The organism is Kribbella sp. NPDC043289 (genome assembly GCF_056436705.1).
The window spans coordinates 18630-76300 of record NZ_JBWKCB010000011.1 but is presented as its reverse complement, the minus strand read 5'-3'; the positions used below and the strand labels follow the sequence as shown (position 1 = coordinate 76300).

47 protein-coding genes (1 of these 47 only partly in view) are annotated in these 57671 nt (G+C 68.3%); 37 read left to right on the top strand and 10 right to left on the bottom strand.

What is annotated here, in order from left to right; genetic code table 11:
* Positions 1–473, top strand: the 3' portion of a protein-coding gene (prmC, locus tag AC0662_RS38840) for a peptide chain release factor N(5)-glutamine methyltransferase (RefSeq protein ID WP_452200515.1). Its footprint begins 355 nt before the window's first position; only the last 473 of its 828 coding nucleotides appear in the window; its start codon lies off the left edge, out of view; the stop codon is at positions 471–473.
* 6 nt (positions 474–479) lie between these two features.
* Here prmC and AC0662_RS38835 read toward each other — a convergent pair whose 3' ends face one another.
* The 4 genes from AC0662_RS38835 to AC0662_RS38820 form a co-directional block, all read right to left on the bottom strand.
* Complete coding sequence (locus AC0662_RS38835) at positions 480–620, bottom strand: hypothetical protein (protein ID WP_452200517.1); 141 nt, start codon at positions 618–620, stop codon at positions 480–482.
* Positions 621–720: 100 nt separating this feature from the next.
* Entirely contained in the window at positions 721–1605 is an 885-nt protein-coding gene (locus AC0662_RS38830) for an endonuclease/exonuclease/phosphatase family protein (protein ID WP_452200519.1), read from the bottom strand.
* Positions 1602–2531, bottom strand: a complete 930-nt coding sequence (locus tag AC0662_RS38825) for a hypothetical protein (RefSeq protein ID WP_452200521.1) — start codon at positions 2529–2531, stop codon at positions 1602–1604. Before AC0662_RS38825 ends, AC0662_RS38830 begins: the two co-directional genes overlap by 4 nt.
* 45 nt (positions 2532–2576) lie before the next feature.
* A complete protein-coding gene (locus tag AC0662_RS38820; protein WP_452200522.1) occupies positions 2577–3602 on the bottom strand; it encodes an adenosine deaminase in 1026 nt (341 codons plus the stop codon).
* A gap of 110 nt (positions 3603–3712) precedes the next feature.
* Between AC0662_RS38820 and AC0662_RS38815 the strand changes: the two genes are divergently transcribed.
* The 13 genes from AC0662_RS38815 to AC0662_RS38755 all read left to right on the top strand — a co-directional run bounded on the left by AC0662_RS38815 (position 3713) and on the right by AC0662_RS38755 (position 14300).
* Positions 3713–4555 carry an L-threonylcarbamoyladenylate synthase gene (locus tag AC0662_RS38815; RefSeq protein WP_452200524.1) on the top strand — a complete coding sequence of 281 codons (843 nt, stop codon included), beginning with the start codon at positions 3713–3715 and terminating at the stop codon, positions 4553–4555.
* Complete coding sequence (locus tag AC0662_RS38810; protein WP_478306948.1) at positions 4555–5673, top strand: glycosyltransferase family 4 protein; 1119 nt, start codon at positions 4555–4557, stop codon at positions 5671–5673. Before AC0662_RS38815 ends, AC0662_RS38810 begins: the two co-directional genes overlap by 1 nt.
* A gap of 205 nt (positions 5674–5878) precedes the next feature.
* Positions 5879–6343, top strand: coding sequence for a hypothetical protein (locus AC0662_RS38805; RefSeq protein ID WP_478306946.1), 465 nt, complete (start codon positions 5879–5881; stop codon positions 6341–6343).
* 90 nt (positions 6344–6433) lie between these two features.
* Entirely contained in the window at positions 6434–6646 is a 213-nt protein-coding gene (locus AC0662_RS38800) for an AtpZ/AtpI family protein (RefSeq protein WP_452200530.1), read from the top strand.
* A gap of 109 nt (positions 6647–6755) precedes the next feature.
* On the top strand, positions 6756–7538 hold the full coding sequence (gene atpB / locus AC0662_RS38795; protein WP_452200532.1) for a F0F1 ATP synthase subunit A: 783 nt from the start codon (positions 6756–6758) through the stop codon (positions 7536–7538).
* A gap of 75 nt (positions 7539–7613) precedes the next feature.
* On the top strand, positions 7614–7850 hold the full coding sequence (atpE, locus tag AC0662_RS38790) for an ATP synthase F0 subunit C (RefSeq protein ID WP_359929978.1): 237 nt from the start codon (positions 7614–7616) through the stop codon (positions 7848–7850).
* A gap of 37 nt (positions 7851–7887) precedes the next feature.
* Positions 7888–8460, top strand: a complete 573-nt coding sequence (locus AC0662_RS38785) for a F0F1 ATP synthase subunit B (protein ID WP_478306943.1) — start codon at positions 7888–7890, stop codon at positions 8458–8460.
* Positions 8460–9257: a F0F1 ATP synthase subunit delta gene (locus AC0662_RS38780; RefSeq protein ID WP_478306941.1), complete on the top strand. Its 798-nt coding sequence runs from the start codon at positions 8460–8462 to the stop codon at positions 9255–9257. Before AC0662_RS38785 ends, AC0662_RS38780 begins: the two co-directional genes overlap by 1 nt.
* A gap of 93 nt (positions 9258–9350) precedes the next feature.
* Positions 9351–10988, top strand: coding sequence for a F0F1 ATP synthase subunit alpha (atpA, locus tag AC0662_RS38775; protein ID WP_478306939.1), 1638 nt, complete (start codon positions 9351–9353; stop codon positions 10986–10988).
* A gap of 6 nt (positions 10989–10994) precedes the next feature.
* Positions 10995–11906, top strand: a complete 912-nt coding sequence (locus tag AC0662_RS38770; RefSeq protein WP_478306937.1) for a F0F1 ATP synthase subunit gamma — start codon at positions 10995–10997, stop codon at positions 11904–11906.
* A 5-nt stretch (positions 11907–11911) separates the two neighbouring features.
* Complete coding sequence (gene atpD, locus AC0662_RS38765; RefSeq protein WP_452200541.1) at positions 11912–13366, top strand: F0F1 ATP synthase subunit beta; 1455 nt, start codon at positions 11912–11914, stop codon at positions 13364–13366.
* A 1-nt stretch (position 13367) separates the two neighbouring features.
* A complete protein-coding gene (locus AC0662_RS38760; protein ID WP_452200543.1) occupies positions 13368–13769 on the top strand; it encodes a F0F1 ATP synthase subunit epsilon in 402 nt (133 codons plus the stop codon).
* 99 nt (positions 13770–13868) lie between these two features.
* The gene (locus AC0662_RS38755) at positions 13869–14300 is read left to right on the top strand and encodes a DUF2550 domain-containing protein (RefSeq protein ID WP_452200545.1); all 432 of its coding nucleotides are present in this window, start codon (positions 13869–13871) and stop codon (positions 14298–14300) included.
* 7 nt (positions 14301–14307) lie between these two features.
* On the opposite strand, the gene AC0662_RS38750 is transcribed toward AC0662_RS38755, so the two are convergent.
* On the bottom strand, positions 14308–15126 hold the full coding sequence (locus tag AC0662_RS38750) for an alpha/beta hydrolase (RefSeq protein WP_452200547.1): 819 nt from the start codon (positions 15124–15126) through the stop codon (positions 14308–14310).
* 587 nt (positions 15127–15713) lie between these two features.
* On the opposite strand from AC0662_RS38750, the gene AC0662_RS38745 reads away from it, so the two are divergent.
* The 9 genes from AC0662_RS38745 to AC0662_RS38705 are packed head-to-tail and all read left to right on the top strand — an operon-like array spanning position 15714 to position 27330.
* Positions 15714–17360: an ABC transporter substrate-binding protein gene (locus tag AC0662_RS38745; RefSeq protein WP_478306934.1), complete on the top strand. Its 1647-nt coding sequence runs from the start codon at positions 15714–15716 to the stop codon at positions 17358–17360.
* 2 nt (positions 17361–17362) lie between these two features.
* Positions 17363–18361, top strand: a complete 999-nt coding sequence (locus tag AC0662_RS38740) for an ABC transporter permease (RefSeq protein ID WP_478306932.1) — start codon at positions 17363–17365, stop codon at positions 18359–18361.
* Positions 18362–18363: 2 nt separating this feature from the next.
* Positions 18364–19224 (top strand): ABC transporter permease, encoded by an 861-nt coding sequence (locus tag AC0662_RS38735; RefSeq protein WP_478306930.1) that lies wholly within the window; start codon positions 18364–18366, stop codon positions 19222–19224.
* Entirely contained in the window at positions 19221–20195 is a 975-nt protein-coding gene (locus AC0662_RS38730; RefSeq protein WP_452200554.1) for an ABC transporter ATP-binding protein, read from the top strand. Before AC0662_RS38735 ends, AC0662_RS38730 begins: the two co-directional genes overlap by 4 nt.
* A complete protein-coding gene (locus AC0662_RS38725; RefSeq protein WP_452200556.1) occupies positions 20192–21148 on the top strand; it encodes an ABC transporter ATP-binding protein in 957 nt (318 codons plus the stop codon). Before AC0662_RS38730 ends, AC0662_RS38725 begins: the two co-directional genes overlap by 4 nt.
* Positions 21145–22179 (top strand): LacI family DNA-binding transcriptional regulator, encoded by a 1035-nt coding sequence (locus AC0662_RS38720; protein WP_478306928.1) that lies wholly within the window; start codon positions 21145–21147, stop codon positions 22177–22179. Before AC0662_RS38725 ends, AC0662_RS38720 begins: the two co-directional genes overlap by 4 nt.
* Positions 22180–22182: 3 nt before the next feature.
* The gene (locus AC0662_RS38715) at positions 22183–23742 is read left to right on the top strand and encodes an FAD-dependent oxidoreductase (protein WP_478306926.1); all 1560 of its coding nucleotides are present in this window, start codon (positions 22183–22185) and stop codon (positions 23740–23742) included.
* Positions 23743–23756: 14 nt separating this feature from the next.
* Positions 23757–25184 (top strand): cellulase family glycosylhydrolase, encoded by a 1428-nt coding sequence (locus AC0662_RS38710; RefSeq protein ID WP_478306924.1) that lies wholly within the window; start codon positions 23757–23759, stop codon positions 25182–25184.
* A gap of 37 nt (positions 25185–25221) precedes the next feature.
* Positions 25222–27330 carry a DUF6351 family protein gene (locus tag AC0662_RS38705; protein WP_478306922.1) on the top strand — a complete coding sequence of 703 codons (2109 nt, stop codon included), beginning with the start codon at positions 25222–25224 and terminating at the stop codon, positions 27328–27330.
* Here the strand turns inward: AC0662_RS38705 and AC0662_RS38700 are convergent.
* Positions 27314–30127, bottom strand: coding sequence for a glycoside hydrolase family 2 TIM barrel-domain containing protein (locus tag AC0662_RS38700; protein WP_478306920.1), 2814 nt, complete (start codon positions 30125–30127; stop codon positions 27314–27316). The two genes, AC0662_RS38705 and AC0662_RS38700, sit on opposite strands and share 17 nt — an antisense overlap.
* A 115-nt stretch (positions 30128–30242) precedes the next feature.
* The gene (locus AC0662_RS38695; protein ID WP_478306918.1) at positions 30243–32015 is read right to left on the bottom strand and encodes a glycoside hydrolase family 127 protein; all 1773 of its coding nucleotides are present in this window, start codon (positions 32013–32015) and stop codon (positions 30243–30245) included.
* Between the two features lie 230 nt (positions 32016–32245).
* On the opposite strand from AC0662_RS38695, the gene AC0662_RS38690 reads away from it, so the two are divergent.
* From AC0662_RS38690 to AC0662_RS38635, 12 genes are read left to right on the top strand one after another with little or no spacing between them, the layout of a single operon-like run.
* Positions 32246–34657 carry an Ig-like domain-containing protein gene (locus AC0662_RS38690; RefSeq protein ID WP_478306916.1) on the top strand — a complete coding sequence of 804 codons (2412 nt, stop codon included), beginning with the start codon at positions 32246–32248 and terminating at the stop codon, positions 34655–34657.
* Positions 34658–34664: 7 nt separating this feature from the next.
* Positions 34665–36647, top strand: a complete 1983-nt coding sequence (locus AC0662_RS38685; protein WP_478306914.1) for an ABC transporter substrate-binding protein — start codon at positions 34665–34667, stop codon at positions 36645–36647.
* A 3-nt stretch (positions 36648–36650) separates the two neighbouring features.
* Entirely contained in the window at positions 36651–37649 is a 999-nt protein-coding gene (locus AC0662_RS38680) for an ABC transporter permease (RefSeq protein WP_452200574.1), read from the top strand.
* Between the two features lie 6 nt (positions 37650–37655).
* Positions 37656–38810: an ABC transporter permease gene (locus tag AC0662_RS38675; RefSeq protein WP_452200576.1), complete on the top strand. Its 1155-nt coding sequence runs from the start codon at positions 37656–37658 to the stop codon at positions 38808–38810.
* A 9-nt stretch (positions 38811–38819) separates the two neighbouring features.
* On the top strand, positions 38820–39815 hold the full coding sequence (locus AC0662_RS38670) for an ABC transporter ATP-binding protein (RefSeq protein WP_478306912.1): 996 nt from the start codon (positions 38820–38822) through the stop codon (positions 39813–39815).
* Complete coding sequence (locus AC0662_RS38665) at positions 39815–40822, top strand: ABC transporter ATP-binding protein (RefSeq protein ID WP_452200580.1); 1008 nt, start codon at positions 39815–39817, stop codon at positions 40820–40822. Before AC0662_RS38670 ends, AC0662_RS38665 begins: the two co-directional genes overlap by 1 nt.
* Before the next feature lie 12 nt (positions 40823–40834).
* Positions 40835–42355 (top strand): ABC transporter substrate-binding protein, encoded by a 1521-nt coding sequence (locus AC0662_RS38660; RefSeq protein ID WP_478306910.1) that lies wholly within the window; start codon positions 40835–40837, stop codon positions 42353–42355.
* A gap of 33 nt (positions 42356–42388) precedes the next feature.
* Positions 42389–43453: a sialidase family protein gene (locus AC0662_RS38655; protein WP_478306908.1), complete on the top strand. Its 1065-nt coding sequence runs from the start codon at positions 42389–42391 to the stop codon at positions 43451–43453.
* On the top strand, positions 43450–44847 hold the full coding sequence (locus AC0662_RS38650) for a DUF5060 domain-containing protein (RefSeq protein ID WP_478306906.1): 1398 nt from the start codon (positions 43450–43452) through the stop codon (positions 44845–44847). Before AC0662_RS38655 ends, AC0662_RS38650 begins: the two co-directional genes overlap by 4 nt.
* Positions 44844–46004: a DUF5605 domain-containing protein gene (locus AC0662_RS38645; protein ID WP_452200588.1), complete on the top strand. Its 1161-nt coding sequence runs from the start codon at positions 44844–44846 to the stop codon at positions 46002–46004. Before AC0662_RS38650 ends, AC0662_RS38645 begins: the two co-directional genes overlap by 4 nt.
* On the top strand, positions 46004–48067 hold the full coding sequence (locus tag AC0662_RS38640) for a hypothetical protein (protein ID WP_452200590.1): 2064 nt from the start codon (positions 46004–46006) through the stop codon (positions 48065–48067). Before AC0662_RS38645 ends, AC0662_RS38640 begins: the two co-directional genes overlap by 1 nt.
* Positions 48067–49191: a glycoside hydrolase family 28 protein gene (locus tag AC0662_RS38635; RefSeq protein WP_452200592.1), complete on the top strand. Its 1125-nt coding sequence runs from the start codon at positions 48067–48069 to the stop codon at positions 49189–49191. The genes AC0662_RS38640 and AC0662_RS38635 overlap by 1 nt, the downstream gene beginning before the upstream one ends.
* Here the strand turns inward: AC0662_RS38635 and AC0662_RS38630 are convergent.
* Genes AC0662_RS38630 through AC0662_RS38620 form a run of 3 tightly spaced genes read right to left on the bottom strand, consistent with a single transcriptional unit; the run spans position 49169 to position 52705 of the window.
* Complete coding sequence (locus AC0662_RS38630; protein WP_478306904.1) at positions 49169–50443, bottom strand: four-carbon acid sugar kinase family protein; 1275 nt, start codon at positions 50441–50443, stop codon at positions 49169–49171. The genes AC0662_RS38635 and AC0662_RS38630 overlap by 23 nt on opposite strands.
* Position 50444: 1 nt before the next feature.
* On the bottom strand, positions 50445–51701 hold the full coding sequence (locus AC0662_RS38625; protein WP_478306902.1) for a RuBisCO large subunit C-terminal-like domain-containing protein: 1257 nt from the start codon (positions 51699–51701) through the stop codon (positions 50445–50447).
* The gene (locus AC0662_RS38620; RefSeq protein ID WP_478306900.1) at positions 51698–52705 is read right to left on the bottom strand and encodes a zinc-dependent alcohol dehydrogenase; all 1008 of its coding nucleotides are present in this window, start codon (positions 52703–52705) and stop codon (positions 51698–51700) included. Before AC0662_RS38620 ends, AC0662_RS38625 begins: the two co-directional genes overlap by 4 nt.
* 124 nt (positions 52706–52829) lie before the next feature.
* Between AC0662_RS38620 and AC0662_RS38615 the strand changes: the two genes are divergently transcribed.
* Entirely contained in the window at positions 52830–54542 is a 1713-nt protein-coding gene (locus AC0662_RS38615) for a glycoside hydrolase family protein (protein ID WP_478306898.1), read from the top strand.
* Complete coding sequence (locus AC0662_RS38610; protein ID WP_478306896.1) at positions 54539–57253, top strand: glycoside hydrolase family 78 protein; 2715 nt, start codon at positions 54539–54541, stop codon at positions 57251–57253. The genes AC0662_RS38615 and AC0662_RS38610 overlap by 4 nt, the downstream gene beginning before the upstream one ends.
* The last annotated feature ends 418 nt before the right edge of the window (positions 57254–57671 follow it).

The following is a 57671-nucleotide window of genomic DNA, read 5'->3' as shown; positions in this document are numbered from 1 at the left end:
GCGCCATCGCGGGGGCGATCGCGACCGAGCGGCCGGACAGCACCGTGCACGCGGTCGAGTTGTCGGCGGACGCGGTCGTGTGGGCCCGCCGGAACCTGGCCGGTACCGGTGCGATCCTGCACGAGGGCGACATCGACGGCTGCCTGCCGGAGCTCGACGGGCAGGTCGACGCGGTGATCTCCAACCCGCCGTACATCCCGTTGACGGCCTGGGAGTCGGTGACGGCGGAGGTCCGCGATCACGATCCGGCGCTCGCGTTGTGGTCCGGCGACGACGGGCTCGACGAGATCAAGGTGGTCGCGGCAACGGCCGGCCGGTTGCTGACGCCGGGCGGCTGGTTCGCCTGCGAGCACGCCGATGTCCAGGGTGAGTCGGCTCCTGCCGTCTTCGCGACGACGGGTCTGTTCACCGAGGTCCGCGACAACGTGGACCTGGCCGGCCGCAACAGATTCGCGACCGGCCGCAGAGTCTGACGGTCCTTACCGCAGTACGACGTCCGCGGCGAACGCCGCCACGGCCAGCACCAGCAAGATGCCTGCGGCAACAAGATCCGCACGCCCGCCGTTCACCATCCAGTAGGCCCGAACCCGATCCATCGCGGCATACCAACCACTCGTCATCACGACACAACTTTCCTGCGAGCACCCATGGGCGGTTTTCTGTGCCCGCAGAGAGAGGTATCCCGCCGGCAACCACTTGAAACATCCGATTGCGTCAGAATCAGCCGCGGCCGAACCCTGGACGTCGTGCCGCCGCCCGCGACGGGGGCCGACCGAGCTCCTGCTCACGAATCCGGCCGACCACCGGTGGCGGTTCACGGCGGCTGATCCGGCAGCCGACGGGGTAGTGGTCGGCGCCTGGCAGGTGGAGTACTTCGGTCTTGCGCGTGACGAGGTCGGGGGTGCAGAAGAGCCGGTCGATCGACCGTCCGTCCGGAGTGGTCGCGGGTGGCGGGTCGCCGAACGCGTCGACCAGCCCCAGGCCCGCGCCGAAGAACTCCCGCGGATTCGGCATGTTCAGATCGCCCGCGACGATCGCCCGCCGCACACCCCGCGCCGCCAGCTCCTGACGCAGGTACGCCGTCATCTCGTCACCGGCCGCTCGCCCCGCGCCGTCGCGGTAGGTGTACTCGACTCCTTCGGCACTGCGGAACATGTGCACCGGGCACACCTGCCCACCCACGATGTCCACCTCACCCAACGCCCCGAAATCGCCGCGCGCGACCAGGAACCCCTTCGGATGCGGAGGAAGCGGCTGACCCGTCCGCCAGTGCAGGAAATCGATCGACGGGTCCGGCAGGTCGATCCGCGCCAGCTCCCTGATCGGGTACGCCGACGCGATGCCGACCCCGAGTTTCGCCACCCCCGGAATGTGCGCGTCCGAGAACTCCTGGCGCAGGCAGTGCGGCGTCCGTCCCGGCATCGCCGCCGCGGCGAGACGTTCGAGCTGATCGCCGGTGGGGTCCAGCTCGGTCACGATCAGCACGTCCGGTTGGAGACCGCGCAGCGCCCGCCCGAAGTCCGCCGTACGGTCGGCGTCGACGTAGGCACCGTCGTCGTCGACGAACCGGCCGCCGGCGACGTTGGCGAAGGCGATCGAGATCATTCGTAGATCACCAGTTCCGGGCGGGGTTTGAGGGCCATCACTTGCGGTGGCGTCATCAGGGCGCCTTGGCGGGCGTCCTCGGTGTAGAAGAGCTTGAAGCCGGCGTGGACGCCCGGTGGCAGTTTGGTGGTCAGCTTGGCCCACGCCTTGAGCTTGTCGGTTCGCGCGCCGATCCCGTCGACCGACTTGATCGTCACCACTCCCGGATGCGGCTTCAGCGCCTGCTCGTCGCTGACGATCCGCGTCGACAGCTGGTGGAACACGAACACCTTCTCCGGCAGGTCGTTCGCCGTCACCAGCCCCGACAGGTACGCCGCGATGCTGTCGAGTTCACCACCGGTCGTGTGCCCGAACACCCGGCCCGGCACCTGCGTCGGCCCGACGGCCCACTCGGGATCGAACGCCAGCCCGACGTCGGGTTCCTTCAGCCACCGCTCGAGCCGTTTCACCTCGGGCAGGATCTTCGCCCGCCCCGGCTGGATGTCGAGCAGCAGCAACATCTTGTGCTTCCGGGCGACCGCCAGGTACTCCTCGATCGCCGAGTCCGGCAGCCGCCCGCGGTACAGCCCGTCCTTGCCGCGCGACCCCTTCGCGACGACCGTGATCAGCTCCATCACCGGCAGCGGCGTCCGGCCGCCCGCGTACGCACGGGACAGCGTCTCCAGTTTCGCGGCCTTCGCGTCGAGGTCCTTGTCCAGCGGCCCGAGAGCCGGTGACCCGGGCAGACCGACGTACCCGACGAGTTGGTACTTCGGGAAGATCGTGCGGCCGCCGCGGGGCAGGTCGCCGTCCGCGGGTGGCGGCGGGGGAGTGGGGCTGGGGCTCGAGTGGGCAGTCGTGGGTGACGAGCTGACCGATGCGGGTTCGTTGCTGCAGGCCGTCACAGTCAGCAGTACGACGGCCAGCACCCCACAGACTTTCCGCATCGGTCCAGGGAAGCACACTCACGCAGCGGAGGCGGTGCGGGCCAGCTACACAGCGTTCGCTTCGACGTAGGTGTCGATCTCCGCGATCAGCGAGTCCTTCACCGAGTCCTCCGCGAACGACTCGCGGACCGCGGTCTTCGCCAGCTCACCAACACCGGCCGCGTCCAGGTCCAGCAGTCGCGCCGCGACGGCGTACTCGTTGGTGAGGTCGGTGCCGAACATCGGCGGGTCGTCGGAGTTGATCGTGACCACCAGGCCGGCGTCGACCATCGCGCGCAGCGGGTGCACGTCGTACGACTCGACCGCGCGGGTGGCGATGTTCGACGTCGGGCTCACCTCGAGCGGGATCCGGTGCTCACCGAGGTAGTCGACCAGCGCGGGGTCCTGCATGGTCGACGTACCGTGGCCGATCCGCTCGGCCTTCAGCACCTGCAGCGCGTCCCAGATCGTCTGCGGGCCGGTCGTCTCGCCCGCGTGCGGCAGGCTGTGCAGGCCGGCCGCGACCGCCGCCTCGAAGTGCGGCTGGAACTGCGGCCGTGGTACGCCGATCTCCGGGCCGCCGAGCCCGAACCCGATCAGCCCGTCCGGACGGATCTTCGTTGCGATCCGCAACGTCTCGTCGGCGGCCGGGAGCCCCGCCTCGCCGGAGATGTCGAAGATCCACCGCAGGACCAGGCCGAACTCCTTCTCGGCCGCGACCCGGGCGTCCTCGATCGCCTCGCAGAACGCTTCCGCCGCGATCCCGCGCACCACCGAGGTGTACGGCGTGACGGTCAGCTCGGCGTACCGCAGGTTCTGCTGCTCGGACATCTCGCGGGCGATCTCGTAGGTCAGCAGCCGGACGTCCCCGGGCGTCTTGATCAGCTCGACGACGGACAGGTAGATGTCGATGAAGTGGGCGAAGTCGCTGAACTTGAAGTACTCCGTCAACGCGGCCGGGTCGGCCGGCACCGGCGACCCCGGGTGCCGGGCGGCGAGCTCGGCGACGATCCGCGGCGACGCGGACCCGACGTGGTGGACATGCAACTCGGCCTTCGGCAGCCCGGCGAGAAACTCACGGCTCACAGTCATGGTCCGGATCCTAAGGAGAACGGCCGGTCGTCGGCTCGGAAGCTGACAATTGGGTGTCAGAGTTCATCCCGGTTGGAGTCCGGGGCCGCGTGAGTGGCACGATTCACTCCGTGAGTGAGCGCTTCGATTTCACCGGGGACGAACTGGCACCGGCGTACCGCGCAGCGGTGGACGCCATCGAGGCCGGAGACCTGGTCGTGCTGCCGACCGACACCGTCTACGGGATCGCCGCCGACGCCTTCAAGGCCGACGCCGTGCAGCGGCTGCTGGACGCCAAGGGCAGGGGCCGCGACATGCCGCCGCCGGTGCTGATCTCGGTGGTCGAGTCGCTGGACGCGCTCGCCACCGACGTCCCGGACAACGGGCGCAAGCTCTGCCAGGAGTTCTGGCCGGGGCCGCTCACCGTGATCTGCCATGCGCAGTCGTCCCTGATGTGGGACCTGGGCGAGACCCAGGGCACCGTCGCGCTCCGGGTGCCGGACCACGAGAACACCCGCGAGCTGCTGTCCCGCACCGGACCGCTCGCGGTCAGCTCCGCGAACAAGTCCGGCCAGCCGGCCGCTCTCGACGTGTACGACGCCGAGGAGCAGCTCGGCGAGTCGGTCGCGGTGTACCTGGACGGCGCGGCGGTGACCGGGGGAGAGCCGTCGACGATCGTCGACATCACCGGCGACACCCCACGCGTGGTGCGCGTCGGCGCACTCTCCGTCGAACAACTCCGCGCGATCGTCCCCGAAGTCGCCACCGAGGACGACAAGCCGGCGGCCGAGCAGCCGGCCGACGAAGCAAAGCCCGCCGAAGAGCAGCCCGCCGAAGAGCCGAAGCCGACTGAAGAGCCGAAGGCAACTGAAGCGGATGAGAAGCCGGTTGACGAGAAGCCAACTGATGAGCCGGTCGAAGCGTCCAAGAAGGACGAGGAGAAGACCGACCCAGATGTGAGGCCTGCGGACTAGTGCGCGAGTACCTGCTGGTCCTGTTCGTGGCGATGGCCATGACCTTCCTGCTGACCGGCGTGGCCCGGCAGATCGCGCTGCGGTACGGCGCGGTCGCCAAGGTCCGGGCCCGGGACGTGCACAAGGTACCGATCCCGTACTTCGGCGGCCTGTCGATCCTCGGCGGCCTGATCGCCGGTTTCGCGGTCGCCTCCAGCCTGCCGTTCCTCGGCAACAGCTTGCAGGTCGCGCACGACGCCCGGGCGATCCTGGTCGGTGGCCTGGTGATCTGCGCCGTCGGCGTGGTCGACGACCTGTACGAGCTGGACGCGATCACCAAGCTGGCCGGTGAGGTGCTCGCGGTCGGCGTACTCGTTGTCCAAGGCATCCAGTTGTACTGGTTGCCGTTGCCCGGTGGCGTGATCTCGCCGTCCCCGGCGCAACTCGCGGTACTCACCGCGGGCATCATGCTGGTGTCCTGCAACGCGGTGAACTTCGTCGACGGCCTGGACGGTCTGGCGGCCGGTGTGACCGCGATCGGCGCGACCGCGTTCTTCATCTACTGCTATCTGCTGAACGTCCACGAGAACCTCGACCGCGCGACCACGTCGACGCTGATCACGGTCGCGCTGGCCGGTGCCTGTCTTGGTTTCCTGCCGCACAACTTCTTCCCTGCCAGGGTTTTCATGGGTGACTCGGGCGCGTTGCTGATCGGCCTGATGCTGGCCGCGTCGACGATCAGCCTGACCGGCCAGATGGACCCGAACGCGGTGCCGTACGAGGTCGGCGGCTCCAGCCTGCTGCCCGCACTGCTCCCGCTGGTACTCCCGATCGCCATCCTCGCGATCCCCGCGCTGGACCTGACGCTGGCCTACATCCGGCGTACCAAGGCCGGCCGGTCGCCGTTCGCGGCCGACAAGCAGCATCTGCACCACCGGCTCATGCAACGCGGCCACTCGCACCGCCGCGCAGTCCTCCTGATGTACCTGTGGACCGCCCTGATCGCGTACGGCGTCGTGGTCCTCGGCCTGGTCCTGTACTGGTGGACCGCCCTCATCGTGTTCGCCGTCGCGGTGATCGCGGTGCTGCTCACGACCGGTCTCCCGCGGCGTTCCCGGAAACCGCTCGCCAAAGTCTGATCCCCGCTGGGAGGGACCAGACCACCCGTCCGCGTGGCCTACCGATAAGGTGTGCCTGTACAGCGGGAGGGGACTCTCGTTTTGCTGACGGTGCAGACTTTGTGCTAGTTTTCACAAGCACCAGCAAAGAACCGCGACACCCCTGACCCCGCCCACCCGACGCGCTGGCCGCGAGACCAGTTCGCCTGCAGGACGGAACCACCAGATGGCTCCTTCGGCCAACAGCCCGAAACCCGCCGGACAAGCGACCAAGCACCCGGCGCTGGCGATGTTGCGTGGCGCTCTCGTCGCCGCGCTGGTGGTTGGGGTCAACGCGACCGCGGTGTCCACGGTCGCCGCCGGTCTGCCCGGTCTCTGGGGCGCGTTGCTCGGCCTCCTGATCGTGATCGTCTTCTCCGGCGTGGGTCTGCTCGCGCTGCACCTGTCCCGCAAGACCAGCCCGACCATGCAGCTCGCCGTCGCGATGGCCAGCTACACCGGGCGGATCGCGGTCTTCGGCGGTCTGCTCGCGGTCGCGCTGAGTTCGGACGCCCTGGCCAGGCACGTGAATCTGACCGTGCTCGGCCTGGTCGCGATGGTGGTCGTGATGGGCTGGATGGCCGGCGAGATCTGGGCCTGGTCCCGGCTCCGGGTGCCGATCTACGACCTCGACAAGGAGGTGACGGCGTGAGCACCATCGGTAACGATTCGCCTGCTGTGGTGGAGATTACGGGGGCCGATGTGACCGCCGATGTCGCCAACTGGTACGTTTCGATTGCCAATGAGCGAGCATCAGGATCCGAAGCCATCACCCGGAGGGGGCGACGGCTGGCGGGTCCTGTCCTACTTGATCGGCGGTGTCGCGGTGTACGGCGGCATCGGGTTCTTGTTGGATCGCCTCTTCGGCACCCAGTTCCTGGTGCTGGTGGGCATCGTGATCGGTGCCGGCCTCACCATCTTGCTGTTGCACTTCCGGTACGGGTCGCGGTCCTGACCACAGGTCTGATCCTTACCGGGTCTGACGTTGTTGACCGCCATGCCCTGAGCCGCCCTGCCCTTTGCCACAAGGCGTCCGACTTGAGCACGACGCGAGAGGAGACCCGGTGACCGCCGGCGTTCCGACCGAGTTCATCGCACCCGGTCCACAGAGCTTCAACACCCCGCCGATCATCGACGGTGTGGACTGGTTCACCAAGCCCGTCCTGATCAGCGCGCTGACCGTCGTCGTCATCGTCTGGTTCTACTGGGGTGCGTCCCGCAAGGCCGCGATCGTCCCGACCAGGCTGCAGTTCGCCGGCGAGCTCGGGTACAACTTCGTGCGCAACTCGATCGCCCGGGACGCGATCGGCAGCCAGGAGTACATGAAGTACGTGCCGTACCTGTGCGGCCTCTTCTACTTCATCCTGCTGAACAACGTGGCCGCGACCGTCCCGCTGCTGCAGTTCCCGACCTTCAGCCACATCGGCTGGGCGTACGTGGCCGCGATCATGACCTGGGTCATCTACAACGCGGTCGGGATCCGCAAGCACGGCGCCTGGGGCTACTTCAAGCACCAGACGATGCCGGCCGGTGTGCCCGTCTGGCTGATGCCGCTGATGATCCCGATCGAGTTCATCTCGAACATCCTGGTGCGCCCGGTCTCGCTGAGCCTGCGGCTATTCGCCAACATGTTCGCCGGCCACATCCTGCTGCTGGTGTTCGTCCTCGGCGCCGAGTACATGGTGTTCGAGTCCGGCAGCATCGCGCTCGGCGGCGTCGGCGTCCTCACCTTCCTGATGGGCCTCGCGATCGCCGGACTGGAGCTGTTCGTCCAGTGCATCCAGGCCTACATCTTCGTGGTGCTGACCGCGCAGTACATCGGCAGCGCCATCGCCGACGACCACTGATCCGCAGTACCCCCACAGACCCGCAGCAACGGAAACCCGGATAGCCCCTATCCGTACCGAAAGGAAACACCGCAAATGAGCAACATCGCTCTCGCAATCACCGGCAACATCGCCGTCCTGGGCTACGGCCTCGCCGCGATCGGCCCGGGCGTCGGCGTTGGTCTGATCTTCGCGGCGGTCATCAACGGCACCGCGCGGCAGCCGGAGGCCCAGAGCAAGCTGCAGTCGATCGCGTGGATCGGCTTCGGCGTCACCGAGGTTCTGGCCATCATCGGTATCGCGCTGGCGTTCGTGTTCAAGGCCGGCGCCTGATCCACCCCTTTTCCAGACTGACTGACAGGACACGGACATGATGACGATGGTGCTCCCTCTGGCTGAGGCGGCCGGCGAGGACGTCAACCCGCTGATCCCGCACACCGCCGAGATCATCTTCGGCTTCGTCTTCCTGGTCCTGCTGGCCATCGCCTTCGCCAAGGTCGTCGTACCGAAGTTCGAGAAGGCGTACGCCGATCGGACCGCGGCGATCGAAGGCGGGATGAACGAGGCCAAGCAGGCCCAGGCCGAGGCGAAGGCGGCTTTGGAGAAGTACAACGCGCAGCTGGCCGAGGCCCGGCAGGAGGCTGCGAAGATCCGCGAGGACGCCCGCGAGCAGGGTGCCCAGATCATCGCGGAGATGCGTGAGCAGGCGAACGTCGAGGCCGAGCGGATCGTCACCCACGCGCGGACCCAGATCGACGCGGAGCGGACCCAGGCGGTCGCTTCGCTGCGCGGCGAGGTCGGCGCGATGGCGACCACGCTGGCCGGCCGGATCGTCGGTGAGTCGCTCGAGGACGAGGCCCGGCAGCGCCGGACCGTCGAGCGCTTCCTGGCCGATCTGGAGGCCTCGGAGTCCGCTCGTCAGGCTGTCGGAACGGACGGCTGATGCGCGGCGCGTCGAACGAGTCACTCGCCCGGGCCGAACAGGCCCTGGCGAGTGCGAGCCCGGCCGAGGCGCTGGGCGGCGAGCTGTTCTCGATCGCCAAGTTGCTGGACGGCAGCGGCGCGCTCCGGCGGGCCCTGACCGACCCGGCCCGGCCGGCGGCGTCCAAGATCGCACTGGCCGAGCAGTTGTTCGGCGGCAAGATCTCCCCCCAGGCGCTGGAGATCCTGTCCGCCGCGGTGGCCGGTCGCTGGGTCAGCGGCCGGGACCTGGGCGACGCCCTGGACCAGCTGAGCGTCGAGGCCGAGGTGGCCTACGCCGACAGCCGGCGCAAGCTGGACGAGGTCGAGGACGAGCTGTTCCGGCTCGACCGGGTGGTCGCCGTCGAGCGGACGCTGGCCGACAAGCTCGGTGACCGGAGCATCCCGGTCGAGCACCGGCAGGAACTCATCCGTGGACTGCTGCAGGGCAAGGCCGATACCAGTACGGTGCGACTCGCCGAGCAGGCCGTGGACGGCCGGGGCCGCGCGTTCGCGACCTCGATGCGGGCCTTCCAGGTCGCCACGGCGAACCGGCGGAACGCCAGCATCGCGACCGTGCGGGTGGCCACCGACCTGACCGAGGCGGAGCGCACCCGCCTCGCGACGGCGCTCGGACAGCAGTACGGCCGGGAGATCCAGCTGAACGTGATCGTCGACCCGAGCGTGGTCGGCGGCGTCCGGGTGGACATCGGCGACGAAGTGATCGACGGAACCATCGCGGCCAGGCTCGACGACGCGCAACGGCGCATCGCGGGCTGAACGCCCCTTAACGACATAAGCGGCGCTAAGGGTCGCCGAAAGCCTCTTAGAGCCACAACAGGCCAGCAAGGGTCAAAGGAAGCAGGAAACACAATGGCTGAGCTCACGATCAGGCCGGAGGAGATCCGGGACGCCCTGGATCGGTTCGTCACCGAGTACCAACCGGCCGACACCACCGCCGAAGAGGTCGGCACCGTGGTCGACGCGGGTGACGGGATCGCGCACGTCGAGGGCCTGCCCTCGGCGATGACCAACGAGCTGCTCGAGTTCGAGGACGGCACCCGCGGGATCGCGCTGAACCTCGACGTCCGCACCATCGGTGTCGTCGTACTCGGTGAGTTCGACGGGATCGAGGAGGGCCAGCAGGTCCGCCGGACCGGTCAGGTCCTGTCGGTGCCGGTCGGCGAGGGCTACCTGGGTCGCGTCATCGACCCGATGGGCAAGCCGATCGACGGTCTCGGCGAGATCACCGACCTCGAGGGCGACCGCCCGCTCGAGCTCCAGGCGGCCGGCGTGATGGACCGCCAGGAGGTCCGCGAGCCGCTGCAGACCGGTATCAAGGCCATCGACGGGATGATCCCGGTCGGCCGTGGCCAGCGCCAGCTGATCATCGGCGACCGCAAGACCGGCAAGACCGCGATCGCGATCGACACGATCATCAACCAGAAGGCCAACTGGGATTCCGGTGACCCGAAGAAGCAGGTCCGCTGCATCTACGTGGCGATCGGCCAGAAGGGTTCCACCATCGCGTCCGTCCGCGGCGCGCTGGAGGAGGCCGGCGCGATGGAGTACACCACCATCGTCGCCTCCCCGGCGTCCGACCCGGCCGGCTTCAAGTACGTCGCGCCGTACACCGGCTCGGCGATCGGCCAGCACTGGATGTACCAGGGCAAGCACGTCCTGATCGTCTTCGACGACCTGAGCAAGCAGGCCGAGGCGTACCGCGCCATGTCGCTGCTGCTGCGCCGCCCGCCGGGCCGTGAGGCCTACCCGGGTGACGTCTTCTACCTGCACAGCCGCCTGCTCGAGCGTTGCGCGAAGCTGTCCGACGAGCTCGGCGCCGGCTCGATGACGGGTCTGCCGGTCATCGAGACCAAGGCGAACGACGTCTCGGCGTTCATCCCGACCAACGTCATCTCGATCACCGACGGCCAGATCTTCCTGCAGTCGGACCTGTTCAACGCCAACATCCGCCCGGCCATCGACGTCGGTATCTCGGTGTCCCGCGTCGGTGGTGCCGCGCAGGTCAAGGGCATGAAGAAGGTCTCCGGCTCGCTGAAGCTGGACCTGGCCCAGTTCCGCGCGATGGAGGCGTTCGCGATGTTCGCCTCCGACCTCGACGCCACGTCGCGCCGGCAGCTGGACCGCGGTCAGCGTCTGGTCGAGCTGCTCCGTCAGCCGCAGTACTCGCCGTACCCGGTCGAGGACCAGACGGTCTCGATCTGGGCGGGTACGAACGGCAAGTTCGACGACGTCCCGGTGAACGACGTGCTCCGGTTCGAGCGCGACTTCCTGGACTTCCTGAAGCGCGAGAGCAAGGTTCTCGACGCGATCCGGGAGTCCGGCCAGTTCGGTGACGACGAGGCGGCGGCCGTGACCGACGCGCTGGACAAGTTCAAGCCGACGTTCCAGACCTCCGACGGCAACCTGCTCGGTACCGAGGCTCCGGCCGAGGCGATGTCCGAGGCAGACGTCGACCAGGAGCAGATCGTCAAGCAGAAGCGGGGCTGATCCACCGTGCCAGCCAACCTGCGGGAGCTTCGCGATCGGAAGGCCTCGGTCACGACGATCAAGAAGCTCACCCGCGCGATGGAGCTGATCGCGGCGTCCCGGATCGTCAAGGCGCAGCAACGCGCCCAGGCGGCCGGTCCGTACGCGCGTGAGCTCACCCGTGCGGTGTCGGCGGTGGCGACGTTCTCGAACGTCGACCACCCGCTGACCACCGAGAAGCCGAACCCGAGGCGGGCGGCGGTGCTGCTGATCACCTCCGACCGCGGCCAGGCCGGCGCGTACTCGTCCAACGTGATCCGTGAGGGCGAGCGGCTGAACCAGCTGCTCCGCGAGGACGAGAAGGAGATCGTCCCGTTCCTGAGCGGTCGCAAGGGCGTGGCGTACTACACCTTCCGCCAGCGCGAGGTCGCGCAGTCGTGGACCGGTGACTCCGACAACCCGAGCTTCGCCCGGGCCCGGGAGATCGCCGACGCGCTGATCGAGGCCTTCCTGACCCCGACCGAGGAGGGCGGCGTGGACGAGATCCACATCGTCTTCACCCGGTTCGTGTCGATGCTGACCCAGCGCGCGGACGTCATCCGGCTGCTGCCGCTGGAGGTCGTCGAGGGCGAGGAGCCGCCGGCCGCGGACGACGTACTGCCGCTGTACGAGTTCGAGCCGTCCGCCGAGGACGTGCTGGACGGGCTGCTGCCCAAGTACGTCGCCAGCCGGATCCACTACTGCATGCTGCAGGCGGCGGCGTCGGAGCTGGCCAACCGGCAGCGCGCGATGAAGTCCGCGACCGACAACGCGCAGGACCTGATCGAGAGCCTGACCCGGGACCTGAACCAGGCCCGCCAGGCGCAAATTACCCAGGAAATCAGCGAGATCGTCGGTGGCGCCAGCGCGCTGGCCGACGCGACCGCCGGGAGCGAGTGAGAGAGATGACTGCCACGGTTACCGAGAAGAACAACGAGGCCGGCGCCCCGGGCGTCGGTCGCGTCGCCCGGGTGATCGGCCCGGTCGTCGACGTCGAGTTCGCGGCCGACGAGATGCCCGAGATGTACAACGCTCTCGAGGTCGACCTGACCATCGGCGAGCTGACCCAGACGATCACCCTCGAGGTCGCGCTGCACGTCGGCGACAACATCGTCCGGGCGATCTCGATGAAGCCGACCGACGGTCTGGTCCGGGGCGCCGAGGTGCGCGACACCGGCGCCGCGATCTCCGTCCCGGTCGGTGACGTCACCAAGGGCCGCGTGTGGTCCGTGACCGGCAAGTGCCTGAACCAGGACGAGTCCGAGTTCGAGATCGCCGAGCGCTGGCCGATCCACCGCAAGGCGCCGGCCTTCGACCAGCTCGAGTCCAAGACCGAGATGCTCGAGACCGGTATCAAGGTCCTCGACCTGCTCACGCCGTACGTGCAGGGCGGCAAGATCGGCCTGTTCGGCGGTGCGGGCGTCGGCAAGACCGTCATGATCCAGGAGATGATCTACCGGATCGCCCACAACTTCGGTGGTACGTCGGTGTTCGCGGGCGTCGGTGAGCGCACCCGTGAGGGCAACGACCTCATCAACGAGATGGAAGAGGCCGGCGTCTTCAAGGACACGGCGCTGGTGTTCGGCCAGATGGACGAGCCGCCGGGCACGCGTCTTCGCGTCGCGCTGTCGGCGCTGACGATGGCGGAGTACTTCCGCGACGTCAAGGAGCAGGACGTCCTGCTCTTCATCGACAACATCTTCCGGTTCACGCAGGCCGGTTCCGAGGTCTCCACGCTGCTCGGCCGGATGCCGTCGGCCGTTGGTTACCAGCCGAACCTGGCCGACGAGATGGGCGTTCTGCAGGAGCGGATCACGTCGACGCGCGGTCACTCGATCACCTCGATGCAGGCGATCTACGTGCCCGCCGACGACTACACCGACCCGGCGCCGGCCACCACGTTCGCGCACCTGGACGCGACCACCGAGCTGTCGCGTGACATCGCGTCGCGTGGTCTGTACCCGGCCGTCGACCCGCTGACCTCCACGTCGCGGATCCTCGACCCGCAGTACATCGGCCAGGAGCACTACGACGTGGCCGTCCGGGTGAAGCAGATCCTGCAGAAGAACAAGGAACTGCAGGACATCATCGCCATCCTCGGTGTCGACGAGCTCTCCGAAGAGGACAAGATCACCGTCGCGCGGGCGCGCCGGATCGAGCAGTTCCTCTCGCAGAACACCTACATGGCGGAGAAGTTCACCAACATCGCCGGTTCCACGGTGCCGCTGAAGGACACGATCGAGTCCTTCAAGAAGATCACCGAGGGCGAGTGCGACCACATCGCCGAGCAGGCGTTCTTCAACGTCGGATCGCTGGACGACGTCGAGCGCAAGTGGGCCGAGCTGCAGAAGGAAAACTGAGATGGCCGAGGACACGGGTAAACACCTCGAGGTCGCGCTGGTCGCGGCCGAGCGGACCGTGTGGCAGGGCCAGGCCAAGATCGTGATCGCCCGGACCACGGACGGTGACGTCGGCATCCTGCCCGGCCACGCGCCGCTGCTGGGCCTGTTGCAGGGCGGCACCGTCCAGGTGCGGACCGTCGACGACGAGTACTTCGTCGCGGCCGCGCCGGACGGGTTCATCTCGGTGGCGAACGACCGGGTCTCGATCCTGGCCGAGAACGCCGAGATGGGTCACGACATCGACCTCGAAGAGGCTCGGCGCGAGCTCGAGCAGGCGATGGCGGCCGGCCTGGCCGACGCCGACGCCGACGAGGTACGACTCGCCGAGGCCCGGGTACGGGCCGCCGAGCAGACGTCCTGACCCGACCTGCCATAATCGAATATCGTCACTGACAGTACGGTTCTCCGGCGGTGCCCGGAGTAGCACCCGAATTGGCACCGGAAATGGGGTCGGCAAGGTATGAGGACAGTCCTCGATGTCGTCGGGGTCTGTCTGGCTGCCGCCGTACTGTTCATCGTGCTTGTCGCGTTCCGCCGTCGCTGGTTGTCCAGGGACGGCGGAACTTTTGATTGCAGCCTCCAGCTCGCCGAGAAGGAGCACGGCCGTGGCTGGGCCCTCGGCCTGGCCCGGTACGTCGGCGACGACCTGCAGTGGTTCCGGGTCTTCAGCCTCGCCTGGTGGCCGAAGCTGTCGGTGAACCGCCGCCAGCTCGAGAGCGTCACCACCCGGCGCCCGATGGGGAACGAGCCCCTCGTCACGTACGCGGGTCACGTCATCGTCGACGCGAAGATCAGCGACCGCACGGTCCATTTCGCGATGACCGAAGAGGCGCTCACCGGCGTCCTCGCCTGGATGGAGTCGGCTCCACCCAGCACGCAGACCTACCTCTGAAGCCGCCCTACCTCTCGAGTGCGCTGAGCAGCATCGGCAGGGAGGCGTGCAGTTCGCGCTGCCAGTAGGCCCAGCCGTGGGTGCCCGGTCCGTAGAAGTTCGTCGTCAGGTGTTTCGCGCCGACCTGTTCCAGTTGGGCCGCGAGGGCGTGGTTCTGGCGGTTGAAGTCGGCCTCCAGCGCGTCCGTCTTCCCGGGCGGGTCGAACGGTCCGGCCGTACCGTCGCCACAGGACAGGTAGACCGGTAGCGACTTGAGTCGGTGCGCCAGGTAGTACGGGTCGTGGGCTTCCCAGATCCCGCGCTGAGCGACCGGATCGCCCCAGACCCGGAGCGGGTCGTTGCCCTGCCCGGCGAAGAAGCCCTTGATCCGGTTGATCGACTCGTCGTTCAGCAGGGGATGGGCCGAACCGGAGTACGCCGCGACCGCGCGGAACATGCCGGGATGGCGGGCGGCGTACAGGAGTGCTCCTTGGCCGCCCATCGAGAGCCCGGCGACGACGCGGTTCGAGCTGGCGCCCCAGTCGTGTTCGAGCAGGTGGGACAGTTCGACGGTGTGGAACGTCTCCCACGCCGGGTCGCCGCCGGCGCCGTAGTTCCACCAGTCGCTGTACCAGCCGTTCCAGCCGGCCTCGGGCATCACGACGAGGACGTTGCGCAGGCTCGGGATCTTCGCGATGTCGGTGCCGGACCAGGACGTGTAGTCACCGCAGCACCCGTGCAGGAGCCAGAACGTCGGCCAGTGCTGACTACGGTCCGCAGGATCCCAACCATCCGGCGTCAGCAGCCGGACGTTGACGGTACGCCCACCAAGCGCCTGCGACCGCACAGTCAAATCGGTAAGCCGATCCCCAACCTGCTTGACCGCGACGACGTGGGCGCCGAGCGGTGCGGCTTGCTCTGGGGCGGGTGCTGCGATCGCTGTCGGGGGTGGCGGCGGAGCCGCCTGGGCGGGGGCTAGGGGTGAAAGTCCGAGGAAGAGAGCGGTGGCGAGTACTGCTCGCCGACCGATCCAGGACAGTTGTGCGTGCACGAGCAACCTCCGGGCGGGGACGGAACTCTGGTCACAACGTGTCGCCGAGCGACGACCTGAAGCTAAAACCATGCGTGTTAGTTACTCAACACCGCAGCTGGTTCCGTCGATCGGTGGTCCGGGATCTGCGGCGAACGGTCGCGGAACCCTGCACGCTTGAACACCCTCCGGTGGGTGAACACAAGCAATAACCTGTCCTGACCCACCGGTACTTGTGCAAGCGGGCTCGCTACGAGATCGCCGCCTCTGGGTCGTCTCGGTATTGACATGCGCGCTTAACGTTCGTAGGTTCCTGCGCATACGTAAGAGCATCGCCTAGTTAGCTCATATTCGAGTGCTCATACGTATGAACGTGCAGCCGCTCTAGTTCTGGGGTGAGAGATATGCGCAATCGGTGGCGGGTGTTGTTGGTGGTTGGTGCGGTTCTCGTGGCGGGGTGCTCAGGCCCCGCGGCGAAGCCGGCCGGTGGTGGTGCAGCGGCGGGTGCGTCGATCGTCTACGCCAAGACCGACGGCGGTACGACGTTCGTCCGCAACTACAACGTGATGGGTCCGGCGACGGACAAGGCGCCGAACATGGAGCTCGTCTACGAGCCCCTGATGCGCGTCGACTACAGCGACGGCGGCGTGGTGAAGCCGTGGCTCGCCGAGAGCTGGACGTTCGGTGAGCAGGGCAAGCTGCTGACGATCAAGCTCCGCGACGACGTCACCTGGTCGGACGGCCAGAAGTTCACCGCGGACGACGTCGCCTACTCGCTCGGTCTCCCGATCGAGAAGCCGGACTTCAGCATCGCCGGGATCACCTACAAGTCGGTGGCGAAGACCGACGAGCACACGATCCAGGTGCGGTTCGCGGAGCCGTCGTACGCGACGCTCAACCAGTTCGCGAACATCCTGCTGCCGATGGTCCCGAAGCACATCTGGTCCGGTCAGAACCTGAATACCTGGACGAACCCGGACCCGGTCGGCACCGGTCCGTTCACGCTGAAGGAGTTCAAGCCGCAGCAGATCACGCTGCAGGCGCGCGCCGACTACTGGGGCGGCAAGCTCCCGATGAGCACGTACAAGATCATCCCGACCAGCGCGGACGCTCTGAAGGCCCAGCTGCTGAAGGGCGATATCGACTGGGCGTCGGCCAGCTGGCCGAACGGCGAGAAGGAGTACGTCGCCAAGGACCCGGACAAGCACCTGTACCAGCTGTACTCCAACGGCGGCGCGATGTCGGTCCTCTTCAACACCGGCAAGGCTCCGTTCAACGACGAGCACGTACGGCGTGCCCTCGCCCTCACCATCGATCGGACGGCGGTCGTCACCACGCTGCAGCGTCCTGGTACCGAGGCAGGGCCGACCGGACTCTCCGAGCAGCTGTTCGCCGACTGGCTCGACCCGGCGTACAAGGGCAAGGTCCAGAAGGTCGACCCGGACGCGGCGAAGGCTGAGCTCGCGAAAGGCGGCTGGACGGTCGACAACGGCGCCCTGGTGAAGGACGGCAAGCGGTACCAGCCGAGCATCCTGTTCAACTCCGACTGGGGTTGGGGCAACTACGCCGACATCCTGATCAACACCTGGAAGAAGACCCTCGGCCTGCAGGTGAAGAGCGCCGGTCAGCCGAGCGCCGGGTACTACGACAAGCAGAACCTCGGCCAGTTCGATCTGGTGGCCGCGTCGACGGGTGGCTCCGGCGTGTACGGCGTCTACCGGTTCCTGAGCAGCCAGTACCTGACACCGATCGGCAAGTCGGCCACGCTGAACCAGGGCCGCTGGAACGACCCGCAGACCGACGCGATCGTCGCCGCGATGCAGCGCACCGACGACGTCGAGCAGTTGAAGACGCTCGGCCGGCAGTTGCAGAAGATCGTCGTCGACAAGGTCCCGTTCAGCCCGATCTACAACAACTTCTACTTCGTCGACATCAACGCGACCCGCTGGACCGGTTGGCCGGCGCCGGACAACTTCGAGCACATCCCGTTCGTCGGGATGGGACCGGACACGATCCTGACCATGCTGAAGCTCCAGCGCCGGGGGAACTGACGATGCGGTGGACCTTCCTGGCCCGGCGGCTGGGGTTCTACCTGGCCGCCGCAGCCGCCGCCATCGGCCTGAACTTCCTGCTGCCGCGGCTGATGCCCGGCGACCCGTCGTCCGCGATCGTCGAGGAACTGGAGCGCGTCAGCGGCCAGCAGGTCCCGGCCGAGACCCTGATGTCGATCCGCGCGATCTTCGGCAACCCGCACGCCAACCTGGCCCAGCAGTTCGCCGACTACCTGCGGCAGTTGTCCCACGGTGACCTCGGCGTCTCCGTGGTCAACTTCCCGGTCCCGGTCGCCGACCTGGTCTGGCAGGCCCTCCCGTGGACTCTCTTGCTGGTCGGTACGACGACCGTCACCGCCTTCGCGATCGGCACATTGCTCGGCGTGGTCGCGGGCTGGCGGGCGGGCAGTCGGCTCGACGCGATCCTGACCCCGTTCACCACGTTCCTGAGCAGCGTCCCGTACTTCTGGGTCGCGCTCCTCGCCCTCTGGGTGTTCGGGTTCGTCCTCGGCTGGACCCCACTGTCCGGCGGGTACAACGCCGACCTCCCGCAGGGCTTCAGTCTCGCGTACGCCGTCAGCGTGCTGCATCACGGTGTGTTGCCCGCAGCAACCATCGTGTTCTCGGCCTTCGGCGGCTGGCTGCTCGGGATGCGGAACATGACGGTGACCACCGTCCGCGAGGACTACGTGCTGCTCGCGCAGGCCAAGGGTCTCTCGCCGCGCCGGGTGATGTTCCGGTACGCCGCCCGGAACGCGATGCTGCCGAGTTTCACCGGGTTCGCGATGGCGCTCGGCGGGGTCGTCGGCGGCGCGCTGCTCACCGAGATCGTCTTCAGCTATCCCGGGATCGGGTACCTGCTGTACGAGTCGCTGCAGAAACGCGACTACCCGATGATGCAGGGCGTGTTCCTGCTGATCACGCTCGCGGTCCTGCTGGCGAACCTGGTCGCGGACCTGGCCTACGTCCTGCTCGATCCGCGGATCCGGGCGAGGGGATGACGATGCTGAAGAGCTGGAAAGTCCGGATCGGCCTGTTCATCCTGGTGTTCTTCATGTTGCTGGCCGTCTTCGGGCCGATGATCGGCGGGGATCCGCGCGCGAACGACATCAGCGCGATCTCCCAGCCGCCGAGTCCGCAGCACCTGTTCGGCACCACCCAGTTCGGGCAGGATGTGCTCGCGCAGACCATCGCCGGTGCCCGCGGCTCGATGCTGGTCGGCCTCCTGGCCGCCGCGATCGGCACGCTGATCGCGATCCTGGTCGGCGTCCCGGCCGGGTACTTCGGTGGCGCGGTCGACAACGGCCTGAACTTCCTCACGAACCTCTTCCTGGTGATGCCGGTCCTCCCACTGATCCTGATCGTCGCGGGTTACGTGCAGGGCACCGGTCCGCTCGTGATCGCGCTGATCATCGGCCTGTTCGGCTGGTCGGGCGGCGCGCGGACGCTGCGCGCACAGTCGCTGAGTCTGAGCAGCCGCGACTTCGTGCTCGCGATGCGGATGGTCGGCGAGCCGCACCGCCGGCTGATCTTCTGCGAGGTGCTGCCGCATCTGACCGGATGGATCTCGGCGATGTTCCTGCACGGCATGATCGGTGGCGTGATGGCGGAGGCCGGGCTGGCGTTCCTCGGCATCACCGACTCCGGGTCGATCAGCTGGGGCACGATGATCCAGGCGGCGCAGCAGCAGAGCGCCGTACTGCGTGGTCTGTGGTGGTGGTTCGTGCCGCCGGGGCTGTGTATCGCGCTGATCGGTACGGCGGCGACGCTGGTCAACTTCGGCGTCGACGAGGTGTCCAACCCGAAGCTGCGGATGGCCCGGCGTTCGGTCGTGGTCCGGGCCCGGAAGGTGGTCGAGGCATGAGCGACGTACTGGTGGTGGACGGGCTGACGGTCGACTACGTGACCGGGGATCGGCCGGTGCGGGCGTGTGACGACGTGACGTTCGAGCTGCGCCGCGGCGAGATCCTCGGTGTAGCGGGGGAGTCGGGGTCGGGGAAGTCGACGCTGATCACCGCGCTCACCCGGCTGCAGCGGCCGCCGGCGGTCACCACCGCCGGCCGGATCGAGTTCCACGGCACCGATCTCGTCGGGCTCACCCCCGAGCAACTCCGCAAACTCCGCTGGACGTCACTGGCGATCGTCCTCCAGAGCGCGATGGACGCCCTCAACCCGGTGATGCGGGTCGGTGCCCAGTTCGTCGACGTACTCCGTTCGCACGACAAGAAGCTGAGTCGCCAGGACGCGTGGGACCGCGCCGCCGAACTCCTCGGCATGGTCGGGATCTCCGCCGATCGCGTCCGCGCCTACCCGCACGAACTCTCCGGCGGCATGCGTCAGCGCGCCAGCATCGCGCTCGCCCTGGCCTGTGGTCCCGAACTCGTCGTGATGGACGAGCCGACGACCGCCGTCGACGTGGTGATGCAACGCCAGATCCTCGCCCAGGTACTGCGTCTGCGCCGCGAGCTCGGTTTCGCGGTCGTGTTCGTCACGCACGACCTCTCGCTGCTCCTCGAGCTCGCCGACCGGATCGCGATCATGTACGGCGGCCGGATCGTCGAGATCGGCACCGCAGAGTCGCTCTACACCAAGCCCCGCCACCCGTACACCCGCGGCCTGCGCGACTCGTTCCCACCGTTGCGCTCGCCGTTGCGGAGACTCACCGGGATCTCCGGCAGTCCACCGGACCTCCGCAACCCACCACCCGGCTGCCCGTTTCACCCGCGCTGCGCGGACCGCTTCGACGGTTGCGACAAGCAACGACCGGAGCTACTGACGATCGAGGACCATGCCGTCGCATGCCGGCTGTACCCGTCGGGAGATGATCGAGCATGAGCCAACCCGTTCTCGAGGCCCGGGCGGTCTCGAAGCATTTCGCGGCCGGGCGGTCGACGGTGCGCGCGGTCGAGGACGCGACGCTGGCATTGCAGCCCGGCCGGATCGTGGCGCTGGTGGGCGAGAGCGGCAGCGGGAAGACCACGCTGGCGCGGCTGCTTGCGCGCTTCTATCCGCCGACGTCCGGTGAGATCCGGTTGCGTGGCGAGGTCGTGAAGGGCAAGCCGCGGGCGTACTACAGCGACGTACAGCTGATCTTCCAGGACCCGTTCGGGTCGCTGAACCCGTTGCACCGGGTGCGGTACAACCTGGAGCGGGCGGTCAAGCTGCATCACGCCGTGCGGACGAAGGACGAGTTGGAGCGGCGGGTGGTGGAGCTGCTGGAGCGCGTGAGCCTGACCCCGACCGAGCAGTTCATCGACAAGTTCCCGCACGAGTTGTCCGGCGGGCAACGGCAGCGGGTCGTGATCGCGCGGGCGCTGGCGGTCGAGCCGAAGGTGCTGCTCGGGGACGAGCCGATCTCGATGCTGGACGTGTCGATTCGGCTCGAGATGCTGAACCTGCTCGACCGGCTGCGGACCGAGGACGGTCTGGCGCTGCTGTACATCACCCACGACATCGCCAGCGCGCGCTACCTGTGCGACGACATCGTCGTGATGTACGCCGGTCAGATGGTCGAAGGCGGTCCCAAGGAGGACGTGATCGCCGACCCGCTGCACCCGTACACGCAGCTGCTGATCGATTCGTCCCCGGATCCCGAGCGCAGGGACCGCGACGGCCTCTTCGACGCGGAGGATCTCGGTGAGCCGCCGAGTCTGATCGACCCGCCGGCCGGGTGCCGGTTCCATCCGCGGTGCCCGTTCGCGATGGACGTCTGCCGGACCGACGCACCGCCCCGGACCGAACTACCCAACGGGCGCTGGACCCATTGCTGGTTGCAGGAGAACAAATGAAAGCACCACGACAGTCCGACGTAGCGCAGCTCGCGGGCGTCTCGCAGTCCGCCGTCTCGAGGGTGGTGAGCGGGGACGTGGACCGGATCCCGGTCGAGACCCAGGACCGCATCCTGGCGGCGGTGAAGGAGCTCGGGTACGTCCCGAACGCCGCCGCGCGGAACCTGCGCAACAAGCGCAACCGGCTGCTCGGCGTTCATACCTTCGAGGCCGTGTTCCCGCACGCCCGCGAGGACTTCTACTTCGAGTTCCTGCTCGGGATCGAGGAGCGGGCCGAGGAGATCGGGTACGACCTGGTCCTGTTCACGTCGACGGGGACCAGCGACGGCCGGCGGCGGATCTACCGCGACGGCACCAACCGGCTGAACCTCGCCGACGGGACGGTCCTGCTCGGTGCCGCGACCGATCGCGAGGAGCTGGCGCGGTTGTGGCACGACGGGTACCTGTTCGTCCACATCGGCCGCCGCGAGGTGCCCGGTGCCGACGTGCCCTGCATCGTGCCGGACTACCACAGCGCCGCCGGCCGGCTGGTCGAGTCGCTCGCCGACCGCGGCCATCGGCACCTCGCGTACCTGCGCGCCGGGATCGAGCAGGAGGCGTACGCCGATCGCCGGGCCGGGTACCGCGACGCCGTCGAACGCCTTGGCCTGCAGGACAGGTCGCCCGGGTTCAACGGCGTACCGGATCTGTCCGACGAGTGGCTGGACGCGTTGGTGAGCGGACCGGAGACGGCGGTGGTCGCGGAGAGCGTCGGCCTCGCGGAGGACCTGCGTGCCCGGCTCGCGGAGCGCGGGCTGAGCATTCCCGAGGACCTCTCCGTCGCCGTATTGGAAGGCTCGGGAGACGAGCCCGGTCACCGCTGGGACTGCTTGGTGATCCCGCGCAAGGAGATCGGCCGGATCGCGATCGACGCGCTGGTGGCGCGGGTCGAGAACCCCGACGCGGAGCCGGTCAGCCAACTGGTGGCCTGTGATCTGGTGGCCGGCGAAACCGTCGCCGCCCCTGCAGACAAGTCGAGTGTTAAGGAGTAACGGGTGGAACTCGCAACGGACGTCCTGGTCGTCGGCGGTGGACTCGGCGGGGTCGCCGCGGCCCTCACCGCGGTCCGCCTCGGTCGCAGCGCCGTACTGACCGAGCCGACCGACTGGCTGGGCGGGCAACTCACCAGCCAGCTCGTCCCGCCGGACGAGCACCCCTGGATCGAGCAGTACGCCGCCAGCGGGTACGCCGAACTTCGCCAGCGGATCCGCGACTACTACCGCCGGAACTACCCGCTCCGCGCCGAGGTCGCTGTGGACCCGCTGCTCGACCCGGGCCTCGGCGTCGTCAGCCGCTTCTGCCACGAACCACGCGTCGCCGCGGCTGTGCTGGAGGAGATGCTCGCCCCGTGGCGCGCCTCCGGACGCCTGACGGTGCTGATGGAACACGAGCCGATCGCGGCGTCCACCTCCGGCGACGAGATCGACGCTGTCACCCTGCGGGACCTCCGCACGGGCGATGACGTGACGGTCTCGGCGACGTACGTCGTGGACGCCACCGAGCTCGGCGACCTCCTCGAGCTCGCGAACGTCGAGCACGTGATCGGTGCGGAGGGGCGCGACCAGACGGGTGAGCTGCATGCGCCCGAGGTCGCGAATCCCCTTGATCAGCAGGCGTTCTCATGGTGCTTCGCTCTCGAGCACCGGGCGGGGGAGGACCACACCATCGACCGGCCGGCCGGGTACGAGCACTGGCAGACCGCCGTCGCGCCGTTCTGGCCGGGATCGCAGCTGTCCTGGACGGACGTCGTACCGTCGACGCTGCAGCAGCGGGAGTGGAAGCTGCTCGAGGCGAACCCGGACCAGCGGGCACCGTTCTCGCTCTGGCGGTACCGGCAGATCCTTGCTGAGAGCAACTTTGTCGACAAGGCGATCCCGGCGGTCACGGTGGTCAACTGGCCGCAGCTCGACTACTGGGAGCAGCCCCTGCTGGGTGCCCCGGACCCGGCGAAGGCGCTGGCCGCGAGCCGGGACCTGTCGCTGTCGTTCCTGTACTGGATGCAGACCGAGGGCGGCTATCCGGGGCTGCGGTTGCGTCCGGACGTCACCGGTACGGCGAACGGTCTCGCGAAGACGCCGTACATCCGTGAGGCGCGGCGGATCGCGGCCGAGTTCACCGTGCTCGAGCAGCACGTCGGGGTGGAGGCGCGGCCGGACGGCGCGGGCAGCGAGGTGTTCGCGGACACCGTCGGGCTCGGGCGGTACCGGATCGACCTGCACCCGAGTACGGCTGGCCGCACCTACGTCGACATCGAGGCGTACCCGTTCCAGATCCCGCTCGGCGCGCTGATCCCGGTGCGCGTCGACAACCTGCTGCCGGCGAACAAGAACATCGGGACCACGCACATCACCAACGGTTGTTACCGCCTCCACCCGGTCGAGTGGAGCATCGGCGAGGCGGTCGGCGCACTGGTCAGCTTCTGCCTGACCGAAGGCCTGTCACCACGCAAGGTCCGCAACGATCCCACCCATCTGGCCGACTACCAGCGCCTGCTGGCGGACCGCCTGAGGACCCCGCTGGCATGGCCCGAAGAGATCCGCACCCATCGCGACTGAAAAGGGATGATGCTGTGCTCCGAAAGTCTTTGGCCGCCCTGTGTACTGCGCTACTCCTCTCCGCCGCGGTCCTGGTGAACGCCTCGGCGTCCACCACCGCACTCCCCGCGCTACACACCGAAGGCAATCGCATCAAGAACAGCGCCGGTACCGATGTCACCCTCAAAGGTGTCTCCGTCATCGCCCCCGAGCAGAACGACGTCTGCACCGACTGCAACTCCAAGCCGATCAACGACCTGATCGACATGACGGTCGCGAACGGCTGGCACTCCAAGGTGCTGCGGCTGCTCGTCACCGAGGCGATCGGCAAGGACCTGAACGCCTACGACGCCACCTACATCAAGCCGTACGTCGACCACGCGGTGGCCAAGGGTCTCTACGTGATCATCGACCTGCACCTGGTCCGCAACTACGGTGACGCCGCGGGCGCCGTACCGCAGTCCGACGTGAAGGGGTTCTGGGACTTCATCGCGCCGCGGTACGCGAACAACCCGAACGTGCTGTTCGAGGTGTTCAACGAGCCGATCGCCCCGGACAACTGGGCGACCTGGAAGTCCTACATCCAGCCGGTCGTGAACTCGATCCGGTCGGTCGCGTCCAACGTCATCCTGATGGGCAGCCCCTCGTGGAGCACGCGGCTGAACGGGGCGCTCACCGATCCGATCACCGGCGGCAACATCGCCTACGTCTACCACCTGTACCCGAACCAGGGCCCGGCGACCGCGGCGAATCTGGATCCGAAGTTCGGTACGGCGGCCGCGACGCTGCCCGTGGTCCTGACGGAGTTCGGCTGGGACCCGTCGCCGGCGGCGAACGCGGTCACCGCCGGTACGACGTCCGGCTGGGGGCTGCCGTTGCGGCAGTACCTGGACGCGCGTCCACAGATCGGGTGGCTCGGTTGGGTGTTCGACAACTTCTGGGCCCCGGTGATGTTCGACAAGTTCTGGAACCTGCTGTCCGGCGAGTACGAGGGTGCTTTCATCCGCGACTGGCTGGCCGGCGCTCCGGCGACGTCACCGTGTTCCAGCCATCTCGCCCGCGGGGCGACGGCGACCGCGTCCTCGACGTACGACGCGAACTCGGGTGCGGCGAAGGCGGTCGACGGGGCGTGTACGGACAGCGGGCGCTGGATGTCCGCGGTCGGTGACACGACGCCGGTGCTCGCGCTGAACCTCGGTGCGTTCAAGGACGTCAACCAGGTCGACGTGTACAGCGGCTACGGCTATCCGAACGTTGCCACCGGGACCACGCTGACCGCGTTCACGGTGGAAGGGCACACCGCCGCCGGGTGGGTCCAACTGGGCAGTGTCACCGGTAACACCCGGTCGCTGGTCTCGGTGCCCGGGCCATCCGCGACAATTGACCAGATACGCCTGACCGTCACCGACCCGTCGAACACGACACCGGACATTGCCCGCGTCTACGAGGTGGCCGCTCACTGAGCCCTCAGTGGCCGGCCGGCTCACTTGGAGGAGGCCGTTGCCAGCGTCCCGACCGAGACGATTCGTCGCTGCGTTCATCGCGGGTGCCCTGGTGTTCCCGCTGGTGCCGGCGGTCGCCGCGCGGCCGGTGAAACTGGAGGTCCTCTCCAGCCGCGCCGACACGGTGACGGGCGGCGACGCGCTGGTGCACGTCGACGCCCCCGATCCGGACGGTCAGGTCCGGGTGTCGCTCAACGGTCAGGACGTGTCGGGGGATTTCGTCCCTGACGACACCGGCCGGACCGGACTGGTCAAGAACCTCCGGCCCGGAGCCAACGTGCTCCGGGCCGAGGCCGGGGGCCGGCGGACGACGCTGGACGTGCGCAACTACCCCCGGGAAGGCCCGGTGTTCTCGGGGCCGCACGAGCAGCCGTTCGCGTGTGAGACGGCGAAGTTCAAGATCCCGGTGATCGGCGGCACGCTCGGACCGGCGCAGGACGCCGACTGCACGATCGCGCCGCGGGTCGACTACTTCTACCGGACCACCGCGCGCCGCTGGGCGAAATGGCCGGCCGGCGCGACGAGGTACCCGGCGGATCTCGCGGAGACGGACTCCGGTGATCCGTTCATCGTGCGGATGGAGACCGGGAGCGCGAACCGGGCGGTCGTGCAGACCAGCATGCTGCACGACCCGCTGCGCGAGGGCGCGCCGACTCCTGTCCGGCGCTCGGAGGCCTGGAACGGTCGCGCGATCTTCACGCTCGGCGGCGGCTGCGCCGGCGGGTGGTACCGGTCCGGTGCGACGACCGGCAGCGTCACGGATCCGTTCCTGCTCGGGCGCGGGTACGCGCTGATGTCGTCGTCGCAGAACGTCTTCGGGCAGAACTGCAACGACGTGACCGCGGCCGAGTCCGCCATGATGACCAAGGAACTGTTCGTCGAGCACTACGGGCAGCCGGAGTTCACGGTCGGGTTCGGCTGCTCCGGTGGTTCGTATCAGGCGCAGCAGATCACCGACAACTACCCGGGCATCTTCGACGGCATCATCGTCGGCTGCTCGTTCCCGGACGTCGGCTTCGGCACGATCCCGTTCATCAGCGACGCGCGGCTGCTCGACTCGTACTTCGACAGCCGCAGCACGGTGCAATGGACGCGGGAACAGAAGCGCCGCGTGGCCGGGTTCGCGAAGTACGCGACGCTGCCGAGTATGGCGATCAGCGCCGCCCGGATCGACCCGCGGCGCAACTGTGCCGCTGTCCCCGTGGTCCTGCGCTACAACCCGGTGACGAACCCTCGCGGAACGCGCTGCGATGTCTTCGACCACGCGATCAATGAGTACGGCGCTGATCCGGCGACCGGGTTCGCGCGGCGACCGCTCGACAACGTGGGCGTCCAGTACGGGCTCAAGGTCCTGCGGTCCGGGGTGATCACGCCGGCGCAGTTCCTCGACCTGAACCAGCGGATCGGTGGCTTCGACGCGGACGCGAATCTGGTCCCGGCCCGGACCGTGGCCGACCCGGAGGCCGTGCGGACGGCGTACCGGACCGGGCGGCTGACCAACGGCGGGGGAGGGCTGAAGGACGTGCCGATCATCGACTACCGCGCGTACTCCGACAACCTGGCGTACGGCGACATCCACGTCCGGTACCACACGCTCTCGATGCGGGCCCGGTTGCAGAAGGCGAACGGCACCTCGGTCAACCAGGTGAGCCTGCTCGAGGACGCGAGGTACGGACTGTTCAGTACGGCGAGCCCGTTGCTGCGGCACGCGGTCGACGAGATGGACAGCTGGCTGACCCAGTTGACCGCCGACGGGACGAGCCGGCCGCGGATCGACAAGATCGTCGCGGCCAAGCCGTCCGGGCTGGCCGAGGGGTGTCGCGGACCGGGTGGGTTCATCGCGCAGCCGCTGGACCGGAACCCGTCGTCGCGGTGCGAGAAGTTGTTCCCGTCGGCGTCGTTCCCCCGCGAGGTGGCTGGCGCCCGTGTCGCGTCGGATGTGATCAAGTGCGAGCTGCGCGAGCCCGCCCGGTCGGAGTACCCCGGGTTCACGGACGCGCAGTGGCAGCAGCTGTTGACGATCTTCCCCGACGGTGTGTGTGACTGGTCGAAGCCGGGGATCGATCAACAGCCGCTCGCCGGGACCTGGCTCAGCTACCCAAACTGAACCTGAAGTGGTGCTTCCGCGGTTGGAGATCGTGCGGCGGGAGGATCGGGGCACCGCTGGTCGGACTGCCGAGACCGTGCTGCAGTGCGTCCAGCGTGATCCAGACGCGATCGCTCGGGTGCAGGTCGGCCGGATGCTGCGCGGCGGCCAGGTCGGCGATCGTCCAGCGTCTGACAGTCATCGCGAAGTCCGGGTCGCCGGTCAGGCGGAGCAGGCCGGCGCTACCGGACAGCTCGGCCCAGCGGACGTTGCCCCGGGCACCGTTCTCCTGCGGGTAGAGGTACGGGACCTGCAGGTCGTCGATCGTGCTCGTGTAGCGGCCGATCCGGGCCGCCGAGCGTGAGTCGGGGTACGCCTGTCCCGGTCCCTGGCCGAACCAGGTCACCTGCCGGAAGCCCGCCGGCACGCCGAACGTCACCCCCAGCCGCGCCCACGGCACCAACCACTCACCCAACGGCTCCACCTCGACATCGGCCGTCACACTCTCGCCATCGGTCGTCCAGCGGTACGTCGTGAGCACCCGCGCGTCCGTCGCCGCGGCCCCCACCATCGTCACCACCGTGAGCTCGTCATCGGACCGCTCCACGGAGACGGTCCGATACCGCAGCCGGTCAAGCCCGGCGTTGGCCCATCGAGACTTCCGGTCCAACGTCGTCGCGTCCCAGGTCCGGGCGTCGTGCTGAGTCGGCGCTCGCCACAGCTCCAGCGGACGATGCACGACGTCCCAGCCCTGCAGGCCGATCAGTCGTCCGGTCTCGGGATGGAACGTCGCGGGCCCGAGCGCGAGCGGCTTCGTGGGGGAGCGCCTGGCCGGAGCCGCGGAGAGTTGGGTTTGGGTGAAGGCCACCTCGTGACCGGCCGGTGCCCAGTCGGTGTCGCTGGTGAGGACCGCTCGGATCGTCAGCCAGCGTTCACGGTTCTGGAGCTCCGGCAGGTCGGGGAGCTTGACCGTGGCGGAGTCTCCCGCCGAGATGAGCGGGAGGTCGACTGTGCCGCGGGCCACGACGGTGCCCTCGTCGGCGACGTCCCAGTGCAGCGAGAGATGGGAGGTGTCCGACACGTCGTACCGGTTGTGGATGGTCAGGACGTCGTCGGTGACGGTGAGGCGAACCGGTTCGTAGACCTTGTGGACCTCGGCGAGCACCGGTTGCGGCGTCAGGTCGGGAAAGACCAGTCCGTCGAGGACGTACGTCCCGTCGTGCAGTTCCTCACCGAAGTCTCCGCCGTACCCGTAGGAACCGTCGGCCCGCAGGATGCCGTGTTCCATCCACTCCCACAGGAAGCCGCCCTGGCAGCGTTCGTACCGGTCGAAGAGCTCCTCGTACTCCGGTAGTCCGCCGGGACCGTTGCCTCCGGCATGCGAGTACTCGCACAGCACGAACGGCATCGCCCGCCGGCGCGCGTCCAACGTCGGATCGTCCAACGGTTTCTCGGCCCGTTTGCCGATCGCCTCGACCTCCTCGTGCGACGCGTACATCCGGCTGTACACATCCACGTCCGCACACGACAGGTCACCCTCGTAGTGCAGCGGTCGCGACGGATCCCGGTCGCGGGTCCACTCCGCCATCGCGGTCAGGTTCGGCCCGACGCCGGCCTCGTTGCCGAGCGACCACATGATCACCGATGGGTGGTTCTTGTCCCGCTCGACCGTGCGCCGCATCCGGTCCACGGACGCGTCCAGGAACCGCGGATCGCCGGCCGGGTTGCCCTGCCAGTCGAGCAGGAAGAAGCCGTGCGTCTCGTAGTCGCACTCGTCCATCACCCAGAACCCGAGCTCGTCGCACAACTCCAGCAGCTTCGAGTCCGGCGGGTAGTGGCTGGTCCGGATCGCGTTGATGTTGTGCCGCTTCATCACCAGCAGTTCGTCGCGCATCCGCTCGTACGGTACGGCGCGACCGAACACCGGATCGTGCTCGTGCCGGTTGACCCCGTGAAAGACGATGCGGCGCCCGTTGACCCGCAGTACCCCGTCGACGATCTCGACCGTGCGGAAGCCGATCCGCAGCGACACCCGCTCACCGGGCAGCTCCACGACCGCGTCGTACAACCGGGGCTCCTCGGCGGACCACGGTTCGACGGCCGGGAGCGTCACCGACTCGCCGCACGGCACCTCGGCGCCGAGCTCCGCGATCCGTACGACGGCACCCGGGACCGACTCCACCCGCAGCACACCGGCACCGTCGACGTAGTCCGCGTGCACGAACACATCCGCGTCCACCGGCCGCGCGATCAGCGTGACGTCGCGGAAGATCCCGGGCAGCCACCACATGTCCTGGTCCTCGAGGTACGACCCCGACGACCACTGGTGCACCCGTACGGCGAGCACGTTCCGCCCCGGGCGCAGTACCTCGCCGACCGCGAACTCGGCCGGCAGTCGCGAACCGCGCGTCACTCCGAGCTCGACCCCGTTCAGCCAGACGCGCGCACACGAGTCCACGCCGTCGAACCGCAGTACCGACGACCCGGTCCACGAGGCCGGGAGCTCGAACGCCAGCCGGTGATCGCCGGTCGGGTTCTCGTCCGGCACGTACGGCGGGTCCACCGGGAACGGGTACTTCTGGTTCGTGTACGCCGGACTCCCGTGCCCGTGCATCGGCCAGCTCGACGGCACCGGCAGCCAGTCCCAGTCCGAGTCGTCGAAGTCGACCGCCTCGAACCCGTGCGCGGCCTCCGCCACGGTCGGTGCCCACCGGAACCGCGACTGACCGTTAAGGCTCAGCCGCGGCGCATCCGACCGTACGGCGGCCCGCGCCGGCAGCACGCCGTACCCCGGGCCGGGATCTTCCCAGTAGGTCATCGGGCCTCCCGGCCTGGACTGAGGAGCGCAGGGAGCGTAGCGACCGGAGCGACGAGGGAAGGACGGGAGTCACAGCCCGATGACCCGCCGCGACGGAGTCGCGGCATATACAGAGTCACGCGTCCTCCCGGATCCACACCGTCATCGGTCCGACCGTCCGGTTCGCCCACGCGTAATAGGGGATCGCTGTCAACGGTCCGTCCCGTCCCGGGACCTCGATGGTTGTCACGCCGCCGAGTAGGTCGGGCTGCTCGCGTTCGACGAGCTCGCCCGCGACGACGGCCGTCTCGTCGAGGACGACGTCCTGGTCCTGCTGCTCGAAGCAGTACACCAACGGGCCGCGTTCGATCGCGACACAGCCACGCACCGAGTCGATCCGATCGTCCGGCGTCGTACGGCGGGCCGCGACCGGCAACTCCAGCACGACCTCGTCGCCGACCGACCACACTCGCCGCAGCGGTCCTTCGTGCCCGTTGACGGTCAGCCGGTGACTGTCGGCCCACGCCGGGATCCGAAGCCCCAGCGTCCACGGCGCGTCCGGCGCCGCCGTGATCCGCACCCGCACGGTCCCGTGCCACGGGTAGTCGGTCTGTACCTCGAACCCGACTCGCCCGATCGGCAGGTCCGCAGTCACCGAGGCCGGCGCATAGAGCTGTACCTGGACGCCGTCGTCGTCCGACGTCGCGATCAGCTGATCCAGCGACGACAGCGTCCGCATCACGTTCGGCGGGCAGCACGCGGTCCCGAACCAGGGCTGCCGTCCACCAACCGCGGAACGCTGGTCGTCCGCGAAGGCGTTGTTCCGCACCTTCAACGCGTTCACGTAGAAGAACCGGTCGCCGGCGAGCGAGACGCCCGAGATCACCGAGTTGTACAGCGTCCGCTCGATCAGGTCGGCGTACTTGCTCTCACCCGTCGCGAGCAGCAGCCGCCAGCTCCACTGCACGCTGGCGATCGCCGCGCAGGTCTCGCAGTACGCCGCATCCGGTGGCAACTCGAACGGGTCGCCGAACGCCTCGCCGTACCACCGGGCGCCGACGCCACCGGTCAGATACGTCTGACTCTCGACCATCGTCGACCACGTCGCCCGCAACGCGTCGAGCAGCTCAACGTCCCCGGTCTCCACCGCGACATCGGTCGCGCCGGCCGCGAGGTACAGCGCCCGGACCGCGTGACCGGCGATCGTCCGCACCTCGCGGACCGGCAGGTGATCCTGGAAGTACGCCGGTCCGTGGTGACCCGGGACCGTGAGCATCCCGTGCCCGCGGGCCTCGACGAAGTACGCGGCCAGCTCGAGGTACGCCGCGGTTCCGGTCTCGCGATAGAGATCGACGAGCGCCATCTCGATCAGTGGGTGCCCGTCGACACCTTCCAACCGGCCCGGCCCGAAGGTCTTGCACAGATGGTCGGCGAGCCGGCACGCGACGTCGAGCAGGATGCGATCCCCAGTTGTCCGCACCTGCGCGACGGCTGCTTGCAACAGATGGCCGGCGCAGTAGAGCTCGTGGCCCTTCTCCAGGTCGCCGTACCGCCGGCCGTCGAGTGCGAGCGTGGTGTAGGTGTTCAGGTAGCCGTCGGCCTCTTGCGCCGCGGCGACCAGCGCGCTGCCGCCGGACTGCCAGGAAGCGAGTTGGTCCGAACGCCCGCGGGCCTGTTCCCAGGCGACCGCCTCGAGCCACTTGTAGACGTCGGTGTCGGCGAAGAGCTTGCCCTCGAATCCGGTGACCGGTTCCTGCCCGGACGCCTGGCGGAAGTTCCGCAGGGTGCCGACCTCCTCGAGCCGCCGGGCGGCCGCCGGAATGGTCGTCTCCCGGTTGATCCGCTGGCGGTTCGACCAGAAGCCACCGGTGAGCTGGGAGCTGCCGAGGGGGAGTGGGCGCAAAGGCATGGAGGCAAGGTAACCATCGCCTGCGAGGTCGGGGCAAGAGTTCAGTGCAAACGATTGCGGCCTGGGAAACCGCTGTGTGCAAACGATTGCAATTTATCGGCGTCACGCCCTTGACATCGGCTCGTAACCTCCGTGACCATGAGGGCCGTCGTTCCATTCGGAGTTGACTAGATATTCAGTGAGACTGCGCACCTCAGCAGCCGCCCCCTGCCGAAAGCGAGGCATGGCCGATGACCAATCCCTCCCCGGACACCGCGTCCGCCGCAGAGCCGCCCCAGATCTCGACGACACCGCCCGGCTGGTCCCGGCGTGGTTTCGTCGGAACCACCGCGGCCGCCATCGGCGTCGCGTCGCTGGGTATCACGCCGACCGCGAGTGCGACGAGCACCGCCGGCCGGACCGCGAACGACGACCAGCTGCCGGCCTTCCCCGGCGCCGAAGGTGCCGGTAAGTGGGCCAAGGGCGGCCGCGGCGGGTCCGTCTACGAGGTGACCACGCTGGCCGATTCCGGACCCGGATCGCTGCGCGACGCTGTCTCCGGTTCGGACCGGACGATCGTGTTCCGGGTCTCCGGCACGATCCAGCTGGAGACAGGCCTGCTGATCGCCGGCAGCAACCTGACCATCGCCGGCCAGACCGCGCCTGGTGGCGGGATCTGCGTGGCGGGGCACAGCACGAACATCAAGGGCAGCGCGCACGACATCGTGATCCGCTACCTGCGCTTCCGGCTCGGCGACGAGAACGAGATCGCTGACGACTCGTTCAACACCAACGTCCCCGGCTCGGTCAGCCCCGAGATCCGCAACCTGATCATCGACCACTGCTCGTTCAGCTGGGCGGTCGACGAGTGCCTGTCGCCGTACGGGAACTACGACGTCACCGTGCAGTGGTGCATCGTGTCGGAGGGCCTCGCGCTGTCCGCGCACCCGAAGAACCGGCACGGGTACGGCGGCATCTGGGGTGGTGAGCGCAACACCTACCACCACAACCTGATCGCCCACGAGGGCGGCCGGAACCCGCGGTTCGGCTACACCGAAGGCATCACGCTCGAGGTCGACCACTACAACAACGTGATCTACGACTACGGGTACACGTCGCTGTACGGCGGCGAGTGGGCCAACGGCATCAACATCATGAACAACTTCTACAAGCCGGGCCCGACCACCCAGGACGAGGTCGCGCCGGTCGTGCTGAGCGCGAACCGCGGCGGCCAGTGGTACGTCGCCGGTAACCAGGTCGAGGGCTACCCGGACGTCACCGCGCACAACCGCAAGGGCATCCGCTACCCGATCGGCGGCATCGTCGAGCTGACCCAGCCGCACTCGATCCCGGGCCGCGGCGACCTCCAGGCGCCGAACAAGGCGTACGACGCGGTGCTCGCCGGCGCGGGTGCGATCCTGCCGAAGCGGGACGCGGCCGACGCCCGGGTGATCGCGGAGGTGCGCAACGGCACCGGCCGGCTGATCAACTCGCAGAAGGACGTCGGCGGCTACCCGGATCTCGTCCAGGCAGCGGCGCCGGTCGACTCCGACCACGACGGCATCCCGGACTGGTGGGAGAAGGCGAACGGCCTCGACCCCAACGACCCGTCCGACGCGCAGAAGATCGCGCCGAACGGCTACACGTACCTCGAGAACTACCTGAACTCGCTGGTCCCGGACCCGGTCGGCAACCCGACGGTCGCGATCAGCAGCCCCGCGCAGAACCAGACGATCCCGGGCCGGACGGCGCCGACCGTCACGGTGAAGGCCGATGCGGCCGCCGCGAAGGGCGGCCGGCTCGCGAAGGTCGAGTTCTACTCCGGGGACCAGCTGATCGGCAGCGCGACGAGTGCGCCGTACCAGGTCCAGTGGAAGAATGTTGCCGACGGCTCCTACTGGCTGACCGCACGGGCGACCGACCAGAACGGTACGTCGACGCAGTCGACCGCCGTCCAGGTCCACGTCAACCGGCAGACCGGTACGTCGGCCTGGACCTCGACCGCGGTCGGCAAGCCCCCGGTCCCGGGCTCCGGCAACCTGGAGAACGGCGTCCTGACGATCAAGGGCTCCGGCCGGATCTACGGGCGGAACAGCAACTTCCACTACGTGTACCGCAAGCTCCAGGTCGGCGGTGCCGGTGCGGTCTCGCAGATCACCGCGCGGCTGGACAAGATCAGCAAGGTCGCGAACGGCCTGACCGCGGGCGTGATGATCCGCGACAGCCTCGACCCGGCCGCGCCGTACATGTACGGCGGCATCGGGTACGGCGTCGCCGGTGGGTACGGCACCGTCAACGACAACGCGAGCGCCGCGCCGACCGCCACCGACGACGGCGGTATGAAGGCGCAGGCGATCCGGATCCAGACCGACGGCACCGTGCCGAGCGTCGGCCCGTGGCCGTGGGACGGGACGTACCTGGACCACACGAAGGTCTACTGGCTGCGGCTGCTCCGGCGCGAGCGCCCGCAGTTCGGGGACGTCGAGTTCGAGGCGTTCATCTCTACGGATCAGGTCAAGTGGGACCGCTTCGGCTACGAGAAGCTCGTGATGCCGAGCCGGACCTTCTACATCGGTTTCGCCGTCGACGGCGGCCAGATCGACAACGGTCTCGTCGACTACGGGACGGCGCAGTTCAGCAACATCACGCTCGAGCAGCAGTGAGGTAGACATGTCTGAAAGCACCATCAACCGTAGGCGCCTGCTGCAGGGCGGTCTCGGACTCCTGGCGGTCGCGACCATCCCCGGCTGCGGTTTCTTCGACACCAAGCCGGCCGGGTCCGGCGCACAGGCCGCGGCGGCCGGCGAGAAGGAATCGCCGCTGCTGAAAGCCCTGGTGGACAAGGGCTCGCTGCCTCCGCTGGCGGACCGGTTGCCGAAGAACCCGCCCGTGATCAAGCCCCTGGAGGGCAAGGCGCAGTACGGCGGCACCTGGCGCTCGGCGATGCTGACCCAGGAAGACACCCAGTGGCTGTGGTACGCGATGAACTACGAGCCGCTGGTCCGCTGGAAGCCGGACAAGACCGGCAAGCCCGGGTACGACGAGATGGAGTCGAACACCGCCGAGTTCACGGTCGATGCCGAGAGCAAGGTGTTCACCTTCAAGCTCCGCGAGGGCCTGAAGTGGTCGGACGGCAAGCCGTGTACCGCGGACGACATGCTGTTCACGATCCTCGAGGTGCAGTGCGACGAAGGTCTGCACCCGGACGGGATCTACGACGCGTTCCTGTCGCCGGACACCGAGAAGCTGGCGAAGGTCGAGAAGACCGACGAGCGCACGGTCACGATCACCTACACCGCGCCGCAGCCGTCGCTTCTCGGCCAGATCGCCGACGGCATCTTCCTGCGCGAGGGTGCCTACGGGATGGTGCTGCCGAAGCACTACTTCCAGCAGTTCCACCTGAAGTACAACAAGTCCGCGAACGCGCTGGCGAAGAAGGCCGGCGTCGGCAGCTGGACGGACCTGTTCACCCAGAAGCAGAACCCGTGGACGAACCCGGAGCAGCCGACGCTGGCGCCGTGGAAGGTGACCACCGGGCTCGGCAAGGGCTCCGCGGTCACCCTGACCCGGAACCCGTACTACTGGAAGGTCGACGACGCCGGCCGCCAGCTGCCCTACATCGACAACTGCCGCATCGAGGTCGTCCAGGACGCCCAGGTCGAGCTGCTGAAGGTGATGAACGGCGAGTTCGGCATGCAGTACCGGAACTTCGGTACGCCGCAGAACAAGCCGGTCGTCGCGCAGAACCGGCAGAAGGGCAACTACAAGATCATCGAGGTGCCGACGCAGCTCACCAACACGATGGTCATCGGCCTGAACCTGACGCACAAGGACGCGACCAAGCGCGCGTTGTTCTCGAACAAGGAGTTCCGGACCGGTCTGTCGCTGGCGATCAACCGCAAGGAGGTCATCGACGCGGTGTACGCCGGCCAGGGTGAACCGTGGCAGGGTGCTCCGCCGAAGGACTCGCCGTACTACAACGAACAGCTGGCCACCCAGTTCGTGGAGTTCGACGCCGCGAAGGCCAACCAGCACCTGGACGCGGCCGGTCTGACCAAGAAGTCGGCGGACGGCAAGCGGCTCGGCGCCGACGGCAAGCCGGTGTCGGTCACGGTGCTCGTCAGCGAGTCGTTCCCCGACCACGTCGAGGCGATCGAGTTCATCAAGAAGCGCTGGGCCGCGGTCGGGATCGAGCTCCGCGCCCAGCCGGTCAGCGAGGACCTCTACAAGGAACGGGTCAAGGGCAACGACCACGACGCCGGCACCTGGACCTGCGGCACGTTCGTCCTCCCGACCGGTACCGGTGGTGACCACTACTGGGTGCCGACCAACGACGGCAGTGCGCGGTACGGGATCGGCTGGGCGCAGTGGTACCAGTCGAAGGGCGAGAAGGGGATGAAGCCGCCGGCCGAGGTACAGAAGCAGCTCGAGCTGTTCACCAAGGCGCGGCAGGAGCCGGACCCGGACAAGACCCTGGACCTCGGCAAGCAGGTGCTGCAGATCGCGGCCGACCAGTTCTACTACATCGGGATCAGCTCGGTTCCGAACACCTACGGTGTGGTGAAGAACGACTTCCACAACGTGCCGTCGGAGATGAACGAGTCGGTGGCGCCGGGCATCGTGCACCCCGAACAGTTCTCGATGGAGCAGTAGCCGATGCTGCGCTTCGTGGCCCGGCGGCTGGTCTGGATGTTCATCACGCTGGCGGCGATCTCGTTCGTCACCTTCGTGGTCATCAAGCTGCCGCCGGGCGACTACACCACCACGGTGATCGCGAACGCCGAGGCGCGCGGTCAGGACATCCCGGACTCGCAGATCGCCGAGCTCAAGCGGCACTACGGTCTCGACAAGCCGTTCATGGTCCAGTACCTGACGTGGATCGGGGGCGTCGTCCTGCACGGCGACCTCGGTCAGTCGTTCGCCTGGAACCAGTCGGTATCCAGTCTGATAGGCAGCCGGGTACTGCTGTCGATGCTGCTGTCGGTGGCCAGCCTGTTGTTCGTCTGGGCGATCGCGTTCCCAATAGGCATCTACAGCGCACTGCGGCAGTACTCCACCGGCGACTACCTGGCCTCGTTCCTCGGCTTCATCGGAATGGCCGTCCCGGAGTTCATGCTCGCGCTGGTGATGATGTACGTCGGCTTCCGGTACTTCGGCCAGAGCGTCGGCGGACTGTTCTCACCGGAGTACGCCGACGCGGCCTGGAACCTGGGCAAGCTCATCGACCTGATATCGCACCTGTGGATCCCGATCGTGGTGGTCGGGGTCGCCGGTACGGCGGGACTGATCCGGATCACCCGGGCCAACCTGCTCGACGAGCTCCACAAACCGTACGTCGCGACCGCCCGCGCCAAGGGACTGCCGGAGTGGAAGCTGCTGCTCAAGTACCCGGTCCGGATGTCGCTCAGCCCGTTCTTCAGCACGGTCGGCTGGCTGCTGCCCGGCCTGATCAGCGGCGAGACGATCGTGTCGGTCGTGATGAGCCTGCCGACCAGCGGTCCGCTGCTGCTCGGGGCGGTGAAGAGCCAGGACATGTACCTGGTCGGCAGCTTCGTTCTGATCCTCAGCACGCTGACGGTGATCGGCACGATGCTCAGCGACCTCGCACTGGCCTGGTGGGATCCGCGGATCCGCACCCGGTTCCAGAAGGGATAGATCCAGATGGTCCAGCAGACCGAGACGATCGCACCCGAAAGACCGCCGGGCACCTCGCCGGAGGCGCCCGGGGAGGTGGTGAAGAGTCTTCGCGATCACGGCGCGCTGCCGCAGTGGCGGTTGATGTGGCGGCAGTTCCGCCGGCACCGGCTGGCGCTGATCGGCCTGATCGTGCTGATCCCGATCTACTTCATCGCGATCTTCGCGGGGTTCTTCGCCCCGTCGAGCGCCGACACCGCGCACACCGCGCTGCCGTACGCCCCGCCGCAACGGGTGCACATCGACAGCGAGCACGGGATGTTCGTGTACGGGTACTCCTCGACGCGCGACCAGGAGACCTTCGAGCAGACCTTCACCGTCGACAAGTCCAAGATCGTCGACGTCGGGTGGTTCGTGCGTGGCGACGAGTACTCGATCCTCGGGCCGCTCAAGTCCGACATCCACCTGATCGGACCGACGACGGCCGGCGAACCGTTCTTCCTGGTCGGTGCCGACCAGTCCGGCCGGGACCTGCTGTCACGGCTGATCCACGGTGCCCGGGTGTCGCTGTCGATCGGTCTGGTCGGGGTGTTCGCGAGCTTCCTGCTCGGCATGCTGATCGGTGGTATCTCCGGCTATCTGGGTGGCACGGTCGACAACATCATCCAGCGGATCATCGAGTTCATCATGTCGATCCCGACGCTGCCGCTGTGGATGGCGTTGTCGGCGGCCCTGCCCGGCAGTTGGGGACCACTGACGAGGTACTTCGCGATCACGGTGATCCTGTCGCTGATCGGCTGGACCGGTCTGGCGCGGGACGTCCGCGGCCGGTTCCTCAGCCTGCGCGAAGAGGACTTCGTGATGGCGGCCCGGTTGGACGGGGTCGGCCGGACCGGGATCATCTTCGGCCACATGGTGCCGTCGTTCGCCAGCCACATCATCGCGTCGGTGTCGATGGCGGTGCCGCGGATGATCCTCGGCGAGACCAGCCTGTCGTTCCTCGGTCTCGGTCTGCAGCCGCCGGCGGTCAGCTGGGGTGTGCTGCTCGAGGGCGCGCAGAACGTCCGCGCGGTCGCCACCGCCCCCTGGCTGCTGACCCCGGGCCTCGCGGTCGTGGTCGTCGTACTAGCCATGAACTTCGTCGGTGACGGTCTGCGGGACGCCGCCGACCCGTACAAGTGAGGACCTGACATGCAACCTCTCCTGGAAGTGCGCGAGCTCAGGACCCACTTCGAGCTCGGCGACGGTGTGGTCAAGGCCGTGGACGGCGTCAGCCTGACGGTCCAGCGCGGCCGGACGCTGGCCGTGGTCGGCGAGTCCGGGTGCGGCAAGAGCGTCACCGCGCGGTCGATCCTGCGGCTGGTCGAACGGCCGGCCCGGATCGTCGGCGGCGAGATCCTGCTGCACGACGACGAACCGGGTAAGGACCCGCTGGACCTGCTGGCCGCGAAGGACAAGCGGCTGCGCAAGGTCCGCTGGGCCGATATCGCGATGGTGTTCCAGGAGCCGATGGCGTCACTGAGCCTGGTGCACACCATCGGGGACCAGATCATCGAGGCGGTCCGGCTGCACGAGAACCTGAGCAAGCAGGCCGCCCGGGAACGGGCGATCGAGATGCTCGACCGGGTCGGCATCCCGGACCCCAAGCGCCGGGTGGACTCGTACCCGTTCCAGCTCAGTGGTGGCATGCGGCAACGAGCCATGATCGCGATGGCGCTGTCCTGCCGGCCGCGGCTGCTGATCGCGGACGAGCCGACCACCGCGCTGGACGTCACCACACAGGCGCAGATCCTCGACCTGCTGCAGGATCTCCAGGAGGAGCTGGGGATGGCGATCATGCTGATCACCCACGACCTCGGGGTCGCCGCGCAGGTCGCCGACGAGGTCGCGGTGATGTACCTCGGCGAAGTCGTCGAGCAGGGACCCGCGTCCGCCGTACTGAGTGCGCCCAAGCATCCGTACACGCAGGCGCTGGTGCGGTCGGTGCCGCGACTGGGACAACAGGGTCAGGACCGACTCGTCGCGGTACGGGGGACTGTGCCGCCGCCGTACGAGCGGCCGTCGGGGTGCCGGTTCCATCCGCGCTGCGACGCGTTCATGGCCGGGAAGTGCGACCAGATCGTGCCGGCCCGCGTCCGCAGCGACGAGATCGATGTGGCCTGCCTGCTGTACGGCGAGGAGAACTGATGAGCCTGCTGGAAACCAAGGGTCTGACGATGCACTTCCCGCTCGAGGGAGGGTTGCTCGGGCGGAACCGTGGGTATGTGAAGGCCGTCGACGGGGTCGATCTGTCGATCCGGGCCGGCCGGACGCTCGGTCTGGTCGGTGAGTCGGGCTGCGGCAAGACGACCCTCGGCCGGTGCATCGTGCGGGCGTACGAGCCGACGTCGGGCAGCATCATGTTCGACGGCGTCGACCTGGCGTCGCTGTCCGAGAAGCAGCTGAAGCCGTACCGCGCGCAGGTCCGGCTGATCTTCCAGGACCCGCACTCCTCGCTTGACCCGCGCAAGACGCTGCGCGACATCATCGCCGAGCCGCTGAAGGTCCAGGAGGCCGGTTCGCGCGACGAGATCGACGACAAGGTCGCCGCGCTGCTGCGGCGCGTGGGGCTGCGGGCGGAGTACGCGCACCGCTACCCGCACGCGTTCAGCGGTGGCGAGCGGCAGCGGGTCGTGATCGCCCGGGCGCTCGCCACCAACCCGCGGTTGGTAGTCGCCGACGAGGCGGTCAGTGCGCTCGACGTCTCGGTCCGGGCGCAGATCCTCAACCTCCTGCGCGATCTGCAGGAGGAGTCCGGCCTCACCTACCTGTTCGTCTCTCACGACCTCGGCATCGTCGAGCACATCGCCGACGACGTCGCGGTGATGTACGTCGGCAAGCTCGTCGAGAGCGCGTCGACCGAAGAGCTCTACTCCAAGCCACTGCACCCGTACACCGAGGCGCTGCTGAGCGCCGTACCGGATCCCGACCCCGCCACCCGCGGGCAGCGCGAGCGGATCAAGCTCCGCGGTGAGATCGCGGACCCGTCCAAGGTGCCGGCCGGGTGCCCGTTCCATCCCCGGTGCGGGTACGCCGAAGCCCGGTGTGCGAGCGAAGTCCCGCAGCTGCGGGAGATCAGGGGCCGCAAAGTCGCGTGCCACCTGGCCGAGCAGCTGGATCTGAAGGGTGTCCTCACGGCCACCACCGCCCCGTAGGAAAGGTCCACCATGTCTGAATCGTCCGAAGGAAACATGTCCCGTCGTGGCCTGTTACGCAACGGCGCCCTGATCGGCGGCCTGGCCGCGTTCGGTGGCGCGCTGCAGGCGGCTCCCGCGAACGCCGCGACCACCAGCTCGACCAGCGCCGTCCCGCGCGCGACCGCGCAGTCCGCGGCCGGAGTCGTCGACATCCCGAACAAGTACAACGTGCCGTTCTCGGTGGCCGACGACGAGCTGTTCGTCTTCGCCGCCAACTTCAAGCCGTTCGAGCTCGGCGGCAACGACAGCGGCCGCGAGGCGCACCGGTACTTCGACTCCGTGTTCGGTGACGCGATCCGGGCGAAGTTCCCGAACATCAAGGTGAAGTACGCGACCTGGGACTACCCGGTCCGCTACGAGGACCTCGCGAAGGCCGGCCGGGTGCCGGACCTGATCCTGGAGGACCCGCGGCTGCGGATCGACCGGGACCTCGAGCCGCTCGGCTGGACCCAGGACATCACCGCCGCCGTCCAGGGCGCCGGCATCGACCTGTCGACGCTGAACCTCGGCTCGGTCGAGCAGATCAAGTCCCGCTCCGACGGCGGCCTGTACGGCGTCCCGCTGTGGATCGACGAGAGCCTGCTGTTCTACAACAAGCTGATCTTCGACAAGTTCGGCGTCAAGTACCCGACGGCCGGCTCGACGTACGACGACGTCTACAAGATCGCCCAGAAGCTGACCCGGCAGGACGGGATCGACCACTACAAGGGCTACATGCAGCACCCGGACAACTACCTCGCGATGAACCAGCTCGGGCTCTACCCGTTCGTGCCCGGCGACAGCGAGCAGCCCAAGCCCGAGGACGTGAAGGTCAACCTGACCAGCGCGGACTGGAAGACCATCGCGAACAACATGTACCGGTTCCTGATGATCCCGCGGAACAACTTCACCACGGTGGACGACTTCTTCAAGGGTGACATGAGCTTCCCGGGTCACCTGGCGATGGCGGTGAACAACCTCTCGAAGCTGAACGCGTACGCCCTCAGCTCGTACTACATCGAGGAGGACGACGCCGCGCAGTACGCCGAGTGGGCGAAGAGCGTGAAGATCGGGGTCACCTCGATGCCGGTGCTGTCCCGCGGCTCGAGGACGATCTACCAGCCGGACACCCGGGCGGCGTTCATCCCGCCGCAGTCCAAGCACCAGGACCAGGCGCTCGAGGTCGTCAAGTACCTGGTGTCGGAGGAGATGCAGAGCCGCATCTCGTCGTACGGCATGAAGGCGGTACTGAAGACCGACGCCACGGTGAAGGCCTTCGGCAAGTCGATCCCGGAGCTCGCGGCCATCGACACCTCGGCCGTGTACTGGGGCGACAACGCGGTGATCAAGAACTACCAGAACACCGAGTACTGGGACATCCCGCTGTACAAGGTGTTCCGGCAGCACGTGCTCAAGGACGGCATGGACGTCGACTCGTCGCTGCAGGTCGCGGAGCAGGTCGACATCCCCGACTACATCAAGGCGCAGGTCGCCCGCGGGCTGACCTGGTGACCGCAGAGGTGAAGGCGACATGGTGATCGCATCGTGACTGACCCCAGGTTCGACGGCCGCATCCGAGAGGGTGCGGCCCTCCTGCCCACCATCCATCCCGGCGACAGCCACGCCGCGACGCTGGTCGAGACCGCGTCCGGCGACCTGTTGTGCGCCTGGTTCAACGGCCCCAAGGAGGGGCACCCGGACACGAACATCGTGCTGTCCCGCCTGCCCGCCGGCACCGACACCTGGTTGCCGCCGGAGCAGCTGTCCTCCGACACTCGCCGCTCAGAGCAGAACCCGCTGCTGTTCGTGGTCGGCGGTGGCGAGGTCTGGCTGTTGCACACCTCCAACGAGCCGCACGACCAGTCGACCTCGCGTGTCATCCGCCGTGTTTCTCACGACGGTGGACTCACGTGGGACCAGAGCGAGGTGTTGTTCGACCACCTCGGGAGCTTCATCCGCAACCCGGTCGCTGTCCTGAGCAACGGTGACTGGCTGCTGCCGGCGTACGACTGCGACAAGAGCGCCGAGCGGTCGGTGCTGAAGCTCAGCACCGACCAGGGCGGGAACTGGTCGACGGTCGAGGTGCCCGATGCGATCGGGCAGGTGCAGATGAGCATCGTCGAGCTGTCGCCCGGCGAGCTCGTCGGGTACTTCCGGAGTCGCGCCGCCGACCGCATCCACCGGTCGGTGTCGAAGGACAACGGCCGGACCTGGACGTCGCCGGAGAAGACCGCGTTGCCGAACAACAACTCCGCGGTGCAGGTACTCCGGCTCGGCGACGGCCGGCTCGTGATGGTGTTCAACGACTCGTCGGCCGAGCGGGACCAGTTCCGCTGGGTCGACGACGGGCAGGGCGGCGTACGCCGGAAGACCCTGCGGACCCCGCTGACGCTGGCGTTGTCCGAGGACGACGGCGCCACCTGGCCGTACTGGCGGAACCTCCAGGTGCAGGACGAGGAGTACCACGAGAACGAGTTGGGCTACTCGTACCCGACGCTGCTGCAGACCCGGGACGGGCAGTTGCACGTCGCGTACTCGTTCCTGCGCAAGACCATCAAGCACGTGACCCTGGCGCCGGAATGGATCCAGGCAGGAGACCGATTGCCATGAGTATCACGAAGTGGGGCCTGCACGAGCTCACCTTGTCCGGACCATCGGAAGGCAACCCCTTCGCCGAGGTCGAGTTCCAGATCACCTATCAGTTCCGGAACCGGATGGTGACCGTCGACGGTTTCTACGACGGCGACGGGACGTATCGGGCCCGGTTCTCGCCCGACCGCGAGGGCAGCTGGGAGTACATCACCAGCAGCTCCGCGGCCGAACTGGACGGGCACCGCGGCCGGTTCGAGTGCACTCCACCCGAACCGGGGAACCACGGTCCGGTCGAGGTGGCCGGCAGGCACCACTTCGCGTACGCCGACGGCTCGCGGTACGACTGCATCGGGACCACCTGCTACCACTGGACCTACGAGACCAAGGAGCTCCAGGAGCTCACGCTCGAGTCGTTGCGGTCGGCACCGTTCGACAAGGTGCGGATGTGCCTGCTGCCGACCGAGGGGATGCGCCCCGAGCGGCTGCCGTTCGTCGGCACCACGCCCGGTGAGGTGGACGTCGAGCGCTACGACCCGGCGTTCTTCCGGGAGTTCGAGGCCCGGGTCGCGGACCTGCTGGCGCTCGGGGTGCAGGCGGACCTGATCCTGTTCCACCCGTACGACCGCGGCGTCTGGGGCTTCGACCGGATGACGCCGGCCCAGGACGCGGCGTACCTGCGGTACGTCGTCGCGCGACTGGCGGCGTACCGGAACGTCTGGTGGTCGGTGTCGAACGAGTACGACTTCAACCACGAGAAGACGATCGCGGACTGGGACCGGCTGCTGCAGCTGGTGCAGCGCTACGACCCGTACCAGCGGCTGCGGTCGATCCACAACGGGACCAAGATGTACGAGGTCTTCACGCCGTACGACTTCGGCAAGCCGTGGATCACCCACCAGAGCGTGCAGCACTGGGACGGCGCCGAGGTCGAGGTCTGGCGGGACTGCCCGAAGCCGGTGGTGATCGACGAGATCGGCTACGAGGGCAACGCCGGCCGCCGCTGGGGCAACCTGACCGCGGACGAGATGGTGCACCGCTTCTGGCAGGGCATGGCACTCGGCGGGTACGTCGGCCACGGCGAGTCGTTCGTCGACCGCGAGACCCGCGCGTGGATCTCGGTCGGCGGCCGGCTGTACGGCGAGAGTCCGGAGCGGATCGATTTCCTCCGCGGCGTGTTCGCCGGGCTGCCGCGGCAGTCGGACGGTGACCTCGACGGCGACCGCTGCGTGCTGCACTACCTCGGCGACCGGCAGCCGTCCGCGGTCGACCTCGACCTGCCGAGCGGTTCGCCGTTCCACTTCGACCTGATCGACACGCGCGCGATGACCATCACGCCGCTGGCCGACTACTCCGGCCCGAGCCGCATCCCACTGCCCGCCACCCCGTACCTCGCCCTGAGAGGGACCCGATGACGTCAGTAGCACGCTGGGACGTGCTCGAACTCCCCGTGCCCGGACCGACCGCCGTGATGTTCCGGCATGCTGACGGCGCACTGGCCTACGCGGAATCGTTCCAGTCCGCCGGTGGCTGGAAGGTCCGCTTCAGTCCCGACCTGGAAGGCACGTGGTCGTACGACGGTGGGACGTTCGAGTGCACGCCTGCGACTTCGCACGGCCCGGTCCGCCGCTCTGGCACCACGCTGCGGCTGGCCGACGGAACGCCGTACCATCCGCTGACCACTGAGTGGTTCGGTCTGGTCCACCAGTGGCCTGCGGCGCGTCTTGCACTCGCGGCGTCGCCGTTCAACCGCGTTCGGCTGCAGTTGACCGACGTGATCGAGGAACAGGTCCAGGATCTGCTGGCCGCGGACATCTTCGCCGACATCGTGTTGCCGGCGGACACGGTGGTCGTCCGCGACGTGGTGAACCGGCTCGCGGCGTACCGCAATGTCACCTGGTGTTTGAAGGCCGGCCCGGCTGCTCGTGCGGTCGCCGAGCTGATCGGGGAGCTCGACTCCGGGCAGCACCTGATCTCGATGCATGAGGCAACCGATCCTGGGACGCCGTGGCTGACGCACCTCAGCGTCCGGCTGGAGAACCTGCGCGGTGTCTCGGCGCTGCGACGCCACTTCGCCAAGCCGGTCTTCGTCGACGCCTGCGGTCACGAGGGCAACGGCGTCACACCGGACACCAGCCTGCGCCCCGAGGAGATGCTGACCCGGATCTGGGAGGGGACCGTCCGCGGCGCCTACGTCACCCACGGCGAGTGGTACGTCGACGCGGAGACCGGACCGTGGTCGGGCGGTGGGGCGCGACCGGGTGGAGTGGTGGCGCAGCGTCTGCGGCTGCTGCGCGAGGTGCTTGATGAGTTGCCCGAAGGTGTCGAACCTATCGACGACTACCGCGACGCGCCGACGCTCGCGGTCCCTGGCTCGTACTACCTGCAGTACCTCGGCGAGCACCAGTTCCCGGACCGGACCTTCTCACTGCCTTCCGGGGAGTACGACGTCGACGTGCTGGACGTGTGGAACCACTCGGTCCGGCGTACCCGCGAGACGGTGGCTGACAGGCTGACGGTGCGGCTGCCCGGGACGCAGTACCAGGCGATCCAGATCCGGCGAGCGTCCTGATGCCTGCGTTGACCTCCGGTCCACGTCAGGCCGAGCTCCGGCGTACGCCCGACGGCGTCGTGCTGCAGCTCGGTCTGACTGACGGGCCGGTCTATCTCGAGCGGCCGGTGGTCAATCTGCTGAGCGTTTCCACCGGCCGTCCGTGGCAGCCGACCCTCATGGAGCCGACCGACGGCTGGTGGATCTCGCGGCGGGCGGGGGAGCACCGCGCCGGCTGCCGGATGGGATCGGTGGCCGTCGAGTTGCGCCTGGTGTTCGACGACGCGGATCGGTTGAACCTCGAGGTCCGTTGGCGCAACACCAGCCAGCGCCGCCTCGCCGACCTGGCCGTCGGGCTGCTGCTCGACTTGGGCCGGGTGAAGGACAGCCAGCTGACGATTCCCGGTCTGATCTACAACGACAATCCGTCCGCCGACCCGACCCGCGCCGTACCGCGGGTTGGTCCGACTCCGGGCGGCGGGTTCGTCGCGGAGGAGGACCGGCTGCCGATCCCGGGGATGGGCGTGGAGTGGCGCGAGGGTCGTGAGCGTCGCTGGCTGTCCGTCTTCTCCCGGCCGCAGGCACGGCGTTCGACCGACGGGCAGGTCCGGTACGGGTCGCTCGGGGTTCTGCGGCAGGAAGGGCTGGTGCTTGCGGCGCTGAGCGGCGTACTGATGTTCGACGGTAAGCAGGACATCCGGTACGTCAGCAAGGCCGAGACCGAGGTGACCGAGGACGGCTACCTCACGTTGCGCCCCGGGGAGGTCTACACCCAGCGGCTGGTCCTCGATTGGGGACCGCAGGATCTGCGCGGCCACGCCTTCCGTCACCTGGTCCACACCGGCCGAGCGCTCTTCACGAGTCCTGGGGCTCCTGGGCTGGCGATCGAGGAACTGATCACCCGCAAGACAGTTGCTCTGGACAACAGGTGGTACCAGTCGGGCGCGGTGGCCGGCTACACCAAGTTCAGCGAGATCCCCGGCAACGGGCCGGAGAAGCCGGTGCACTTCCTGTACGGCTGGACCGGGCAGGCTCTCAAACTCGCCTGGTGTGACGCCACGGTTGGCTTCAACACCCGCGACCGGCTGCGGATCGATCGCTGTCGCGCCGCCGTGGAGTTCTACCTCGCGGGGAGCCCGACGCAGACGCCTGGCCTGCGCCACAACTCGTATCAGGTCAGCACTCGGCGCTGGACCAGCTTCCGCGCCGGCAGTCGCCCGATGATCTCCAGCCGCGCGTACGGCGAGACGGTCACCGATCTCGCCGACATCATCGCGTTGTTCCGCCGGGTCGGGGAGCCGGTGCCGGCGTCCTGGGTGAAGGCGCTCGAGGAAGCTGTGGCGTTCCTTCGTGGCGCATTGCTGCCGGACGGGACGTTCCCGGTCGGGTGGCGGCTGGACGGGACCGCCGCGGCCGCCACGGTGTCGGCGGCCGGAATCCCGTGTGTGCTTGCTGTGCTGAAGGCGTCGGAGGTGCTTGACGACCCGGCGCTGTTGGCCGAGGCGACCGTTTGGCTGACGCGGTACCACGATCAGCACGCGCGGACGTTCGACCGCCCGTTCGCCCGGTCCACTTTGGACGCGGCGTGCGAGGACAAAGAAGCCGGCATGTACTACTTCATGGCGGCGTACGAACTCTTCCGGCGTACTGCGGATCCGTTGTACGCGACCTGGTGCGAGGTCGCTGCCGACTGGCTGCTCACGTGGGTCTACGTGTGGTCGCCGGAGCAGGACGAGGACGCGCCGCTGCGGGCCGCCGGGTTCAACGCGGTCGGGTGGCCCACTGTCAGCGTTCAGAACCACCACCTGGATGTGTTCTTCCCGACCTATGAACTGCTCGCCTTCGGGCTGACGACTGACCGTCCGGAGTACGTCGACGCTGCCCGAACCACGCTGCACGCCATGACTCAGGGCATTGCTGCTGACCCGGGAGATTGGAACTTCCCGCTGCCTGGGGAGCAGGGCGAGGCGGTCTTCCAGACCCACTGGCAACGCCGCGGCCACGCGAACACGTGGAACCCCTCGTGGGTGATCGCCGTTCCGTTGGCCAACGCCCTCCGAATCCGGGACCTGAACGACAGCTGATGACTGACTACTTGATCACTGACTATGGCGCTTCGAGCGGGGACTGGTCCGTTGCGATCGCGGCGGCGGTTGATGCTTGTGCGCTGACGGGCGGGCGTGTTGTCGTACCGGCCGGCGTGTTTCGCACCGGGCCGATTCGGTTGCGCAGCAATGTCGAGTTGCATGTGTCGGCCGGTGCGACGTTGCGGTTCCTTGCCGACTCAGCGGCGTACCCGATCGTGCGGACGCGTTGGCAGGGGATCGAGTGCTTCAGCCACTCACCGCTGATCTACGCGTACGACGAGGTGAATGTCGCGGTCACCGGCACCGGCACTCTCGACGGTGGTGCGAGCACGGACAACTGGTGGAGCGATACCCGGCCACGCACCGACTGGCAGCGCCTCCTGCAGATGGTCGAGGACGGCGTACCGGTGGAGGAGCGGGTGTTCGAGCCGGGGCACGGGTTCCGGCCGAGTTTCGTCCAGCCGTATTCGTGCCGGCGGGTGCGGATCGAGGACGTCCGGATCGTCAACGCCCCGATGTGGGTCGTCCATCCGGTGTTCTGTGACGACGTTCTGGTCCGCGGCATCACCGTCGACTGTCACGGCCCGAACAACGACGGCTGCAACCCCGACTCCTGCTCGGACGTGCTCATCACCGGCTGCTCGTTCACCACCGGGGACGACTGCATCGCGATCAAGTCCGGCCGGGACGCCGACGGTCGCCGGGTCGGCCGTCCGTCGGAGAACATCCGCATCGACTCCTGCCGTTTCAGCGCCGGCCACGGTGCCCTGACCATCGGCAGCGAAGCCTCCGGAGGTGTTCGGGGCGTGCACGCGCGAGACCTGCACGTCACCGGTTCGGCCGTCGACCACGCGCTCCGCATCAAGACGAACTCCCAGCGCGGCGGTCGGATCGAAGACATCACCGTCGAGAACGTCGTCGTCGACGCGGTCACGACGTCCGCTGTTCTCATCACGACGCGCCACGCGGAACCTGATGAGTTCGCCGGCCATGCACCCGTCGTCCGCGACATCACCGTCACCAACCTGACGGTGGGCTCCGCACCGCGGACCGTCGAGATCATCGACAGCCGACGGGCCCCGGTCGAAGCCTTCACCATCAGCTGTTCCGATACGTGCTGAACAGATCCACGTCGCCCAGCTGACCGGGCTTCAACAAGACCTCGAGCCCGTCGAGCTCCTGCACACCCGAGACGGCGCGGCACCGCTGTACCCCGGGTGCTGTTGTGTCGACCAGCTCCAGGGCACTGAGCTCCAGCTGCCGCAGCACCTGGCCCGAGGTATCCCCACCGGCCACGACCACCCGTCGTACGCCGGCCTCCCGCGTCACCCGGCGTACGACCTGAGCCAGGCCGCTCGGCACCGCTGCCAGGTCTTCGCGCGGGAGGTCATTCGTGTGCACCACCACGCCGTCAGCTCCGGCGTCGAACGCCGCCACGGCCCGCGTCGCCGCATCGTCGGCGAGCCCCAGCACAGCCCATTCCTTCGTCCGAGCATCCTCGATTTGCTCTGCGGTCCGGCGTGACTGACTCCCCGACACCACCAGCACGGGTCCACCGCTGCCGGTCCGCGTCGGCGAGGCGGTGGGCTTGGGAGCAGCGGCGCAGAGGTCGAGTGCCAACGCTCGGGACAGACCGCCGGACCCGATCGCGAAGATGGGCTCCCGGGTGACCCGCCGCAGGATCGCGCGCCCGAGAGCGCGGAGATCCTCGTCGGTCAACGCGTCAAGAACCACCGCGTCCACCGCGTCCACCGCGTCCACGGCGTCCACGGCGTCCACGGGGGCTGCGGTGAGCGTGGCGTAGGACTGGGGGAGGCTTGGGTAGCTGGTGAGGTGGAGGGCTTCGATGCGGAGACTCGTTTGGGCGGCGACGTGGCGGCGGAGGTCGGACTCGTGCATTGGCGTCGAGGGGTGCGTGGACATGGTGGGTTGGCGGTCGAGGCGGTGGATCGTGCCCGCTTCGGCGGCGAAGTGGTGGCTGAAGGTGGTGTAGCGCCCCAACTCCGGTTGCGCCACCAGTATCGGGACCGGGGCCGGGCCGAAGACGTCCCGCCCGACCTCCAGCGCACGGCCGATGCTGCCGCGACCGGGGGCGGAGTCCGCGGTCGAACAGACCTTGTACTGCACGACGCGCGGCCCGAGCTCGCGGAACGCTTCCAGCACCGGACGAAGCTCGGCTTCCTGCTCGTCCGGCGGCAACGACCGCGCGATCCCGGCGACACCGATCACGTCGTACCGCGTGGCGAGCTCGCATAGCGCCGATGCCGACGGCAACGTGACCAGCAACGCCGCCCGCAACCCGACCCGCGCGAACTGTGCCAACGCGTCCGTCGACCCCGTGAAGTCGTCCCCATAGAACGCCGCCTCAACCACGTCAGGCTCGCACGGGGAATGCATCGAGGGCCTGCTGAAGGGCGGTTGTTTCGCGGGCGGCCGTTTCGATCGGCGTACCGGAGACGGCGGCCGACCAGGCGGCCCGCATCGCGGTGACGCCGGCGCCGGGACCGCCGGGGTGGCCGTGGATGCCGCCGCCGGCCAGGACGAGCAGGTCGGTGGTCTTCGTCTGGCGGTACGTCTCGGGAGCAAGCCCCGGCGTCTGGCCGGACGAGAGGACCGGGAGGGTTTCGTAGCCTCCCAGGAGTGGCGTGCGTACGGCGGTGATCGAGCGCAGTACCTCCTCGTCGGTCTCGTAGAACTTGTTGGAGAAGCCGTTCGTGTGCAGGTGATCGGCGCCGGACAGCCGCGCGAGTTTGGACCAGGCGATGTAGTCGATCCCGAGCTGCGGTGCGCGGGTGTAGACGCCGGTCATGGCGCGGTGGCCGTGGATGGGGAGGGCGCAGCGTTCGCGGAGCCAGGCGAGGGCGGCGAAACCGACCAGGTTCACGCAGACCATCACGCAGGTGCCGCCCGCGGCCTTCACCAGGTCGTGGTTGGCAGCCATCCGGTCCAGGTCGTCGGTGATGTTGAACGCGTACATCGGGCGGCGCCCGGTGCGGGCGGCAACCTTGTCGAGCTCCTCGGTGACGACGGCGACCCGCTCGGCCAGCGGCGAGTGTGGTGGGTTGCCCATCAGCTCGTCGTCCTTGATGAAGTCGATACCGGCCTCGGCGAGTTCGCGGACGACGAGGCGAAGCTCCTCGGGCGGCAGGCCGATACTGGGCTTCACGATCGTGCCGAGCAGTACGCCGTCCGGCCGGTTGAGCAACTCGCGGGTCCCACGCACGCCGTACTGCGGTCCGGGGTAGCGCTCGGCGAACTCGGACGGGAGGTCGAGGTCGAGCAGCCGGATGCCGGCGACCTGGCGGATCTCGAACAGGTTCCCCGCGACGGCGGCCAGCAGGTTGGGCAGCGACGGCCCGAAGTTGTCCAGCCCGAACGCGATCCGCACCCGAGCACTCCGCTTGTCGGCGCCTGCAGGGCGGATTGCTCCGGGGAGGTCGGCGTTGCCCGTGGGTGGGAGTTCTTCGATCGACAGCACCCGGGCGGCGAACCGTTCACGGAGCTCGACGGTCTCGCGGGCTACGCGGATGAACGTCCCGGTGGACTGCTCCCCGGCGATCACCTCGGCGGCCTGGTCAAGCGGCAGATAGGTCTCGACAAGGTACGTCGCGACGACCTCGGCGGCGCTCATCGGGTCGGGTCGATCTGCGTCTTGAGGTGGTCAGCCCCACCATCGATCGCCAACAGCACGTCCGGCACTTCCCCCAGTGGCACTACGTCCGAGATGTACGGGCGCACATCCAGCGCCCGCGTGTTGACGAGCCGCGCGGCCGCCGCGAAATCGGCCGGGGTGTAGATCGTCGAGCCCTGCACTGTGACCTCCTTGAGAACCACTGGATTCAGATCAACCGTCAACGAGCCACCGAACATCGGCAGCAGCACCACCTGTCCGCGCGGCCGGCACAACGCCAGCGCCTCCGCCAAGCAACTCGGATGTCCCGACGCCACCACGACGACGTCGAAGCCGTCCCCACCACTCGCGTCAAGCCCTGTCGCCACCAGATCCGACGCGACCGGATCCACCACGAGATCGATGCCCTGCGCCGTCAGGAAAGCGCGATTGTGTTGCTTGACGTCGCTCACCATCACCGTCCGTGCCCCGCGGTACCGGCTGATCGCGGCGGCCAGGCTCCCGATCGCGCCACCGCCGAGCACCGCGACCGCGTCACCGCCCCGCACGGCCGACGTGGATCGCCATCCCACCGCGACCGGCTCGATCATCGCGCCCTCGTCGTACCCGATCTCGTCGCTGAGGGGCACCAGGACGCGCGCTGGGGCGACGAAGTACTCACTCAGCATCCCGGCCCAGCCGAGGCCGGGAACGCGTTTGTGCACGCAGAGATGGGGATGGCCTGCCTCGCACCGCGTGCAGTCCCAGCACGACAACGCCGGCATCACCGCCACCCGATCGCCCGGCTGGAAGCGTGCGTCGGATGAGGAAACCACCTCGCCCGCGCCTTCGTGGCCGAGCACCACGGGAGGTTTGCGGAACGGGTGGTGACCGCTCCAGGTGTGCAGGTCGGAGCCGCACAAGCCGACCGCGCGCATTCGCAGCAGCACGTCGCCGCCCGCGTCCGGATCCGGCACGTCGGTCACCGCGACCTGCCGCGGTGCCTCCAGAACGGCTGCTTTCATCGGAGCTCCTCCTTTGCTGGCGTCCGCCCAGTCTCCGTCGTCAAACCTCAAGAAAACAAGGCCGATCGGCCAGCCTGTGGATAGCCGGTTGACTTTGCCCCGTCCGGAGGCAAAGGTTTTCCTTATGGCGATGATCCCAGCGACTCTGTTACTCGAGGAACGAGCCGCGCTGGCGATGAACGCGGTGACCGGCCTGGCCGACGACGACCGGGACGGCATCCCGTTCTTCAGCGCGAACCTGTTGGCTCGCCCTGCCCGCATGGACCACGGCGACTGGGACTACGGCTCCAGCCACGGCCGGCTCACCGATGCGATCCTGCTGACCCGCCAGATGACCGGCGGCAAGGACTGGGAGCCGCGGTGGGACACCATCGCCGACCAGTACCGGCAGCGGCTGTTCGCACTGCTCGCCGAGGACGGTCTGACGTATCGGCAGACCCACCCCAAGGGCCATTGGTTGCCCAACGCCAATCTGATCGACCAGCGCGCCACGCTGCTCGCTATGACCACCGCAGTGGTCGCAGCGGACGATCCACAGGCCCAGCGGGCCGCGGACCGTCAGGTCGCCGCTCTGAAGCGCATCGCGATCAAGGAGCGCGACGTCTGGTTCTACCCGGCGTCGGAGTACACGACGGACGGCTGGCCGTCGTCGAACGCGATCGACCTCCACCTGGCGCCGGACCCGGCGTCGTTCTCTGGCCGGCTGATCATGCCGCTGCTGCGCTACCACCAGGCCACGGGCAACACCGACGCGCTGGAGCTGTGCGAGTGGTTCGCCCGGCTGATCGTCGAGAAGAGCGGTGTCTTCAACGCGGACGGGAGCTTCAACCCGGCCCGTGCGTACCGCAGTGGTCACTTCCACACCCGCGTGGGCACGCTGGAAGGGCTGGCGCGGCTGGCGAGGCACACCGGTGACCACGGGCTGACCGAGTTCATCCGGCGCAGCTACGACTGGGTGCTCGGTGAGGCGACCGGCTTCGGCTGGACACCAGGTGACCTGGCCGACCAGCAGTACGAGCACGAGACCTGTTCACTCGTCGACCTCGTCGGCCTGGGTACTACGTTGGCCGGAAACGGACTCACGCAGTACTGGGCAGTGGTGGAGCGCTTCGTCCGCAATCACCTCGCCGCATCGCAACTGCTGGACGTGAGCTGGGTGGAGTCCGCGCCCGACCGTTCGCAGGACGAGCCGGGGTGGCGGACGTACGTGAACGTCGGCGAGCGGGTGCTCGGCGCCTTCTGTGGGTACGGCGCTCCGAACGACTACGTGTCCGACGTAGCACTGGGGCGTGGGCACACCAACGACGTACAGGCGTGCTGTGTCGGGTCCGGCGTCCGCGGACTGTTCTGGGCGTGGAACAGCATTGTCACCGGCGACAACCGGCTGACCCGAGTGAACCTGTTGCTGAACCGCGGTCATCACGCCGTTGACGTCGTCAGCCACCTGCCCGTCGAAGGCAAGGTCGAGTTGCACGTCAACGAGCCGATCGACGACCTCCGCGTGCGCATCCCGGAGTGGGCTGGGTACGCGCGACTGCGGCTGCAGCGCGGAGACGACGAGTGGACCGGCGCCGAGCGCATCTGGGCACCGGACGGCTACCTGTCGATTCCGAAGGCGCAGCCGGGCGAGCGCGTCGTCGTGACGTTCCCGATGGTCGAGCAGACCACCACGGAGCTTGCGGCCGGCAACGAATTCCGGACCACCTGGCGCGGCGACGACGTAATAGCGATCGACCCGCCCGGCACGTCCCGCCCGATGTACGGCGACCGCCCGGAGCACGCCGGCGGCCTGCGTGAGTACGAGCTCCACCGACCTGAGACGGAGTGGTCCTGGTGACAACTGGCTGGGTGCTGTCCGAGGCGCCGACCGTGACGACGCTGACGGCGTACGACCTGCGGTGTGAGCATCGCGTCGACCCGCTCGGGATCGGTACGGCGCGACCGCGGCTGAGCTGGCGGCTGGCGTCACCGACCCGCGGCGACCGGCAGGACGCGTTCCGGGTGCAGGTGCTGCGCGGCGGCGTACTGGTGTGGGACAGCGGGTGGCGGAGCGAGCGGGAGACGTACGTCGACCACAGTGGCGCTCCGCTGACCTCGCAGACCGACTACGTCTGGCAGCTCGAGGTACGTGACGCGGCCGGTGCTGTGTCGACGGCCGAGGCGACGTTCGCGACCGGCCTGTTCCACGACGACGAGTGGGCGGCGCACTGGATCGAACACGACTACGAGACCGATCCGTACTTCGAGCCGCCGGTGGACCGTGCCGAGCCGCGGACCGTGCGGCAGGCAACCATCGCCCCGCCGCGGTACTACCGCCGCTCGTTCGAGCTCACGCAGCCGGTGACGCGTGCGCGCGTCTATGCGACTGCTCACGGTCTCTATCAGCTCAGTGCGAACGGTCAGCGCGTCGGCAACGACGAGCTGACGCCGGGCTGGACGGACTACCGCGAGCGCGTCGCCTACCAGACGTACGACGTCACGGACCTCCTCCGCGAGGGCGAGAACGTGATCGGTGCGGTGCTGGGTGAGGGCTGGTGGTCCGGGTACGTCGGATGGGACACCCGCAGTCACGCGCACCACTACGGCAAGAAGCCGCAGCTGCTCGCGCAACTCGTCGTCGACCACCCGGACGGTTCGCGCACCGTGGTGGCGACGGACGGTCGATGGGTGGAGCACGTCGGATCGATCCGGTTCGCCGACCTGCTGATGGGGGAGTCGCACGACGCGCGGCTCGAGCTGGGCGATTGGTCGAGCCCGGGGTACGACGCAGACGCCTGGGTGCCGGCTGGTGATCTCGGTGGTGACGTGTCGACGGTGATCGCGACGACGACCGATCCGGTGCGCGTGACCGAGGATGTCCCGGCAGTCGCCATCACTGCGCTGGAGCCCGGGCGGTTCATCGTCGACCTCGGGCAGAACCTTGCCGGTCGGGTGCGGCTGCGGGTGCGTGGCGCGCAGGCCGGCGATCGGATCCGCCTGCGGCACGGCGAGATGCTCCAGGCCGACGGCGAGCTCTACACCGCTAACCTGCGCACGGCCGACGCGACCGACTACTTCGTCAGCGCCGGCGCCGCGGAAGAGTTCTTCGAACCGATCTTCACGGTCCACGGCTTCCGGTACGTCGAGATCGAGGGGTACCGGGGTGAGTTGACGGCCGCGGACGTGACGGGTCGAGTGCTGCACTCGGACACGCCGGTCGCGGGGCGGTTCGACTGCTCGGACCCTGGGGTCAATCAGCTGCTCAGCAACATCCGTTGGGGTCAGCGCGGCAACTTCGTCAGCGTCCCGACGGACTGTCCGCAGCGTGACGAGCGACTCGGGTGGACAGCGGACGCGCAGATCTTCCTCCCGACGGCCGCGTACCAGTCCGACGTACTGACGTTCTTCGAGAACTGGTTCGCCGACCTCGCCGTCGCGCAGACGGACGAGGGCGCGATCCCGGATGTGATCCCGCACGTCATCACCGGTCGGCACGGGACGCCGGCCTGGGCCGATGCGGCGACGATCGTGCCGTGGACCCTGTACCGGATCTACGGCGACGAGCGGGTGCTGCGGACGGCCTGGCCGGTGATGCAGCGCTGGGTCGACTACATTCACCGCGCCAACCCGGACCTCATCTGGCGGAACCGGACGAGCGGTCACTACGGCGACTGGCTGCAGGTCGGTGTGGTGACCGATCGGGACCTGCTCGCGACGGCGTACTTCGCGCGCAGCGTCGAGTTCACCGCGGCGACCGCGCGGGTGCTCGGGCTGACGGACGAGGCAGCGGCGTACGGCGAGCTGTGGGATCGGATCGCGGCCGCATTCGTTGCGGAGTTCGTCGATGCCGAGGGCAAAGTTCGCGGGGACACGCAGACCGGGTACCTGTTGCCGTTGGCGTTCGGGTTGCTGCCGGAACAGGCCGAGCAGGCGGCGGTGAAGCACCTGGTCGCCGACCTCGAACGGCGCGGACGATCGCTGACCACCGGGTTCGCCGGGGTCGCGCTGCTGTGCCCGATCCTGACGAAATACGGGTACGCCGAGTTGGCGTACGAACTGCTGCACGACGACCGCTACCCGTCGTGGGGGTACTCGATCAAGCACGGCGCCACGACGATCTGGGAACGCTGGGACGGCTGGACCGAGGAGAACGGCTTCGGCCCGGTCGCGATGAACTCCTTCAACCACTACTCACTCGGCTCGGTCGGCGAGTGGCTCTACGCCGACGTCGCCGGCATCAGCCAGGCGCCGGACTCGGTCGGCTTCCGCGAGCTCGTCATCAACCCCCGCCCGGGCGGACGGCTGACCTGGGCCGAGGCGTCGTACGACACCCCGGCGGGCCGGGTCTCCACGCGCTGGCAGGTGACCGACGGCGAACTCGAGCTGACCGTCACGGTGCCTCCGGGCGCCGAGGCAACAATCCACATCCCCACCACAGACCCCACCTCAGTCCAAGAATCCGGCCGCCCCCTAGCCGAAGTGCCGGCTCTAACCTCGCTAACCCCCACCGCCGAGGCAGCCTGCTGCAAAGCCCCGTCCGGCACCTACCACTTCACCGCCCGCGCCTAACCCCGCACCCAGGCACCCACCCGCCACCCGCGATCCAGCCGCGCGGCATTCACCCGCCCGCACGCAGCTCGTCCGCGCCCCGTGCGCCCACCCCGCAGGAACGGATAACCCCGCGTGTTGGGGGTTCTCCCCTCGTAGACGCGCAGAGAACCCCTCACGCGAGGGGATAACCGTGCGCGGGGTGGGCGCCGTGCGCGGTGGTGGGAGCCGCGCGCGGCTGGCCTTGCGGGAACGGATAACCCCGCGTGTTGGGGGTTCTCCCCTCGTATACGAGCAGAGAACCCCTCACGCGAGGGGATAACCGTGCGCGGGGTGGGCGCCGCGCGCGGTGGTGGGAGCCGCGCGCGGCTGGCCTTGCGGGAACGGATAACCCCGCGTGTTGGGGGTTCTCCCCTCGTATACGAGCAGAGAACCCCTC

Excerpts from the sequence above, each read along its gene's own strand:
- AC0662_RS38835 (WP_452200517.1), bottom strand. The coding sequence starts at position 620 with ATGACGAGTGGTTGGTATGCCGCGATGGATCGGGTTCGGGCCTACTGG.
- AC0662_RS38830 (WP_452200519.1), bottom strand. The coding sequence starts at position 1,605 with ATGATCTCGATCGCCTTCGCCAACGTCGCCGGCGGCCGGTTCGTCGAC.
- AC0662_RS38825 (WP_452200521.1), bottom strand. The coding sequence starts at position 2,531 with ATGCGGAAAGTCTGTGGGGTGCTGGCCGTCGTACTGCTGACTGTGACG.
- AC0662_RS38820 (WP_452200522.1), bottom strand. The coding sequence starts at position 3,602 with ATGACTGTGAGCCGTGAGTTTCTCGCCGGGCTGCCGAAGGCCGAGTTG.
- AC0662_RS38805 (WP_478306946.1), top strand. The coding sequence starts at position 5,879 with ATGGCTCCTTCGGCCAACAGCCCGAAACCCGCCGGACAAGCGACCAAG.
- AC0662_RS38800 (WP_452200530.1), top strand. The coding sequence starts at position 6,434 with ATGAGCGAGCATCAGGATCCGAAGCCATCACCCGGAGGGGGCGACGGC.
- atpE (WP_359929978.1), top strand. The coding sequence starts at position 7,614 with ATGAGCAACATCGCTCTCGCAATCACCGGCAACATCGCCGTCCTGGGC.
- AC0662_RS38785 (WP_478306943.1), top strand. The coding sequence starts at position 7,888 with ATGATGACGATGGTGCTCCCTCTGGCTGAGGCGGCCGGCGAGGACGTC.
- AC0662_RS38780 (WP_478306941.1), top strand. The coding sequence starts at position 8,460 with ATGCGCGGCGCGTCGAACGAGTCACTCGCCCGGGCCGAACAGGCCCTG.
- atpA (WP_478306939.1), top strand. The coding sequence starts at position 9,351 with ATGGCTGAGCTCACGATCAGGCCGGAGGAGATCCGGGACGCCCTGGAT.
- atpD (WP_452200541.1), top strand. The coding sequence starts at position 11,912 with ATGACTGCCACGGTTACCGAGAAGAACAACGAGGCCGGCGCCCCGGGC.
- AC0662_RS38760 (WP_452200543.1), top strand. The coding sequence starts at position 13,368 with ATGGCCGAGGACACGGGTAAACACCTCGAGGTCGCGCTGGTCGCGGCC.
- AC0662_RS38755 (WP_452200545.1), top strand. The coding sequence starts at position 13,869 with ATGAGGACAGTCCTCGATGTCGTCGGGGTCTGTCTGGCTGCCGCCGTA.
- AC0662_RS38745 (WP_478306934.1), top strand. The coding sequence starts at position 15,714 with ATGCGCAATCGGTGGCGGGTGTTGTTGGTGGTTGGTGCGGTTCTCGTG.
- AC0662_RS38740 (WP_478306932.1), top strand. The coding sequence starts at position 17,363 with ATGCGGTGGACCTTCCTGGCCCGGCGGCTGGGGTTCTACCTGGCCGCC.
- AC0662_RS38735 (WP_478306930.1), top strand. The coding sequence starts at position 18,364 with ATGCTGAAGAGCTGGAAAGTCCGGATCGGCCTGTTCATCCTGGTGTTC.
- AC0662_RS38730 (WP_452200554.1), top strand. The coding sequence starts at position 19,221 with ATGAGCGACGTACTGGTGGTGGACGGGCTGACGGTCGACTACGTGACC.
- AC0662_RS38725 (WP_452200556.1), top strand. The coding sequence starts at position 20,192 with ATGAGCCAACCCGTTCTCGAGGCCCGGGCGGTCTCGAAGCATTTCGCG.
- AC0662_RS38720 (WP_478306928.1), top strand. The coding sequence starts at position 21,145 with ATGAAAGCACCACGACAGTCCGACGTAGCGCAGCTCGCGGGCGTCTCG.
- AC0662_RS38700 (WP_478306920.1), bottom strand. The coding sequence starts at position 30,127 with ATGACCTACTGGGAAGATCCCGGCCCGGGGTACGGCGTGCTGCCGGCG.
- AC0662_RS38695 (WP_478306918.1), bottom strand. The coding sequence starts at position 32,015 with ATGCCTTTGCGCCCACTCCCCCTCGGCAGCTCCCAGCTCACCGGTGGC.
- AC0662_RS38690 (WP_478306916.1), top strand. The coding sequence starts at position 32,246 with ATGACCAATCCCTCCCCGGACACCGCGTCCGCCGCAGAGCCGCCCCAG.
- AC0662_RS38685 (WP_478306914.1), top strand. The coding sequence starts at position 34,665 with ATGTCTGAAAGCACCATCAACCGTAGGCGCCTGCTGCAGGGCGGTCTC.
- AC0662_RS38680 (WP_452200574.1), top strand. The coding sequence starts at position 36,651 with ATGCTGCGCTTCGTGGCCCGGCGGCTGGTCTGGATGTTCATCACGCTG.
- AC0662_RS38675 (WP_452200576.1), top strand. The coding sequence starts at position 37,656 with ATGGTCCAGCAGACCGAGACGATCGCACCCGAAAGACCGCCGGGCACC.
- AC0662_RS38670 (WP_478306912.1), top strand. The coding sequence starts at position 38,820 with ATGCAACCTCTCCTGGAAGTGCGCGAGCTCAGGACCCACTTCGAGCTC.
- AC0662_RS38665 (WP_452200580.1), top strand. The coding sequence starts at position 39,815 with ATGAGCCTGCTGGAAACCAAGGGTCTGACGATGCACTTCCCGCTCGAG.
- AC0662_RS38660 (WP_478306910.1), top strand. The coding sequence starts at position 40,835 with ATGTCTGAATCGTCCGAAGGAAACATGTCCCGTCGTGGCCTGTTACGC.
- AC0662_RS38650 (WP_478306906.1), top strand. The coding sequence starts at position 43,450 with ATGAGTATCACGAAGTGGGGCCTGCACGAGCTCACCTTGTCCGGACCA.
- AC0662_RS38645 (WP_452200588.1), top strand. The coding sequence starts at position 44,844 with ATGACGTCAGTAGCACGCTGGGACGTGCTCGAACTCCCCGTGCCCGGA.
- AC0662_RS38640 (WP_452200590.1), top strand. The coding sequence starts at position 46,004 with ATGCCTGCGTTGACCTCCGGTCCACGTCAGGCCGAGCTCCGGCGTACG.
- AC0662_RS38635 (WP_452200592.1), top strand. The coding sequence starts at position 48,067 with ATGACTGACTACTTGATCACTGACTATGGCGCTTCGAGCGGGGACTGG.
- AC0662_RS38625 (WP_478306902.1), bottom strand. The coding sequence starts at position 51,701 with ATGAGCGCCGCCGAGGTCGTCGCGACGTACCTTGTCGAGACCTATCTG.
- AC0662_RS38620 (WP_478306900.1), bottom strand. The coding sequence starts at position 52,705 with ATGAAAGCAGCCGTTCTGGAGGCACCGCGGCAGGTCGCGGTGACCGAC.
- AC0662_RS38615 (WP_478306898.1), top strand. The coding sequence starts at position 52,830 with ATGGCGATGATCCCAGCGACTCTGTTACTCGAGGAACGAGCCGCGCTG.